Source organism: Vibrio algarum (genome assembly GCF_028204155.1).
Classification (GTDB): Bacteria; Pseudomonadota; Gammaproteobacteria; order Enterobacterales; family Vibrionaceae; genus Vibrio; species Vibrio algarum.
The window spans coordinates 1,671,497-1,729,167 of record NZ_JAQLOI010000001.1 but is presented as its reverse complement, the minus strand read 5'-3'; the positions used below and the strand labels follow the sequence as shown (position 1 = coordinate 1,729,167).

Annotated in this window: 46 protein-coding genes, 5 pseudogenes and 1 riboswitch (2 of these 52 running past the window's edge); of the genes and pseudogenes, 24 read left to right on the top strand and 27 right to left on the bottom strand. The window is 40.5% G+C overall.

What is annotated here, in order from left to right:
* From PGX00_RS08245 to PGX00_RS08230, 4 genes and pseudogenes are all read left to right on the top strand, one after another.
* Positions 1 to 481 carry the 3' portion of an ABC transporter substrate-binding protein gene (locus PGX00_RS08245; RefSeq protein ID WP_272135176.1) on the top strand. 665 nt of this gene lie to the left of the window's left edge, so only the last 481 of its 1,146 coding nucleotides appear in the window; its start codon lies off the left edge, out of view; the stop codon is at positions 479 to 481.
* Between the two features lie 6 nt (positions 482 to 487).
* Positions 488 to 2,172 (top strand): annotated as a pseudogene (locus tag PGX00_RS08240) (ABC transporter permease).
* Positions 2,138 to 2,776 (top strand): ATP-binding cassette domain-containing protein, encoded by a 639-nt coding sequence (locus tag PGX00_RS08235; protein WP_272135173.1) that lies wholly within the window; start codon positions 2,138 to 2,140, stop codon positions 2,774 to 2,776. Before PGX00_RS08240 ends, PGX00_RS08235 begins: the two are co-directional and overlap by 35 nt.
* A 2-nt stretch (positions 2,777 to 2,778) precedes the next feature.
* Positions 2,779 to 3,405 carry a CDP-alcohol phosphatidyltransferase family protein gene (locus PGX00_RS08230; RefSeq protein WP_272135171.1) on the top strand — a complete coding sequence of 209 codons (627 nt, stop codon included), beginning with the start codon at positions 2,779 to 2,781 and terminating at the stop codon, positions 3,403 to 3,405.
* A 43-nt stretch (positions 3,406 to 3,448) separates the two neighbouring features.
* Here the strand turns inward: PGX00_RS08230 and pepT are convergent, their stop codons facing one another.
* From pepT to PGX00_RS08210, 4 genes are all read right to left on the bottom strand, one after another.
* On the bottom strand, positions 3,449 to 4,669 hold the full coding sequence (gene pepT, locus PGX00_RS08225; protein WP_272135169.1) for a peptidase T: 1,221 nt from the start codon (positions 4,667 to 4,669) through the stop codon (positions 3,449 to 3,451).
* A gap of 60 nt (positions 4,670 to 4,729) precedes the next feature.
* Positions 4,730 to 5,662, bottom strand: a complete 933-nt coding sequence (locus PGX00_RS08220) for a class I SAM-dependent methyltransferase (protein ID WP_272135167.1) — start codon at positions 5,660 to 5,662, stop codon at positions 4,730 to 4,732.
* A gap of 3 nt (positions 5,663 to 5,665) precedes the next feature.
* Complete coding sequence (locus PGX00_RS08215) at positions 5,666 to 6,346, bottom strand: TIGR01621 family pseudouridine synthase (RefSeq protein WP_272135164.1); 681 nt, start codon at positions 6,344 to 6,346, stop codon at positions 5,666 to 5,668.
* A gap of 122 nt (positions 6,347 to 6,468) precedes the next feature.
* On the bottom strand, positions 6,469 to 7,902 hold the full coding sequence (locus tag PGX00_RS08210) for a sodium-dependent transporter (protein WP_272135162.1): 1,434 nt from the start codon (positions 7,900 to 7,902) through the stop codon (positions 6,469 to 6,471).
* 462 nt (positions 7,903 to 8,364) lie between these two features.
* On the opposite strand from PGX00_RS08210, the gene cls reads away from it, so the two are divergent.
* Positions 8,365 to 9,819 carry a cardiolipin synthase gene (gene cls / locus PGX00_RS08205; protein WP_272135160.1) on the top strand — a complete coding sequence of 485 codons (1,455 nt, stop codon included), beginning with the start codon at positions 8,365 to 8,367 and terminating at the stop codon, positions 9,817 to 9,819.
* A 99-nt stretch (positions 9,820 to 9,918) separates the two neighbouring features.
* A pseudogene (locus tag PGX00_RS08200) lies at positions 9,919 to 11,105 on the top strand (cystathionine beta-lyase).
* Between the two features lie 86 nt (positions 11,106 to 11,191).
* On the opposite strand, the gene PGX00_RS08195 reads toward PGX00_RS08200, so the two are convergent.
* The 8 genes and pseudogenes from PGX00_RS08195 to pspA all read right to left on the bottom strand — a co-directional run bounded on the left by PGX00_RS08195 (position 11,192) and on the right by pspA (position 19,851).
* Positions 11,192 to 12,343: an HD domain-containing phosphohydrolase gene (locus PGX00_RS08195; RefSeq protein WP_272135158.1), complete on the bottom strand. Its 1,152-nt coding sequence runs from the start codon at positions 12,341 to 12,343 to the stop codon at positions 11,192 to 11,194.
* A 191-nt stretch (positions 12,344 to 12,534) separates the two neighbouring features.
* Positions 12,535 to 13,100, bottom strand: a pseudogene (locus tag PGX00_RS08190) (DNA-3-methyladenine glycosylase I).
* Positions 13,101 to 13,159: 59 nt separating this feature from the next.
* Positions 13,160 to 16,293 (bottom strand): annotated as a pseudogene (locus PGX00_RS08185) (efflux RND transporter permease subunit).
* On the bottom strand, positions 16,293 to 17,384 hold the full coding sequence (locus tag PGX00_RS08180) for an efflux RND transporter periplasmic adaptor subunit (RefSeq protein WP_272135155.1): 1,092 nt from the start codon (positions 17,382 to 17,384) through the stop codon (positions 16,293 to 16,295). The pseudogene PGX00_RS08185 and the gene PGX00_RS08180 overlap by 1 nt, the downstream one beginning before the upstream one ends.
* A gap of 1 nt (position 17,385) precedes the next feature.
* Positions 17,386 to 18,420: an efflux RND transporter periplasmic adaptor subunit gene (locus PGX00_RS08175; RefSeq protein ID WP_272135152.1), complete on the bottom strand. Its 1,035-nt coding sequence runs from the start codon at positions 18,418 to 18,420 to the stop codon at positions 17,386 to 17,388.
* A 131-nt stretch (positions 18,421 to 18,551) separates the two neighbouring features.
* Positions 18,552 to 18,941, bottom strand: coding sequence for an envelope stress response membrane protein PspC (gene pspC, locus PGX00_RS08170; protein WP_272135150.1), 390 nt, complete (start codon positions 18,939 to 18,941; stop codon positions 18,552 to 18,554).
* Positions 18,931 to 19,167 (bottom strand): envelope stress response membrane protein PspB, encoded by a 237-nt coding sequence (gene pspB, locus PGX00_RS08165; protein ID WP_272135147.1) that lies wholly within the window; start codon positions 19,165 to 19,167, stop codon positions 18,931 to 18,933. The genes pspC and pspB overlap by 11 nt, the downstream gene beginning before the upstream one ends.
* 15 nt (positions 19,168 to 19,182) lie before the next feature.
* Positions 19,183 to 19,851, bottom strand: coding sequence for a phage shock protein PspA (gene pspA / locus PGX00_RS08160; protein ID WP_272135145.1), 669 nt, complete (start codon positions 19,849 to 19,851; stop codon positions 19,183 to 19,185).
* A 124-nt stretch (positions 19,852 to 19,975) separates the two neighbouring features.
* On the opposite strand from pspA, the gene pspF reads away from it, so the two are divergent.
* The 6 genes from pspF (at position 19,976) to PGX00_RS08130 (ending at position 26,503) form a co-directional block, all read left to right on the top strand.
* Entirely contained in the window at positions 19,976 to 21,091 is a 1,116-nt protein-coding gene (pspF, locus tag PGX00_RS08155; protein WP_407702343.1) for a phage shock protein operon transcriptional activator, read from the top strand.
* 169 nt (positions 21,092 to 21,260) lie between these two features.
* Positions 21,261 to 22,880 carry an ABC transporter substrate-binding protein gene (locus PGX00_RS08150; protein ID WP_272135141.1) on the top strand — a complete coding sequence of 540 codons (1,620 nt, stop codon included), beginning with the start codon at positions 21,261 to 21,263 and terminating at the stop codon, positions 22,878 to 22,880.
* Positions 22,881 to 23,843, top strand: a complete 963-nt coding sequence (locus PGX00_RS08145; protein WP_272135139.1) for an ABC transporter permease — start codon at positions 22,881 to 22,883, stop codon at positions 23,841 to 23,843.
* A complete protein-coding gene (locus PGX00_RS08140; RefSeq protein ID WP_272135137.1) occupies positions 23,830 to 24,717 on the top strand; it encodes an ABC transporter permease subunit in 888 nt (295 codons plus the stop codon). Before PGX00_RS08145 ends, PGX00_RS08140 begins: the two co-directional genes overlap by 14 nt.
* The gene (locus PGX00_RS08135) at positions 24,717 to 25,709 is read left to right on the top strand and encodes a peptide ABC transporter ATP-binding protein (RefSeq protein WP_272135135.1); all 993 of its coding nucleotides are present in this window, start codon (positions 24,717 to 24,719) and stop codon (positions 25,707 to 25,709) included. Before PGX00_RS08140 ends, PGX00_RS08135 begins: the two co-directional genes overlap by 1 nt.
* Positions 25,709 to 26,503 carry a peptide ABC transporter ATP-binding protein gene (locus tag PGX00_RS08130; protein WP_272135132.1) on the top strand — a complete coding sequence of 265 codons (795 nt, stop codon included), beginning with the start codon at positions 25,709 to 25,711 and terminating at the stop codon, positions 26,501 to 26,503. The genes PGX00_RS08135 and PGX00_RS08130 overlap by 1 nt, the downstream gene beginning before the upstream one ends.
* Before the next feature lie 94 nt (positions 26,504 to 26,597).
* On the opposite strand, the gene PGX00_RS08125 is transcribed toward PGX00_RS08130, so the two are convergent.
* On the bottom strand, positions 26,598 to 26,996 hold the full coding sequence (locus PGX00_RS08125) for a DUF2750 domain-containing protein (protein ID WP_272135130.1): 399 nt from the start codon (positions 26,994 to 26,996) through the stop codon (positions 26,598 to 26,600).
* A gap of 81 nt (positions 26,997 to 27,077) precedes the next feature.
* Positions 27,078 to 27,983 carry a manganese-dependent inorganic pyrophosphatase gene (locus PGX00_RS08120; RefSeq protein ID WP_272135128.1) on the bottom strand — a complete coding sequence of 302 codons (906 nt, stop codon included), beginning with the start codon at positions 27,981 to 27,983 and terminating at the stop codon, positions 27,078 to 27,080.
* A 236-nt stretch (positions 27,984 to 28,219) separates the two neighbouring features.
* On the opposite strand from PGX00_RS08120, the gene PGX00_RS08115 reads away from it, so the two are divergent.
* Both PGX00_RS08115 and PGX00_RS08110 read left to right on the top strand, forming a co-directional pair.
* Positions 28,220 to 28,408, top strand: coding sequence for a DUF2057 domain-containing protein (locus tag PGX00_RS08115; protein WP_272135126.1), 189 nt, complete (start codon positions 28,220 to 28,222; stop codon positions 28,406 to 28,408).
* On the top strand, positions 28,405 to 28,944 hold the full coding sequence (locus tag PGX00_RS08110; protein WP_322107872.1) for a DUF2057 family protein: 540 nt from the start codon (positions 28,405 to 28,407) through the stop codon (positions 28,942 to 28,944). The genes PGX00_RS08115 and PGX00_RS08110 overlap by 4 nt, the downstream gene beginning before the upstream one ends.
* 142 nt (positions 28,945 to 29,086) lie before the next feature.
* Here the strand turns inward: PGX00_RS08110 and torA are convergent, their stop codons facing one another.
* The 3 genes from torA to torE are packed head-to-tail and all read right to left on the bottom strand — an operon-like array spanning position 29,087 to position 32,971.
* Entirely contained in the window at positions 29,087 to 31,549 is a 2,463-nt protein-coding gene (torA, locus tag PGX00_RS08105; protein ID WP_272135125.1) for a trimethylamine-N-oxide reductase TorA, read from the bottom strand.
* 18 nt (positions 31,550 to 31,567) lie between these two features.
* Complete coding sequence (gene torC / locus PGX00_RS08100; RefSeq protein ID WP_272135122.1) at positions 31,568 to 32,752, bottom strand: pentaheme c-type cytochrome TorC; 1,185 nt, start codon at positions 32,750 to 32,752, stop codon at positions 31,568 to 31,570.
* Positions 32,753 to 32,794: 42 nt separating this feature from the next.
* Positions 32,795 to 32,971, bottom strand: a complete 177-nt coding sequence (torE, locus tag PGX00_RS08095) for a trimethylamine N-oxide reductase system protein TorE (protein WP_272135120.1) — start codon at positions 32,969 to 32,971, stop codon at positions 32,795 to 32,797.
* A gap of 431 nt (positions 32,972 to 33,402) precedes the next feature.
* Here torE and PGX00_RS08090 point away from each other — a divergent pair, with 431 nt between their 5' ends.
* Entirely contained in the window at positions 33,403 to 34,194 is a 792-nt protein-coding gene (locus tag PGX00_RS08090) for an ABC transporter permease (protein ID WP_272135117.1), read from the top strand.
* A 217-nt stretch (positions 34,195 to 34,411) separates the two neighbouring features.
* Here the strand turns inward: PGX00_RS08090 and focA are convergent, their stop codons facing one another.
* Positions 34,412 to 35,254 carry a formate transporter FocA gene (focA, locus tag PGX00_RS08085; protein WP_272137991.1) on the bottom strand — a complete coding sequence of 281 codons (843 nt, stop codon included), beginning with the start codon at positions 35,252 to 35,254 and terminating at the stop codon, positions 34,412 to 34,414.
* Between the two features lie 305 nt (positions 35,255 to 35,559).
* On the opposite strand from focA, the gene PGX00_RS08080 reads away from it, so the two are divergent.
* On the top strand, positions 35,560 to 35,793 hold the full coding sequence (locus tag PGX00_RS08080; RefSeq protein WP_272135115.1) for a TIGR02647 family protein: 234 nt from the start codon (positions 35,560 to 35,562) through the stop codon (positions 35,791 to 35,793).
* Between the two features lie 13 nt (positions 35,794 to 35,806).
* Positions 35,807 to 36,649 carry an NAD-dependent epimerase/dehydratase family protein gene (locus tag PGX00_RS08075; RefSeq protein ID WP_272135113.1) on the top strand — a complete coding sequence of 281 codons (843 nt, stop codon included), beginning with the start codon at positions 35,807 to 35,809 and terminating at the stop codon, positions 36,647 to 36,649.
* Between the two features lie 26 nt (positions 36,650 to 36,675).
* Here the strand turns inward: PGX00_RS08075 and PGX00_RS08070 are convergent.
* Positions 36,676 to 38,519 (bottom strand): annotated as a pseudogene (locus PGX00_RS08070) (M3 family metallopeptidase).
* A gap of 135 nt (positions 38,520 to 38,654) precedes the next feature.
* Between PGX00_RS08070 and PGX00_RS08065 the strand changes: the two are divergent.
* On the top strand, positions 38,655 to 38,999 hold the full coding sequence (locus PGX00_RS08065; protein WP_272135110.1) for a YajD family HNH nuclease: 345 nt from the start codon (positions 38,655 to 38,657) through the stop codon (positions 38,997 to 38,999).
* A gap of 60 nt (positions 39,000 to 39,059) precedes the next feature.
* Here the strand turns inward: PGX00_RS08065 and PGX00_RS08060 are convergent, their stop codons facing one another.
* The 5 genes from PGX00_RS08060 to cmoM all read right to left on the bottom strand — a co-directional run bounded on the left by PGX00_RS08060 (position 39,060) and on the right by cmoM (position 48,665).
* Positions 39,060 to 40,841 (bottom strand): hypothetical protein, encoded by a 1,782-nt coding sequence (locus tag PGX00_RS08060; protein WP_272135108.1) that lies wholly within the window; start codon positions 40,839 to 40,841, stop codon positions 39,060 to 39,062.
* A 528-nt stretch (positions 40,842 to 41,369) separates the two neighbouring features.
* Positions 41,370 to 45,803, bottom strand: coding sequence for a chromosome partition protein MukB (gene mukB / locus PGX00_RS08055; protein WP_272135106.1), 4,434 nt, complete (start codon positions 45,801 to 45,803; stop codon positions 41,370 to 41,372).
* Positions 45,800 to 46,558, bottom strand: coding sequence for a chromosome partition protein MukE (gene mukE, locus PGX00_RS08050; RefSeq protein WP_272135104.1), 759 nt, complete (start codon positions 46,556 to 46,558; stop codon positions 45,800 to 45,802). The genes mukB and mukE overlap by 4 nt, the downstream gene beginning before the upstream one ends.
* Positions 46,539 to 47,876 carry a chromosome partition protein MukF gene (gene mukF, locus PGX00_RS08045; protein WP_272135102.1) on the bottom strand — a complete coding sequence of 446 codons (1,338 nt, stop codon included), beginning with the start codon at positions 47,874 to 47,876 and terminating at the stop codon, positions 46,539 to 46,541. The genes mukE and mukF overlap by 20 nt, the downstream gene beginning before the upstream one ends.
* A 12-nt stretch (positions 47,877 to 47,888) precedes the next feature.
* On the bottom strand, positions 47,889 to 48,665 hold the full coding sequence (gene cmoM, locus PGX00_RS08040; protein WP_272135100.1) for a tRNA uridine 5-oxyacetic acid(34) methyltransferase CmoM: 777 nt from the start codon (positions 48,663 to 48,665) through the stop codon (positions 47,889 to 47,891).
* Between the two features lie 134 nt (positions 48,666 to 48,799).
* Here cmoM and elyC point away from each other — a divergent pair, with 134 nt between their 5' ends.
* Positions 48,800 to 49,600, top strand: a complete 801-nt coding sequence (gene elyC / locus PGX00_RS08035; RefSeq protein WP_272135098.1) for an envelope biogenesis factor ElyC — start codon at positions 48,800 to 48,802, stop codon at positions 49,598 to 49,600.
* A gap of 56 nt (positions 49,601 to 49,656) precedes the next feature.
* On the opposite strand, the gene torR is transcribed toward elyC, so the two are convergent.
* A complete protein-coding gene (gene torR / locus PGX00_RS08030; protein WP_272135096.1) occupies positions 49,657 to 50,370 on the bottom strand; it encodes a two-component system response regulator TorR in 714 nt (237 codons plus the stop codon).
* A gap of 232 nt (positions 50,371 to 50,602) precedes the next feature.
* Between torR and torD the strand changes: the two genes are divergently transcribed.
* The 5 genes from torD to PGX00_RS08005 all read left to right on the top strand — a co-directional run bounded on the left by torD (position 50,603) and on the right by PGX00_RS08005 (position 54,599).
* Positions 50,603 to 51,250, top strand: coding sequence for a molecular chaperone TorD (torD, locus tag PGX00_RS08025; protein WP_272135094.1), 648 nt, complete (start codon positions 50,603 to 50,605; stop codon positions 51,248 to 51,250).
* Positions 51,251 to 51,501: 251 nt separating this feature from the next.
* Positions 51,502 to 52,521: an HTH-type transcriptional repressor PurR gene (gene purR, locus PGX00_RS08020; protein WP_272135092.1), complete on the top strand. Its 1,020-nt coding sequence runs from the start codon at positions 51,502 to 51,504 to the stop codon at positions 52,519 to 52,521.
* A 140-nt stretch (positions 52,522 to 52,661) separates the two neighbouring features.
* A riboswitch (cyclic di-GMP riboswitch) is annotated at positions 52,662 to 52,765 on the top strand.
* A gap of 116 nt (positions 52,766 to 52,881) precedes the next feature.
* On the top strand, positions 52,882 to 53,472 hold the full coding sequence (locus tag PGX00_RS08015; RefSeq protein ID WP_272135089.1) for a TfoX/Sxy family DNA transformation protein: 591 nt from the start codon (positions 52,882 to 52,884) through the stop codon (positions 53,470 to 53,472).
* A 128-nt stretch (positions 53,473 to 53,600) separates the two neighbouring features.
* The gene (locus tag PGX00_RS08010) at positions 53,601 to 54,278 is read left to right on the top strand and encodes a TVP38/TMEM64 family protein (protein WP_272135087.1); all 678 of its coding nucleotides are present in this window, start codon (positions 53,601 to 53,603) and stop codon (positions 54,276 to 54,278) included.
* Positions 54,279 to 54,281: 3 nt separating this feature from the next.
* Entirely contained in the window at positions 54,282 to 54,599 is a 318-nt protein-coding gene (locus tag PGX00_RS08005; protein ID WP_272135085.1) for a DUF7577 domain-containing protein, read from the top strand.
* Positions 54,600 to 54,610: 11 nt separating this feature from the next.
* On the opposite strand, the gene PGX00_RS08000 is transcribed toward PGX00_RS08005, so the two are convergent.
* The gene (locus tag PGX00_RS08000; protein ID WP_272135082.1) at positions 54,611 to 55,408 is read right to left on the bottom strand and encodes an alpha/beta fold hydrolase; all 798 of its coding nucleotides are present in this window, start codon (positions 55,406 to 55,408) and stop codon (positions 54,611 to 54,613) included.
* Positions 55,409 to 55,837: 429 nt separating this feature from the next.
* On the bottom strand, positions 55,838 to 57,671 hold the 3' portion of the coding sequence (gene topA / locus PGX00_RS07995; RefSeq protein ID WP_272137990.1) for a type I DNA topoisomerase. It continues 794 nt past the right edge of the window; only the last 1,834 of its 2,628 coding nucleotides appear in the window; its start codon lies beyond the right edge, outside the window; the stop codon is at positions 55,838 to 55,840.

The window sequence follows — 57,671 nt, the reverse complement described above, 5'->3', positions numbered from 1 at the left end:
CGTTACCCAACCTCTATGGCAATATCTTGATGAATTTCATAAAACTGCATGGCGCGCAGGAAAACAATTTCCAAGTGACTCATCTGAGACAATGCAACTTTTGGATGATAGGCAGTTAGATCTCGCTATTACTTTTAATCCTAATGCCGTTTTTTCTGCACAACACAACGGGACCTTAGCCGAGACAACGAAGTCTTATGCACTAGATGCAGGGGCACTATCAAACATTCATTTCTTAGCCATTCCTTGGAATGCCAGTGCGAAAGAAGGTGCTCTCGTTGCCATCAATTTCTTACTAAGCCCAGAAGCTCAATCTCGTAAAGGCGATTTAAATATTTGGGGAGACCCTTCGGTTCTATCAAATCAACATCTAACTGGGTCTGCTAAGAATACTAAACTATTTAAATCGATTGCAGAGCCACACCCTAGTTGGCAGGCAGCTATAGAAAAAGAATGGCTAAAACGTTACGGAAAGCAATAATTTTTTATGTTACGCCCACTTTATGTCTTAGTTATTTTGATTTGTATCGCTCCCACCATACCCGGTGTGTTGGGAGTACTGCTTTCTGCGCTTAGTTATATTCCCTCTATCGGTTTAACCGAATTATCTTTGAAAGGATTTGCAGATGTATTCGCATGGAGTGGTATAACGCAGTCTCTATATCTTACCGTTTTCACTTCGTTAACCAGTAGTTATTTGGCTTGTTTTTTAACCTTTGCTGTTTTGCAGGCCTCTTGGAATACACGTACATGGAAATGGGTAGAAAAAAGCCTATCACCGCTACTAGCCGTGCCTCATGTCGCTTTTGCTATCGGATTCGCCTTCTTGTTTTCTCCAACAGGAATATTTGCCAGGCTGTTGTCGCCACTGATCGGTAATAGCAGTTTTTCCTACATAATAAATGACCCCAACGGAATTGGATTAACTCTAGCATTAGCATTAAAAGAACTCCCTTTTCTGCTATTAATGAGTATTCCAATAACTCAACAATTAAAACTAGAACAGTCGTATAAAGTTGCAACAAGCTTAGGTTATTCTCAGTCGCAATTCTGGTGGAAGTGTGTATTACCTCAATGGTTAACCAAGATTCGATTTTCACTGTTGGCTATTATTGCTTACAGTGTTTCTGTGGTAGATATGAGCCTGATATTAGGCCCAACAAACCCACCCACCTTTGCTGTTTTGGTCTGGCAATGGTTTTCTGAGCCCAACTTATCATTATTCCCTCGAGCGGCGGCTGGTGCTGTCATTTTGTTTTTAATCTGTACCTTACTTATACTTTTCACTAGGTGGTTAGAACACCTAACTGTTAGGCGGCAGCGAGGCTGGCAAATTTCTGGACGTTACGGATTTCGACTACACGGCATGAAGCTATTTTTCGTGATCTCGCTCGTCAATGTTTTACTTTTGCCGATTACCATATTGTGGTCTTTTGCGCAGCGTTGGAGGTTCCCCGATTTGCTGCCAACTCGATTCAGCCTACGGTTTTGGCAACAAGAGTGGGACAGCGTTATTCCAACAATCAATAACAGTATTCTTATAGCACTTATATCGGCTACGTTAGCGCTTATATTCGCGTTAATTGCACATGAATATCAGAATAAATATCGATTGCGAATACCTAACTTAGTTATCGCCACACCTATGTTAGTCCCACAGCTTTCATTATTGTTTGGGATTCAGGTTTCGACACTTTACATTAGTGCTGACGCGCCACTTTTTTGGGTTATCTGGTCTCACGTGTTTTTCGCTTTCCCATATGTATACCTTGCATTAGATGGACCTTGGCGTAGCTATAACGATGGTTTTAGCCAAACTGCATTGAGCCTCGGTAAAACGCCGTGGCAGGTTTGGATTAAGATTAAAATGCCAATACTCTTTGCTGCAATTAGTTTTGCCTGGGCGGTAGGTACAAGTGTCAGTTTAGCTCAGTACTTACCCACTCTAATGCTCGGTTCCGGTAGAATCTCCACAATAACAACCGAAGCCGTTGCACTATCAAGTGGTTCGGATAGACGTGTAACTGCAATCTATGCGTTATGGCAAGCAATGTTACCGTTACTTTTTTTACTTTTGCTTTCGTGCTCAATCGCCTTCAAAGAAAAGGCAAGGCACCAATTAGGAAATCTATATTTAATGAGCCTTTGTCTAAAAAACCTCACCATCCTTAATAAAGATAAGGTGGCTCTATTTGGCCCACTTACGCTAGAGGTAAAACCAGGGGAAGTATTAACTTTAATGGGCCCTAGCGGTTGTGGAAAATCTACATTGCTTAGCGTAATTGCTGGACACTTATCCGATAGTTTTTCTTTTACAGGGGATTTCACGCTTAACGGACAATGCATCAGTCAACTGTCAGCCCATCAAAGAGAAGTTGGTATTTTATTTCAAGACGATCTTCTTTTTCCGCACCTATCCGTGTTGGAGAACCTCGCCTTTGCACTTCCAAACTCAGTTAAGTCTGAACAGAGGCGTCAACAAGCATTTTCTGCATTGGAAAATATCAGCCTAGCGTCATTGTCAGAGTCTATGCCAGAACAGATATCTGGAGGGCAGAGAGCAAGAATTAGTTTAGCGCGGATGCTACTTGCGAAACCAAAACTTGTTTTACTGGATGAACCTTTTAGCAAACTTGATAAAGAACTTAGAGAGCAGTTTCGCGACTGGGTTTTTGAGCAGCTTTCACGTGCTAAAGTGCCCGCGCTACTTGTTACCCACGATGAATCGGATGTTCCATCAAACAGCCAGTGTTTAACCTGGCCGTGGAGTCATTAGCTATGTTAGATAGATTTAGTATTAAGATAATTAAAGCGCCATTAGAGCTAGCTGCTAAAGGCTTACACAAGTTAAATATATCAGCTAACCAGACCACACTGTTTGGTTTTATTCTAGGTTGTCTCGCTTTTCCGAGTCTTATTTTTCAACAATACGATCTCGCCTTAGTATTTGTAATATTGAATCGAATTTGTGATGGATTAGATGGTGCTCTTGCTCGTATTCAAGGGATAAGCGATTCAGGTGGTTTTTTAGATATCAGCTTAGATTTTCTTTTCTACTCTCTGATTCCGTTTGGGTTTGTTTTAGCAAATCCAGAACAGAATGCCATTGCTGGCGCATTTCTTATTTTTTCGTTTATAGGGACTGGGTCTAGTTTCCTAGCTTTTGCTGTAATGGCGGGAAAACGAGACATAGAGAATCCCGTATATAAAAACAAATCACTCTACTACATGACTGGTTTAACGGAAGGTACAGAGACCATCGCCTGTTTTGTCATTTTCTGCCTATTCCCAAATTACTTTGCAGAGATAGCTTACTTATTCGGGACCTTATGTTGGATAACGACTGCCAATCGAATTTGGGCTGGCTTCACGACATTGAGAGACAAAGAAAACCTTGAAGCTTAAATGAAGAGCCTTACATAACGTGTAAGGCTCTTCATTATTGCTGTTACTTTGCTGTGTTTTCGGCAATCTTGACGATGACTTCAACCGCTTTGTTCATGCCTTGCACAGTAATGAACTCATGGATACCGTGGAAGTTATAGCCTCCGGTGAATACATTCGGACATGGGAGCCCCATAAAAGATAGGCGAGCACCGTCTGTACCGCCTCTTATTGGACATATATGTGGTTCGACACCGCAATCGGTCATCGCTTGTTTTGCGATATCGATAATATGTGGATACGGCTCTACCATTTCCTTCATGTTGAAATAGCTATCCGTTATCTCTATTGAAACACGGCCCTTCGCTAACTCGCTGTTTAGTTGATCTACCTTCGATTGCATGAACGCTTTGCGCAAGTGAATATTATCTTTATCAAAATCTCTGATAATGTAGTTCAATTCAGTACGTGCAATACCTGATTTGATTGACGTTAGGTGGTAAAAACCCTCATAGCCATCTGTACATTCAGGTGTTTCTTCGCTTGGCATACTCAATTGAAATCGAGCCGCAATATTCATTGAGTTAACAAGTTTATCTTTGGCTGTTCCTGGATGAACGCTCACACCATGACAAATAACTTTTGCGCTGCTGGCATTAAAGTTTTCGTACTCCAGTTCGCCAACGTAGCCACCATCAATTGTATAAGCCCACTCTGCACCAAATTTATCCACATCAAACAGGTTAGCGCCACGGCCAATTTCTTCATCGGGTGTAAAGCCAATTTTTATATCGCCATGCTTAATTTCTGGGTTATTTATCAGCACTTCCATTGCGGTAAGGATTTCGGCTATACCGGCTTTGTTATCTGCACCTAAAAGCGTTGTTCCGTCGGTAGTAACAAAATCGTGGCCAATTAAATTATCCATATCAGGGTACTGAGCGGGTGAAAGTTTCTCTCCACTAGTGCCTAGTTGGATATCTCCACCTTGATAATTTTTTACTATCTGTGGTTTAACATCTTGACCCGATTCATCCGGAGCGGTATCCATATGAGCAATGAACCCAATCGGGGCTACGTCATGGTCTACATTTGAAGCAAGGGTGCCCATCAAGTAACCATTGTCGTCTAAAGTAACATTATCTAAGCCCAACTGTTCCATCTCATTCTTAATGTTCTCAGCCAGTTTCAATTGGCCCTCTGTACTTGGACAAGTGGAATTATCACTGTTGGACTGGGTGTCAAATGCTACATAGTGTAAAAATCTATCCAATACTTTGTTCATTTTTTATTCTCTATCTTGTGTTGTTCTTTCTATGTAAACCATTAAATTACCAGATTGAAATTAACTAAAAAGTAGCGCTTTCAAGCTGGATTGTTCATCTAAATCGGCAAATTCTGGGGGATTTTCTAGACGTTCTTTATACTCAAACTGAGGTGCCTCTTCTAACATCCCTTCAATCAGGAACTCCGTCGACACTGTTGGAGAGTTTACACAAGCCAAAACCTCACCATTGTCAGCTAGCAGTTCTGGGAGTTTTCTCAATATTTTTTTATAATCTTTGGTTAGAGCAAAGCTGCCTTTTTGAAAAGAAGGTGGGTCGATGACAATGAGATCATAGGGGCCGTTTTTACGAATTTTTCCCCATGATTTAAATATATCATGAGCAAGAAAGCTCACCTTTTTAAGGTCGTGTCCGTTTAGTCTATGATTATCGCGCCCTTTACTTAAAGACGATTTAGCCATGTCAACGTTAACGACTTTGACGGCTCCTCCTTGTATTGCTGCTACAGAGAACCCGCAGGTATATGCGAACAAATTTAGAACACGTTTCCCTTCTGCGTTTTGCTGCACCCAATCACGGCCATAACGCATATCCAAAAATAAACCGGAGTTTTGGTTTCGCCCCAAGTCCAGCTTGAATTTCAATCCACTTTCTTCAACAACCGGATGAACGTCTAAATCACCTAATATGATCTCGGCTGGCGCGCCATTTTGATATCGGTGCTGCAATAAAATCGTTGTCCCATTTTTCTCTTTCCAAATAGGTTGCATAGAAAAGCGCAATAGACCGTCTCTTAGATCGTCTAAAAAGTCTGGGTCTACTTCTCTAAACAAGCTGACGATAAGCTGCCCTTGCAACCAGTCGCAAGTGAGTTGCTCTAACCCTTGCCATTTCCTTCCACGCCCATGAAAAAGGCGACGAACCTCATCTGGTACATTAGTCACTTCTTGTTGAAGATGAGAAAAAAACTGCTCTAAATTTTCTTTATTCATAGTCTATTTCATTTTAGGCCAAGACAAATCCCACGGAACATTCCACTGTTGTAATGCTTGTAACATCTCAGTAGATTGCCATTTTTCACCAAAATTAGGGACGGATTTAAAACTAAATATCTGTTGTTGATATTCAAATCGGATAGCAAAAGCATGGAGATAGCCACGGTCACTATTTGAGGATGCATTGTAAATTGGATCGCCAACAATAGCCGAACCGACCGACTTAAGAGCTACCCTTATCTGATGCGTTTTACCTGTGTACGGCTTACACAGAAAGATGCGCTCTCCAACCTCACCGGCTACCGAAAAAAACTGTGTTATTGCTGGATTGTTATTACTACTGTTTAATTTCCAACTAGAGCGGCGAGAACGCTCCATATCACCACTTACTAAGCCTTGTTTCTTCTTTGGTTTTTTACTACCAATCGCTACATAATATTTTTCGATGTTTCTATTGGCAAACAAATTTGAAAGCTCACGCGCTGCCTGTTTATTTCTGGCTAACAATAATATGCCAGAGGTCATCTTATCCAAGCGATGGACAAGATATAGCTGTTCATCATGAGTTACTTTAGCGATTTCTTCAAGAAGCATGGTATCCCCATCATCTTTATGGACGCTAACATTAGGATGTTTCGTAATAACCAAAAAATCATCAAATTGATGCAAGATATCAAACATAGTACAGCTCCTTTCAGATCGCAGAGTATACATTTTTAAACGGTGTAAGCGACTTTTTCTTGTCACAAAAAAGGAGCCCTATTAAGGGCTCCTATTGGAAGAAAGTGATTACTTATTAGTTATCAAAGTTTCTTTGATAACAGCGCGGCAATGCCAATGATTCCAACACCTATAAGCATTATCTCTCCTTTACCGCTATCAAACCCTGCTTTGATACCTGTAAAGGCAACAATGGCAATTGCGGCAGGAATAACAAATTTCACGAGGTTGTACCATAAACCAAACAGTGGAAATGATATTTCACCGTCATTGGTTATTTCTTTTTCTAAGTCAGAGCGATTCAAACGCCAACCAGCAAAGATACAAATCAACATACCGCCAACCGCTAAGAAGATTTTGTCTGTTAGCAAATCAAAGATATCGAACGCTCCGGTGTCAAACAATGTAGGTCCAACGCCTCCAAGAGACAGTGAAGAAAATACACAAAGCATTGCCATGAAGATACTAGAAGAAATAACAGCAGTACGACGTTTCATCCCTTTTTCATCGATGAGATATGAAACCACAACTTCGAGTAGAGAAACCGATGATGTTAGTGCAGCGACACTCAATCCAACAAAGAACAGCAGCGCTAACATAAGACCAATCAATCCACCCATTTCAGCGAATAACTGAGGAACGACAACGAATACTAGCCCCGGACCTGCTGATGGTTCCATATTAAATGCAAACATCGCCGGAAACATAGCAACACCGGCCAAAATAGCCACACCAGTATCCATGGCAGTAACCATAGCAGTTGTCTGGACTAAGTTTTCTTTCTTTTTCAGGTAGCTACCATAAGTCATCATACAACCCATGCCTAGACTAAGTGAAAAGAATGCCTGTCCCATTGCGGCGAGAACAACACTGCTGTCTACTTTTGAAAAGTCCGGTTTGAATAAAAACTCAAGACCCGCGCTCGCGCCCGGTAAACTTAATCCCTTTACCGCCACCAGAATTAAAATGGCAAATAGAAGAGGCATCAAAATCTTACCCGCTTTCTCTATACCACCTGAAATCCCCTTAACAACGATGAACACGTTTAAAAGTAGATACAGGCCCATCCACATAAGTGGCTGTACAGGATTAGATATGAAGCCACCAAAGCTATCGCCAATGGCTTCAGGTGTATTTAAGAGACCAGTGCTCACTTTAAAAATATAAGCAATAGACCAGCCACCAACTACGGGATAGAAACCCATGATCAATAAGCCACTAACAACACCAATAACACCGACAAAAGTCCAGCGACGGTCCGTTGATTTAAATGCACTCGCAGCAGATACAGCAGCACGTCGACCGATAGCGAACTCAGTAAGCATTACACTAAATCCAATGAAAATAACGAACACTAGATAAATAGCAACAAACGCCCCACCACCACTTTCGCCCGCGGTATAAGGAAACTTCCATATATTACCCAGACCAACAGCCGATCCTGCTGCTGCCATTACGAAACCTAATTTTGATCCCCACGTATCACGTTTTTTTGTGGGTGTATTACTCGTTGCCACGCTTACTCCAAAAATATTCTATTAAATTAGTTGAATATAGACCGCCCTAAAGTGGAAAAAGTGTAAATATAATTTTACGATTACGAAAATTATACTGTACACTTCTAAAAAATTTGTTGGCGATTCATGCGGTGGCAAGTAAAACAGTTTCAGAGTAAGATTGAAAGTCCTCTTGGTTTATATTGTGGCATTAATTGGTATTTTTATAGATAAATGTTGCTATTTCGTACAACGACTCTTTAACCCCTGTATTTTTCTTAAATCACCCGATATTCTACTTATAGCAATTATATGCGTTTTCTGGTTTTCAACAGAGAACAGAAGCAGTCTTCTCAAAGCCTCACTCTCAGTAAATACCACCAATAAAATCTACTTGTGACACGCATTAACAATTAAGCTAAGCAATATTTTGCAAAAGGCCTTATTATCGATTTGTTAACAATATTTTTTCTACGGGTTTAGATGGAAAAGTTCTACAACATATTGGCGCTTGTTGGCGTTGGCCTATACTGGTTTCTTGTCGCTGGTGTAACACTCCGCGTTGTTTTAAAAAGACGAGCAGTTAGTGTATCGCTCGCTTGGCTAATGATTATTTACATCATTCCTGTTCTGGGCGTTATATTTTACTTTTTATTTGGTGAGTTAAATCTAGGTAAAAAAAGAGCCGAAAGAGCCAAACAGATGTTTTCACCTTATGGTGAATGGTTTGATCAATTGCACGACTGTCAAGCCCACTTACCTGCGCTAATGAGCCCGCAGATAACTAAGATCGATGATCTATGTAATCATCGTATGAGTATTCCTGCGCTATGCGGCAACGATCTTTCTCTACAGCGTTCACCAAATGAAATCCTCAGATCTATCATTCAAGACATCGACCAAGCTGAAAATCATATCCGAGCGGTTTTTTACATTTGGCACAACGGTGGTTTAGTTGATGCCGTTAGCAGCGCTTTAATCCAAGCAGCAAAAAGAGGCGTCACGGTTAGGATTTTACTCGATTCAGCTGGTAGTCATCGATTCTTTAAGAGCCACTGGATAAAGATGATGGAGCAAGAAGGGATTGATATTACGCAAGCCCTAGAAGTAAGCCCATGGCGTATATTTTTACGTCGTCTTGATCTTCGCCAACACCGTAAAATTATCGTAATCGATGATAAAGTTGCCTATACAGGTTCAATGAATATGGTTGATCCGGCATTTTTCAAACAGAATGCTGGAGTGGGTCAATGGGTCGACGTGATGGTTCGTATTACTGGGCCAACAGTGAATGTTATCGCAGCAATTCATGCATGGGATTGGGAGGTCGAAACTGGAGACCGTATTATGCCTAGTTTCCCTGAATGCATTATTCCAAGCCAAGAGAAAGCGCTGCCGATTCAGGTAGTGCCTTCTGGCCCCGGAATGCCAGAGAATCTGATCCAGCAAGTATTAACCCTCGCAATAAACCAAGCTACAAAGTCTGTTTGTATTACGACACCTTATTTTGTTCCTAGTGATGAGCTACTCGAAGAATTTAAGATGACGGCTCAACGGGGCGTTATCGTTGAAATCATTATCCCTAAAAATAATGATTCACTCATGGTCCAGTGGGCGTCTCGTTCTTACTACGATGAGCTACTCAACGCGGGCATAAAAATCTATGAATTTGATGGCGGATTACTGCACACCAAATCGGTCGTTGTCGACGGCTTGTATTGTCTTGTCGGAACGGTAAATATCGATATGCGCAGTCTATGGCTCAATTTCGAATTAACACTTGCAGTGGATAACGAAGATTTCACTGCTGAGATGGTTGAGTTGTTAGACTCTTACAAAGCGCTATCGACCGTCGTGAAAAAAGAAAAATGGAAAAAAAGAAGCATGCGTTATCGTTTTTTAGAGCGCGTTTTTTATCTTTTCAGCCCATTACTCTAGTTCATTTAGACGGTTCTACTTCGAATTTCGGTTGCTTAATTTCTTCTATCATGTTTTAAATTAACCAAGTTAAATTAAAACATGATGCAGGGAAAATGGATGTCCGAACATAAACAAACAAAGCTGGTTACCGCTGGTCGAGATAAGAAGTGGACTAATGGTGTAGTAAACCCACCTGTACAACGTGCTTCCACCGTTGTTTTTGAAACCGTTGCCGAAAAAAACCAAGCCACGAAAGAAAGAGCAAATAAAACCCTTTTTTATGGACGACGTGGGACTAATACACATTTCGCCTTTCAAGATGCAATGAATCAAATTGAAGGCGGTGCTGGTTGTGCACTTTACCCTTGTGGCACCGCTGCTATATCTAATGCTATTCTTTGTTTCGTCGAGACAGGTGACCATATATTAATGGTGGACACTTGCTACGAGCCAACTCGCAATTTTTGTGACATTATCCTAAAAAAATGGGAATAGAAACCACCTACTACGACCCAATGATAGGTGATGAGATCCGATCTCTCATTCAAAATAACACCAAAATATTGTTTCTAGAATCCCCTGGGTCAATTACGATGGAAGTGCAAGACGTTCCAACACTCACAAAAATAGCCCATGAAACAGACATTATTACCATATTAGATAATACGTGGGGTGCAGGTGTTAACTTTTCTCCATTTGATTTTGGGGTCGATATTTCAATACAAGCCGCTACAAAATATATTGTCGGCCATTCCGATGTAATGCTTGGTACCGCGGTATCTAATGAAAGGTGTTGGGATCAATTGCGTGAACAGAGCTACCTTATGGGTCAATGTATCTCTCCCGACGACGCGTACTTAGGGCTTCGCGGATTGAGGACACTAGATGTCAGGCTGCGCCAACATGAAGAAAGCAGTATTAAGGTGGCAAAATGGCTCGCGGCCCACCCGCAGGTAGATCACGTTCGTCACCCTGCTTTAGATAGTTGCCCTGGACACGAGTTTTTCGAGAGAGATTTCACTGGCTGCAATGGGCTGTTTTCTTTCATCCTAAAAACAACAAATTCAAAAGCGACAACCGAACTATTAGACGGCATGAAACATTTTAGCATGGGCTACTCTTGGGGTGGATTCGAAAGCTTAATTCTTGCCAATGAACCAAGTTCATTTAACAGTTTGCGGACCGTTGCAAATCCAAATTTTGAAGGCACACTCATACGCTTGCATATCGGCTTAGAAAACGTAGATGAGTTGATTGACGACCTAGAAAAAGGTTTAGCAAGATACGAAAAAGCGCTTTTATAACCGGTAAAATAATCATTCCTTAGACCGCTCAAGAGACCCTTGGGCGCTTTATTCACGAATAGGTTTTATTTCATATTTATATAAAATCAGAAGCTAACACTCGGATCAGATTCCGGATACTTCCTTATAATTTCAACTAAATACTCTTGATGTTCACGCAATGCATTTACACAGTGCGCATCGAGCTTCCCACCTTGAACCATCTTTTCCAGCTCTAACAATGCCCCAGAAACTGAGCAGGCTTGTTTATAGGGACGATGGCTTGTTAGCGCATCAAAAATATTAGCAACAGTAACAATACGCGGAGGAATCGGTATCTCAGTGTCAGACAAACCGTTAGGATAACCTGTCCCGTCTAAAAACTCTTGATGACAAGAAACAATACTCTTAAGTACTTCAATACAGCGATGAGATGGGCACCCTAAGTTGTCTAAAATTTTATCGACTACATTAATACCATCAGGCACATAACATCTCATAACCTCTCGCTCTCTGACCGCCAGTGGGGTTGGCTTAAGTAAGATATCTGTCGACAACGCTGACTTACCTATATCGTGTAAACGAGAAAAAATATGGACACTTTCTATCATCTCATCATCAAGGTGATAAATATCTGCGACTTCTTTCGCTATTAATTGCGCATAGATACTCATCCTTTCCATATGTTCTTTAGATTCATTTTTGTAACCAGGAGAAAGCTCTTTGGTTATCTCTGCAGAGGTGAGTATTGCATTTAATAGTGAGTATTCTGTATTAACCGAGAAACCTATCAAGTCACAGTATATCGTTAATTTTTGCTGAATTTCTTCAGTGAATAACCCTTTATAATGAGAGTCATAAAATATAAAACCAATAAAATTTTGTCCCGTATAAATAGGAACGGTATAGGAAGATTTAAAACCTTGATCTAAAAGCCAATTTGAATGTTTGTTATTGCGATTCAACGTTGCTGGTAAGTCATCAACAACGCGTGTGCGCCTTTGCTCCGCACATATTTTCAAGTTGGGACAAGAGTCTAACGGGAAAGAGTAATTAGAAAAAACATTCACGCCTGTGCTGCTTTCCGCAAACGTGTATAGCTGGGAATTTCGGTGGTCATAAGATACAACGGCAATTCTTGCTACTTCCGGTATTTCTTCCAAAATACGCGAATGTATATCTTTCAATTCTTTACATAAAGAATCTAGATGCACATCTTTCAATCGAATCGACTGTTGAGTTTCCTTTAACGAGCTCATGATCAAGCACCTAACTAAACGTTCCGTTGTTCTATAAGAAAATACTTACGTATTTACAACTTGATTACACACCATTAAAGTTTAGTTGAAAAAATGTACAATTGGCCACTATTAATTTAAATATATATTTTCCCTTAATTGAAAAAAATAACTCATCTATCATCAATAAGTTAATAATGCTTTAGTGTTAGTCATATCTTAAGCTCCCTTGCTCTTTTGTAGCAGTCAATATCATGATCGTTAACTAACCCTGTCGCTTGCATAAATGCATAAACCGTTGTGCTTCCTAAAAATTTAAATCCTCTTTTTTAAGATCTTTAAACAATAAATCAGATTCTGCCGTTGTAGTCGGACGAGGTTCGTTTGAATCTTGATTTGCTACCGGCTTATTAGCTACAAACGCCCAAACATAATCACTGAAGCTGCCAAATTGTTGCTGTATCTCCACAAACCGTTGTGCATTGTTGATTGCAGCCTCAATTTTTGCCCGGTGGCGGATGATGTGGCTGTCTTGCAATAATTGCTCAACTTTATCTGAATCAAATCGCCCTACTTGAACGGGATCAAAATCTGCAAATGCGGCTCTATAACCTTCACGCCTTTTCAGAATTGTGTACCAACTTAGCCCTGCTTGCGCCGATTCAAGAACTAGAAATTCAAAAAATACCTGATCATCATAGACGGGCACTCCCCACTCTTTATCATGATACTCAAGATAATCTGGCTTGGTTTCGTCAACCCAATCACATCTCTTCATCTTTATCCTATTTGCGTTTTAGTCCTATTACGAAGAGTAAAACGCTTTAGTGAGGAAAATTACCCTTTTGACTCTTCAAGCGAGACAATTTTTACCTTATGTAAAATACGATAGAGCACAGGCACAACGATCAATGTCAGTATTGTTGCAAAGCCTAACCCAAACATAATTGTTACTGCCATTGGCTTAAAGAAACTGTCCGGCAATAGTGGGACCATCCCTAATATGGTCGTTATGGCAGCCATACAAACCGGACGAACACGGCTTAAAGCTGCGTCTACTACAGCGAGATACGGTTCTTTACCAGACTTCATCTCTATTTCTATTTGGTCTAATAGCACAATACCATTTTTGAGTAGCATACCTGATAAGCTCAAAAATCCGAGCAGCGCCATAAAGCCAAATGGTGTGTCCAATAATAGTAAACCTGTCGATACCCCGATAATAGCCAACGGCACAGTAAACCAAACAATCAATGGTTCTTTTACTGAGTTAAACAAGAACACGGTAACCAAAAACATGAATAGGTAACCTAAAGGCATTGTCGAAAACAGAGATGCTTGTGCATCAGCGGAAGACTCGTATTCTCCACCCCATTCTAATGAATAGCCCGGTGGCATTTCTATCGCGTCTATTTCCGTCATCAGGCGCTTCTGCAGCGTTGATGCTGTCTCTTCACCGAGCAGATCAGGGTCCGCAAAAATGGTTAACATACGTTTGCGGTTTTTACGAACAATTAAAGGGTCTTCCCAACGAGTCTCATAACCAAGCGTGACTTGCTGCAAAGGAATATATTCGCTTAAACCCGGACTCCAGATTTTCATGCTCTCAATGTTGTTTATATTTTCTCTCTCTTCATCAGGTAATCGAGCAACAATTGGCATTAACGTAGTCCCATCACGATATACACCGATGCTTTTTCCTGAAAATGACATACTCAGGAATTCATCAATATCTGACTTTGTGATGCCGTAACGTCGAGCTTGACTCTCATTAAAGATCGGCTCTAAAACCTTGGTTCTTTCTCGCCAGTCATGTCGTATATTTGTCGTACCTTGGTCCGCATACATCACGTCCATCACTTGTGTAGCTAGCGTCCTCAACACAGTAGGATCCGAACCAACGATACGAGCTTCAATTTTCGCCCCCCTGGACCCAACTCGATTTTTTTCAGCTTATAATTTATTTCTGGGTAATTAAGTTCAATGTGCGAGCGGAAATCCGCCATCAATGTATCCATCACTTCTGGAGACTCAACCCTCGTGGCTATTTCTCCGTAAGCGGAATAACTTTTTTCTGGCGCATAGGTCAACATAAAACGTTGTAAGCCTTTACCTGCGGTTGTGGTAATGTGTTCTACACCGTCTTGTTCTGTCAACCACCCTTCTAATAGCTGCAATTTATCGTTGGTTGCACGAATATCAGTCCCTTCCGGCATCCAAACATCAACCATAAACATCGGGGTAGTAGAAGATGGGAAAAACGACTGTTTCACCTTCGTAAAGCCGTAGATACTCACAAATAGCATCACCACAAGCACAATGACAGTTGCCCACGCTCGCTTCATACAAAACTCTAAGAAGTTTCGATAGACAACAAATACCATTCCGTTATAAGGATCTGAATTGTCACCATCTTCGTTGTCGACAACGGTTTCTTTAAAGAATAAATCTGCAAAAAATGGTGTAAGAGAAATTGCCGTGAACCAACTCAACATGAGTGAGATAAGAAGCACGGTAAATAAGGTGCCACAATACTCACCGGTGGCATCGTCTGACAACCCAATAGGTGCAAACGCTGTAACCGCAATAATTGTCGCCCCTAGCAATGGCCAAATGGTTTGGGTAACAATATCGCTTGCAGCCTGCAACCTTGTTCGCCCCTGCTTGGTTCCAATTAATATCCCCTCGACGACAACAATGGCATTATCGACTAACATCCCTAAGGCAATAACCAAGGCGCCAAGCGAAATTCGCTGTAACTCTATTCCCATGTATTGCATGAAGATAAAAGTGCCTAACACCGTTAGCAACAGAATTAGGCCGATCAATAGACCTGACTTTAATCCCATAAAGAAAAGCAATACAACGATAACGATACCAACTGCTTGGGCCAAGCTCACAACAAATCCGCTTACGGATTTATCCACCTCATTTGGCTGGCTATAGATCTCCGCTATATCAATCCCAATTGGTTGTTGATATTTAAGCTCTGCAAGTCTTCGATTAAACCGCTTTCCGACCTCAACAACGTTGACACCAGTATTAAATGACACTCCCATATTCAAAGAAAGTTGGCCATTAAAGTTAATAATATTTGATGGTACTTCTAGGTATCCCCGTTTAATCGTCGCGACGTCTTTTAGGAAGATTAAGCCTTGCGCGCCACCTTCGGTTAAAATCAGGTCTCCGAGTTGCTCAACATCCGAAAACTCACCGGTAGGCTGGATTCGGATGTATTCGTCTCCAATGCGAACGGCACCAGCATCTGTCACTGTATTTTGCGTATCTAGTAGGTTAAATATTGTCGATGGCGCAATGCCTAGGCTACTCATGCGCTTCATGGATATTTCAATAAAGACTTGCTCTTGTTGTTGTCCCGATACGCTGATTTTTCCGATACCGTCTACTAATTCCAATTCGCGTCGTAGGTAGTCAACATAATCTAAAAGCTCTTTATAACTGTAACCTTGTCCAGAAATGGCTAACAATATTCCATAAACGTCACCAAAATCATCGATAACTTGTGGTGAGTTCACGCCAGGTGGAAGAGTAGGTGCCAAGTCGTTAACTTTTCGTCTCAGTTCATCCCAAATTTGAGGTAAGTCATCTGGACCATAATTGTTCTTCATCGTCACGGTTATCTGAGATAAACCTCGACTAGATATTGAGTTGACCTCGTCCACATAGATTAACTGTTGAATCGCCTTTTCTATCGGATAAGTCACCTCTTCTTCCACTTGAACCGGTGTTCCTCCAGGATAACTCGTGACAACCATGGCGTCTTTTATCGTAAATGCGGGATCTTCGAGGCGGCCCAACTCGAAGAAAGCGGATGCACCACCAATTAAGAAAATCAAGGACAGCATCCAACTGATCACTTTATTTTTAATGAAGTATGCGGCAATCCCTTTTTGATTCTCGGATGTGTCTGTATTCAGTACTGGTTCGCTTTTATTTGCTTGATCGCTCATTAGTTCGCCTCCTGCGTAACCAGATCTACTTTCATTCCGTCGCGTAAACGCGAGCTAATACCAGCAATGACTATCTTGTCTTCATTCGTTAATCCACTTAATACTTGAATTTCCTTATAACTAACTCGACCGGTCAAAACTTTTGTACGTTTAATTGTATTGTCTGGTTGCAATACCCAAACAAATTTATTTAACCTATCCAAGGTATCTCCATCAGGGTTAAATATCGCCTCTATTGGTATTGAGATTGCAACGGTATGTATGTCACCGACATGACCTTTTTTAGGGGCTACCTCTACTGCCATTCCGTCTAAAATCAACAACTCCTCAGGCATAGGCATGGTTAACGTAACGGTATAGGTGGCAGTTTGTTGATCTTGCTCGGTAGTATATTCTTTAAGCTTTGCTGTATAAATAAGCCCATCGGTTACTTTAACGTCGGCTTCAACCGACTGGAAATCTTCAATTTTTGGAGTGTTAGCAAAAAGCTTATCTGATACTTGAAGCACAATATCTACAAAATGTGGATTATGAATATTAACGATTTGTTGACCAGCCTGAACCTGCTCAAATTGTTCGACATTGACTCGAGAGATAATGCCATCTATTGGGGCTTTTAATTGGGTGAATGTTAAGCGCAACTTAGCCAAGTCATACTCTGCTTTTGCTATCATCCGTTGGGCTGCCAATTCATCGAATTGTGATTGGGCTAGCAGTCCTTTTTCGACTAAAGGCGCTGAACGCCTATACTGGCTATCAGCAACATTATATGACGCCTTTTTGTTTTCAACTTCTAATTTAAAATCTGTTGGGTCGATTTCAGCAATAACCTGCCCTTTACTGACTAGCTCACCTTCATTGACATTTAGATTGTTTACTTGACCTGCTAATCGAAAACTCAGATGAGACCGATCAGCCGCAGCAGCAATGGCAGGAAAGAACATTCGGCCGTCGTAAACCGCATCGGTTTGGGACGAAAGGTCTAAAATACGAACTCTAGGAAGCTCTTTCATGGTTTGAACTGGTTTTTCACCACAACCGTTTAGAGCAACTAAAGAACTGAGTACAACGGCGTAAAAGAGTTTATTCATATTATAGCCCTCTCTCTTTAATCCATTCTCGGACTTTGGTGCCTTCTTCAACGCCTGCTACACCAGAAATCACCACCAAATCACCATCATTTAATCCCGACTCTACCGTCCCTTTTTCACTTAATACTATTTCTACTTTCTCCGTTAAGCCTTCTTCGTTAACGCGCCAAACATACTGCTTTTCGTTTTCAGTAAACAAGGCACTATCCGGAACATCGGTTGCGTCTGTTTTCGGTAGAGATACTCTAACTTGCCCTGACATCCCCGGTAATACACCAACTTCATCCGGTCTATCCATAACTAAGGTGGTTTTATAACTGTTGGTCTTTGAATCAGCTTCCGTATCTATTTCAAGCAGCTGAACAGAAAATGATTCTTGTGGGAAAGAATCGAAAGTCATGGTTGCTTTTTTATTCGGCCCACCACGAAATCGATTTAACAGATAGCCTGGTAACTGAAATTCAATTTTTAAAACTGAAGTGGTTTGAACATTCATCACGGGTTGGTTAACGCTGATATATTCGTGATTTTCTACATTAACAATAGAAACAGTCCCAGCGTATGGCGCAATCAAACTAGTGTAACTAAGGTTTGCTGACGCTTGGTCTAACGAAGCGTTGGCGGATTTATAGGTAGCCAGCGCTTTATCGAAGTCCTGTTCTGATACTACTTGATCCTTTCGTAGTTTTTTCATTCGTTGGTATTGAACATTTGCTAACTCGAAATTGGCTCGTGCCTGCTTTTGTAGCAATTCATATTCATCCGGATTCAACGCTGCAAGTATATCCCCACGCTCTACGAGATCACCTGAGTTAACGTTGAGTTGGCTCAACTGGCCGGGTACGCGAAACGCCATAACCGCCTTATCTCCGGCTTGAGCGATGGCTGGAAATGTTCTGACTAAGTCGTTATTGCCAACAGAAACGGCAAACAATTTAGCGGGTCGAGAATCTGGCTCTGGGACTGGAGGGGCTTCTTTGCACCCAGCGAGTAATAGAGTACAAAAGAGAAAGGTAAAGAGTTGGGACTTAAACATAAAACATCATCCATGTAATAGCTTTATAGTGCTAACTAATAACATAGATGATGATGATAAGATTTGCTAGTGCCTTAGAGCATAACCTACTGATAATTAAGCGCGGTTATTGCTAAAGATCAACTTTTTCATTAGAGCTTGCTAAATTCTCTGTTCACTTTAAAAGACTCGGACGTAACATAGGCTTCTATGTTTCTTACGCCATTTTCTACCCGAGCCAGTTCATTGTCGATATTATTGAGTAGACTTTCAGGAGTTTGCCCTGCCTGCCATGCTTTGTTTTTAATTTTGTGGTCTTGTTTGGTCTTGATGGTTTCTTGATATTCATACGGTTGCTTTTCTAACATCAACGTAAATGCAACATAAGCAACCACAACCAAAAAGCTACCACCCAAAAGCGCAGCAGAGACCACCAATATTCGAACTAGCCAGATTTCTAAACCAAAATAATTGGCAATACCAGCACATACCCCCGCTAGCTTGCCATTCACCGGATCACGGTATAGTTGTCTATCTTTCATGATTCTGTCTCCAACTTGGTGACTCCGAGTCCAAGATACGCTCTAACGTATCGACTCTCTTTTGCAATGACTCTGCTTTAGAGGTTAAAGACTCTAGACGTTCGTAATCTTCACTGGTCAAGCCTTGTTCGGACTTTGTTTTGCCACGATAGTGAAGAAATAACCAAATCGGCGCAACAAAAATCAAAAATACTATGATAGGTCCGGTAATTATGGCCGCTGTCATATTAGTAACTCCTAGTTATTGGTCTTTATTCATCTTTTCTTTTAGTTTTTGCAACTCTTTTTCAATCTCGTCGCTTGCTTGTAGCTCAGCAAATTCTTGATCCAAAGACTTGGCTTTTCCTGACATCTCATAGGTATCAGCTTCAGCCTCTAACTGATCAATCTTTCGCTCATACTGTTCAAATTTAGAAAAAGCTTCGTTTGTACGGCTAGTATGAAGGTGCTTTTGCACGTCTCGGCGACTCCCAGCGGCTTCACGTCGAATCACTAACGCCTGTTGCTTAGCTCGTGTTTCATTAATTTTAGTTTCTAGCTTGCTGATTTCGCCGGTCAATTTGTCGATAGTTTCTTCAACCAATGATTGCTCAATGTGTAAACTTTTCACGATATCGATAAGTTTTTGCTTTTCTATCAGCGCCGCTCGTGCCAAATCTTCTCGACTTTTCGTTAACGCTAATGACGCTTTGTTTTGCCACTCTTCAATATGTGATTCCATAGAACTAACACGGCGGGAAAGCTCTTTTTTATCAGCAATTGCCTTCGCCGAGTTGGTACGTACCTCGACCAAGGTATCTTCCATCTCTTGTAGTATAAGACGGATCATTTTTTCTGGGTCTTCGGCTTTGTCTAGCAAAGAACTTACATTTGAATTGATGATATCAGCGAAACGCGAAAAAATACCCATGATATATCTCCTTAGTAATACGACAATGAATCCTAACGCTATTTAAGTCTGGAATAGCTTCAGGTTTACAAACTATATTCCAATATCCATGCCAATATTTTTTTATTTATAATACAAGAAGTTAATGAGTAGAGCGATTTTTCTATCAGTATGCTATGATAAATATAACCAACTATTGGTAAAAATTACCACCCTAATTTTGGAGTGCAATGTGGAACAACAAACCCTGATTGGAGAATCACCACTTTTTCTTTCTGTTTTAGATAAAGTTTCTCGCTTGGCTCCTATCGAAAGACCTGTGCTTATCGTTGGAGAACGAGGGACAGGTAAAGAATTAATTGCACAAAGACTGCATTATTTGTCGAAACGTTGGGATCAACCATTGGTGATGCTTAACTGCTCCAGCCTAAGTGAAGGTCTCATTGATACGGAACTTTTTGGCCATGAGGCCGGGGCTTTTACTGGATCTAAGGGGCGACATCAAGGGCGGTTTGAGCGTGCGGAAGGCGGTACGCTGTTTTTAGATGAGTTGGCGACAGCACCGTTATCAGTACAGGAAAAACTGCTTCGAGTTATTGAGTATGGGCAATATGAACGAGTTGGTGGAAGTAAAACTCTTAATGCAAACGTTAGGCTTGTTTGTGCCACCAATGCAAACCTTCCAAAAATGGCAAGAAGTGAAACGTTCCGTGCGGATTTATTAGATCGGTTGGCATTTGATGTGGTTCATCTTCCACCACTAAGAGAGCGTAAAGAAGATATCCTTTTGCTTGCTCAACATTACGCGATGAAAATGTGTCGTGAATTATCACTTCCATTATTTGTCGGCTTTACAGATAGGGTGACCAACGAAATATTAGAACATCAATGGCCCGGAAATGTACGAGAGTTAAAAAATGTTATAGAACGTGCCGTTTATCAACATGGAAAATCTGATCTTCCAATAGACAACCTCGTTTTAGACCCCTTCAAATGTGAATGGGAAGATTCAAGTGCAACCAATATACTAGACAGTGTCGAAGAACATAAACTAACAACGTTAGAACTGCCCATCGATTATAAAAAATGGCAAGAGCAACAAGATATCCAATTACTCCATCAGGTTATGGAAGAAGCTAAACACAATCAGCGTACCGCAGCTGAGTTACTTAATCTAAGTTATCATCAGATTCGTGGGATGCTACGAAAATATAATATTGTTGGCCAAGCAAACGAGAATACTCAGAACCAACAAGAGTAAACGAAGTAGCGAAATTAGGTTTACCATAGCGCATACCGATTAGCAGTAAATCTTGCCACTTTGTTACTTAAGTACCCTAAAGAATTGGTCTGACTAAAAAAAGTGTTAAATTATGCGGTTCTTTAGGCATATTTTGTTTGCCCGTTCTCAATCAATGATAACTCTTTCTATGAAAGCAATTTTAAAGTTCACCACAGGATTCTTTAGTATCGGATTACTGATCGGGTGTAGCGACAATATTGATCACGAAAAAATTCGCAAACAAGGTTTTGTCTCTTGTGGACATAGCGCTCCAAATTCCTTCAATCCACAGTTAGTGGAAGGTGGCATCACTGCAGAATCATTGAGCCCGCAAATTTATGATTCGTTGCTAACGCTTGATCCTACGACTCAAAAACCAGTTGCCAGTATTGCCACATCCTGGCAAGTCAATAAAGACGGTACAGAATATACTTTTAAGCTCAAACAAGGTGTTGAGTTTCAGAGCACTGATTGGTTTACACCAACCAGAGCCCTTAATGCCTCCGACGTTCTGTTTAGCTTTAACCGTTTGATAGACCCTAACCACTCTTTTTATTTAGTCGGTAATGCAAGTTACCCTTGGTTTGAAAGTATTGGATTCAGTGAACTAGTAAAAAGGGTTGAAGCCATAGACTCACAAACCGTAAAATTTACTTTAAATAAAGCTGACAACACTTTTCTATCCAACATTTCCACTACTCACGCTGTTATTTTATCGAAAGAGTATGCGTTACAACTCGAAATCAAAGACGAAAAAAATCTTATCGATGAGTTACCTGTTGGTACAGGCCCGTTCTATTTGGCTGAATATCAGGTCGGTGATTTAGTAAGGCTTAAAAAGCACCCTAAGTACTGGCAAGGCGAACCAAAACTTGAACAAGTAGTATTTGATATTTCTTCTCGTGGTACTGGGCCTCTTGCCAAGCTGCTACGCAAAGAGTGTGATGTTCTCTACTCCCCACTTTCTAGTCAAATACCAATTATCAAACAGCACCATGACTTAATATTGGAAGCTAAGCCTTCGATGAACGTTTCGTTTATCGCTATCAACACAGAGCACCCAGCATTGAGCGATCAACGAGTCAGGAAAGCGTTAAGCCTCTCAATCAATCGGAAAAGTATCCTAGATGCTGTCTATTTTGGAACAGGTGAACAAGCTTATTCCATATTGCCACCAAGCTCTTGGGCGTATCAAAAAGACTCCAATCAAATAAGGTACGATAAAAATTATGCCGTGGGTTTACTACGAGACGCAGGCTATACTCAAGGCCTAAAACTTTCAATGTGGGTACCGTTAGAAGCCAGTCCTTATAACCCTAGCCCAAGAAAAACAGCAGAATTAATTCAAGCACAGTATGCTGACATTGGTATCGAGCTAGAATTATTTACTAGTGACCGATTTAATCGTACCGAATTGTCGAAACATACTGATATAGATTTAATTCTCACCGGATGGAACGCAAGTACGGGAGATCCAGATAACTTCTTACGTCCACTGCTTTCGTGTAGTGCCGAAGAGTCAGGTTTAAACGTATCTATGTGGTGTAACCCTGATTTTGATTTTTTATTAGATTTAGCAAGAGAGACCAATCAAGAGAGATACCGACTAAACTTATATAAAGAAGCACAATATATGATGAATGAGGAAGTTCCCGTCATTCCGATTGCTCACGGTGCTCAGTTTTTGACATACCATCAATCGCTCACTGGCTTTGAATCTAGCCCATTCACGTCCAAGAGTTTTCACAAAGTTAGGAGAGTCAAGTAGATGTTTCGTTATACTATTCGTCGCTTTAACCTCTTTGCGATTACATTAATTATATTGACCTTTGTCGGTTTTAGCATTCTCCGCTTAGACAACGAGTCTCCTTGGGCTCACATGAGTTACTTACAGGGTTGGTCGCACTATGTACAAGAATTATGGAATTTAAACTTTGGTTTAAATAAACAAGGTTACCCAATCATTGAAGATATTGTGGTGGTTTTTCCTGCCACGCTAGAACTTGTTTTCATCTCTTTCATGCTTGCTCTTTTTATTGGTATCCCTGTCGGAACTATCGCGGGTATGCGACAAGGTAAGTTTATCGATACTGTCATTTCATTCACATCGATGTCTGGGTACTCCGCACCATTATTCTGGGTAGCGCTTTTATTGATCATGTTTTTTTCATTAGACATGGAGCTACTCCCTGTCTCAGGCCGATATGATCTATTGTACGAGATTGAGCATGTTACAGGCTTTGCCATCATTGATGCATTCTTATCTGACAACCCTTATAAAGCCGAAGCACTACAGAGTGTATTGGAGCATTTAGTTTTACCATCCCTAGTCCTTGCACTTGCACCTACTACACAAATTGTTCAATTGATGAGGGCCTCTGTTGCAGAAGTTATGACTCAAAATTACATTCGTGCAGCGAGAATTAAGGGTTTATCGACACGTGAAATTATCACTGAACATGTTTTTCGCAATGCTTTACCGCCCATATTTCCAACATTAGGCGTGCAACTTTCAAGTATGATCACCTTTGCCATTATCACAGAATCTATTTTTAACTGGCCAGGAATTGGCAGATGGCTTTTAAATGCGTTAGCCAATCAAGATTACGCCTCAATTCAAGCGGGGGTTATGGTGGTCGCCTCCTTCGTTTTATCTGCCAATATATTGTCTGATTTACTTGGTACGTTATCGAATCCATTAGTAAGGAAAGAGTGGTATGTTAACCAATAGCATATATCAAGAGGAACATATACCTACTCAGTTCGAACGTTTTGCTAAGAGTTTCCGCAATAACAATTTAGCGATGTTTGGTGTCTGGTGTCTTGGCCTAATAATATTAATTACACTAACAGCACACTGGATTGCTCCGCATGATCCAAACCTGCAAACCGGTCATTTATTGGTTCCACCATCTTGGGCAACAGAAGGTAGTATTGAATATTTCTTGGGTACCGACGATCTTGGTCGAGATATCCTTTCAAGAATTTTAACCGGGTCTCGATATACGTTTGGCGCCGCCATTTTAGTCACTATTATCGCAGGCTTAATTGGTAGCTTTATCGGTATTTTAGCTGGGATGACGCGTGGTTTGCTGTCTAGTACGCTGAACCACCTATTTGATACCGTTATGTCAATCCCCTCACTACTTTTAGCCATCATTTTTGTCGCTTTTTTAGGCTTTGGTGAGTTTAATATATTATTGGCTATTGGTTTGGCGTTGATACCAAGGTTTATCCGTTCAATCTATACAGCGATACACGCAGAACTAGAAAAAGATTACATTATGGCAGCTCGCCTTGATGGTGCTAATGATCTGTATTTATTGCTTAATTCTATATTCCCCAATATTCTTGCCATCATCGCTGCAGAAGTCACTATGGCATTAACATTGGCAATTATGGATATCACCGCCCTTGGCTTTTTAGGCTTAGGAGCACAAGCACCCAGCACCGAATGGGGTGCTATTTTAGGTGATTCTGTTGAGTTGATTTACCTTGCTCCATGGACGGTCACACTGCCCGGTTTAGCCATCATGTTTACGGTTATTGTTATAAATTTGGTCGGTGAAGGTATTCGACAAGCATTAAATGCAGGAGTTGAGTAATGCCATTACTGGATTTTAGGCACCTAACCATTGAAATAGAAACACCACATGGATTAGTCAAGGCTGTCGATAGAATGAGCCTTACGATACAAGAAGGTGACATACGTGGTTTAGTAGGTGAATCAGGTTCTGGTAAAAGCCTCGTCGCTAAAGCGATAGTTGGTATCTGCAAAGATAATTGGCGTGTTAGTGCCGATCGAATGCGATTTGGAGACGTTGATCTGCTCCAGTTGACACCGAAAGAAAGGCGCAAAGTTATCGCTAAAGATGTCGCGATGATATTCCAAGAGCCCTCCACCTGTTTAGACCCATCTGAAGCGGTGGGTAACCAATTGGCAGAATCCATACCATCGCAAACTTTCCAAGGTCGCTGGTGGCAACGTCTAAAGTGGCGTAAGAAACAAGCCGTGGCGTTACTGCATAAAGTTGGTATCAAGGATCATAAAAGGATAATGAGCAGCTATCCATATGAGCTTACCGATGGTGAATGCCAAAAAGTAATGATAGCGATGGCCATTGCCGCTAAACCTCGCTTGTTGATTGCCGATGAACCAACCAATGATTTGGATCCTATTACCCAATCACAGATATTGCGTTTATTGAGCCGTATGAACCAAGTTCATAACACGACTATTTTACTTATAGGGCACGACCTAACAACAATCACACAATGGGCAACAAGAATTACCGTTATGTACTGCGGCCAATCTGTAGAATCGGCTGCAACAGAACAAATTCTCAAAGCACCAAAACATCCTTATACCATCGCACTTTTGAAAGCGATGCCCGATTTTAGTGATTGGATTCCCCATAAGCAAAAATTACAATCTTTACCAGGTTCAATCCCGGCGCTACAACACTTACCTATAGGTTGTCGATTAGGGCCTCGCTGTCCCTATGCACAGAGACAATGTGTTGAGATCCCTTATTCTAAGAAAATAAAGGGACATAAATATTCTTGTCACTTCCCGTTGAACACAGGGGCTAAATAATGAATGAGTCTTTACTTGAGGTTAATGGCCTTTCGAAACAGTTTGTGACGCGTTCTGGGTTCTTTAGAAAAAAGATACAACAGTCAGTTAAACCAGTAAGCTTTTCTTTAGAGGCGGGACAAACTATTGGCTTGATCGGACAAAATGGCTCTGGAAAATCCACATTGGCCAAAATGCTTGCCGGAGTCTGTGAACCAACGAGTGGAGAGATTCGTGTAAATGGTGAAAAGCTAGAGCACCGAGATTACTCAACACGTTGTAAGCTTATACGCATGATATTTCAAGATCCAAATAGTTCTCTGAACCCAAGAATCCAGATTGGACGCACCCTTGAGGGACCTCTTCGACGTAATACTGAAATGCCAGCAGAAGCACGTATGAAACGAGTTAAAGACACTCTAGTTCGAGTTGGCTTACTACCAGAACATGCGTATTTTTATCCTCAAATGTTAGCAGCAGGTCAAAAACAGCGCGTCTGCCTTGCTCGAGCTCTTATCTTGCAGCCTTCTATCATCATTGCAGATGAGGCGTTAAACGGTTTAGATATGGCAATGCGCTCGCAAATCATCAACCTTTTCCTAGAGCTTCAAGATGAGATGGGCGTTTCATTTGTCTATGCTTCTCAGCATATCGGGATTATTAAGCACATTACCGATAAGGTAATGGTAATGCATGAAGGTGATGTGGTTGAATATGGCGACACCAATCAGGTTCTTACCAGTCCAGAACACCCTATTACACAAAGGTTAGTTGATAGCCATTTTTATAAAGCACCAAATTATAAAAGGGGCTAATCACCAAGCAGCTAAACCTTAAAGCTTAGCTGCTTTCAACATAGCGTTCGTTCGATAACCTAGGGTATTTCTACGGTTTTTTATCTCAGATAACTTATTTTCTATCCAGTTTTTGCGCTTGTTTCTTTAGTTCAAAATCAAATTCATCTGGGTAAAGCACAACGCCTTCTTCGTTGATATTTGGAAACACCACAATAGATAACTCGTCGTCTTCTAGACCATGTGTCCAGCGACTGTGCCATTTATTAATAGAGATGCTTTCCGCTGTGCAATGTTCCCACTCACCTGTAGCCCACTGCGCCGCAAATTCTTCGTTCGGCCAAACTGGAACACAATCGTCATCATCTGTATTTAGCATGACGCATCCGTGGTCATCCTTAAGAATCCATACACAGCGATTAGTCACCATCTCTTTGATGCCATACTTCATTCGCTGGTCAGCGTCCATATTGTTTATCTGTTGCAATTTTTCGCTATCGAGTTTATCAACCATACTTACCTCGGATTTATAATTTACGATCAAAAAAAGCGAAGGTAGACCACCTTCGCTCTTTCATCAATTATGTTATTGCTACTACACTAATTCGTTTTGAAGCCAAGGCCAGCCTTGCTTTTTACGGCTCAGTGTATTTTCCATCATGAGTAAACCATCTTTTTCATGCTTAACAAGTTTTTCAGCCATCTCGCCTTTATAAAGAAGACGAGTCGTTGCCGAAGTGATATCAGTAAGCATCACGGCCGCAAAGGCTAGGCCTTCTTCATCGCAACGACGTTGAAGGTCAACTTCCAGAGCCTCAATCATACCGTCTACTTGCTCAAGCGTTGCAAGTTCTATTTGACCAACAACCACGTTTTTACCAAGGAAAGGGTAAGCTTTAAGATCTTTTTCTACCAATTGAGCAGCATTCAGACCTTCGATATCTGTTTTAGCTATCAACAGGTTTTTAATAAATGCATCTAAGTCGGTCACTTCTGCATACTTAGCAAGTGCCTCAACGGCGTCTTTGTCTTTTTGAGTACACGTTGGAGACGCAAAGCCCACGGTATCAGAAAGGATAGCCGACATCATCAAGGTTGCCATTTCACGAGTAATGGTTACTTCTTCCATTTTTAGAAGATTAAATAAGATAGTACATGTACAACCTACAGGCCAAATCCACGCTTCTAATGGATTAATTGTCATAACATCGCCGAGACGATGGTGGTCAACAATACCCACGATTTCTGCTTCATTGATGTCGTCAGGTGCTTGAGAAACATCGGTATAATCAACCAACCAAACTTTTTCACCCGCTACACTTGTACACATTTCTGGGGCTTCTACACCCGCTTGCTCAAGAATATACTGAGTTTCGCGGTTAAGCTCACCTTGACGAACGGGTCTTGCTTCAAGGCCTCGAGCTTTAAGTAACTCGGTGGCAACTAATGCACTACAAATGCTATCACTATCTGGGTTCTTATGACCGACAACTTGAATCATGTTATATCCTATACAAGTTTATAATTATGGAATAAAGTCTTATTTGACCTGTTTTTAATGACGAATACTTTACCTGATTTTTAGAATTTGTCATTGGGTTGATTGCAAATAATTCTTACTACTTGCTTTTCATTTTATACAAATCTTTTAATCGGTGAAACAATTTGACTTTATTATCACAAATCAAAACAACAAAAAGTCCATTATAGACAACAAACAATTGGAATATAAACCAGATGAAGCATCTAAAAATCATTACATTAGCGATAGTTAGTTCCATTAGTTTTTCGGCTTTATCTAGTGTTGAATTGACAGCAAATTCTAGCCTAGAGCTTTTGGTTGTAAATGGTGAAAAAGCAAAAGTAGACAGTAGTTTTTTTCCTCCAAGCAGACCGCAAAGCTACCAAATGGCGAAAACCAGATAATATTTCGTTATAGCTACACTTATAATCGGGGCGATAATTATACCCGTGTTGATACACCTGTAATTATTGCTAAGTTCACGGCACAAGATACTAATATAACCTTTCAGTTTCCCGAATTTAGAAACGCTGCTGAAGCAGGGGAAAACATAGGAAATATAAGGTGGTCCCTAATTGATAGTGACAAGAAAGTTATCGAAAAAGCAGAAGATACTCTAAGAATAGATGGTATGCAGATAGGTCGTAATTACGTAAGGGAAACGGAAGATTATAACGAGGCTGGTGGACCTGCTGCGATTAAGAGCAAACGTCATACCGTATCGCTACCCCCTACCAGCACTACTTCATCGACTGTATCTACCTCTATCGAAGCAACATCTTCAGTCGCAACGGCAGCGGCAATTGAGGCTATACCTAAACAAGCCACTTCAACATCTAACACACCTAACGCGGACACCGCAGAAGAAATGCTACACTTTTGGTATGACAAAGCATCGCCAGAAACCAAGGCTCGCTTCAAAGAATATGTGAATCAATAACCTTACATTCGACAGAATTTGCCCGTAAAAAAATACCGACTCTTTTTAAACAAGTCGGCATTTTTAACTTTGTAACGAATACTAGTACCACGCTAGATAAGCGATTAAAACGTTAACTTTCCAGATTGGCATAAGATACTAGCTACGCTTTCATCTCAATTGGACCACCAAATGCAGTCACTGGCGGAAGCTCTCCGGTAAACTTCTCAAAATCAACTAAACACGTATTCGCTGATGTTGCTTGAGATAGTTCAGACGCTGGGATGTCCTGAGTTAGTGTATTAGGATCGCCATAGGTATCGATCGATCCAACCTTCTCATTCGCCGGTCCATACCATGCGCCCTCTTCAATACGGACAACACCTTTGGCATAAGAATCCATAAGTACTGCGCCAGCTAAAAGCTGACCACGATCATTAAAGACTCTGACTACATCGCCATCTTTAATACCTTTTGATTTCGCATCTTCAGGGTTAAGGTAGATAGGCTCACGACCATTTACAGCGTAAGTTGCTCTTATCTCTTCTGATTCACACATTTGAGAATGGAGGCGCTTGTCTGGGTGACAAGACTGCAGCCAGTACGGGTGTTTATCAGAACCAGGACCACCGTGTGAACGTTCACTTTTCTCGAACCACATTGGGTGCTCTTGACACTCTTCATAGCCAAAACGACCAATCTTACGACTAGATATCTCTAAGAAACCAGAAGGTGTACCTAATGCATTGGTTTCTGGGTCATCACGGAATGCAGCATGGCGAACCCAAGGCTTACCTTTACCTGCATCGAAATACCCTTTCTCCCAAAACGCATCGAACTCTGGAAGTTCAAACTTGCCTGTATTTGCTTTACGACATTCGTTATATAAGTGTTGGACCCACTGCATCTCATTCATGCCGCGCGTATATTCTTTGTCACGTCCAAAGCGCTTGGTTAGCTCTGTCATGATATCGAAATCAGACTTTGATTCGAATAGTGGTTCAACCAATTTATGCATGGCTACTAATCCACGCTTAGAATATGAGCCATAACCATCTAGGTCATTCCGCTCCCATTGCGTACAAGCCGGAAGAACAATGTCTGAGAAACGACAACTTGCTGTCCAGTTAAAATCTACCGTCACAACTGTTTGAAGATTTTTGAACGCTTTCTTCATGTTGTTACGGTCTTGGTGGTGATGCCATGGATTACAGCCGGAAATAACCATCATCTTATAACCCGGAAGTTTCACTGTATTGCCGTTGTGGCGAATCTCTTTACCTGGTTCAGTTAAGCAATCAATCCAGCGAGCAACCGGAATTACCTTACTGTAACCATTGAAGTCGCTATTATCCCATTTAGGCTTAGTCCCTTGCTCTGGGTTACGTGGAAAACTACCCGGAGTAGCGAACTCAGTTGAAGGTACACCGATAGAACTATAGTGGTGACCATAAGAAACACCACCACCTGGCAAGCCTACTTGGCCAAGCATTGCTGCCAATACCGCACCCATCCAATAAGGTTGCTCACCATGTTGCTGACGTTGAATTGACCAACCAAACAAGAGTTGCGTACGTCCATTGGTTAACATACGAGCAAACTCACGGATCTTGTCTGCACTTATTCCACAAATTTCCGCAGCCCATTCTGGTGTTTTCTCGACTTTATCCTTTGTTTCACCGTTAACATAGGCGATGAACTCTTCAAAACCTAAACAATAAGTGTCTACAAAATCTTCGTCGTAAAGCTCTTCTTTATACAATGTATGAGCAAGCGCTAACATAAATGGAACATCTGTTTGCGGATGAATATACATATGGTCATTGTTAAAGAAACGCTGTGACTTGTTCTTCACAGGGTCTACAGATACTAGGTTGATATCTCCTTTTGCTACTTTTTCTTTTAGCTGATCGAGATACTCAAACGATTCATGTGTTTCACATGCCCACCCTACTTGAAGGTTTTTAACTGGATCGTTGGCCCACAGAATAATGTTGTCACTATTTTCTAAAATTTCAGACCAAGACGTACCTTGAGCGTACACCTCTGTTGAACCTAAAACATAAGGAAGAATAGTTTGACCAGCACCCGTTGAGTAGTCACCTACTTTTTTGATGAAGTTACCGTGCATTGCAACAGCACGTTGCATGTGATTACCAGAAGAGTGTACTTGACCTGTTTGACGCCAACCAGTTTGTCCCGCGTGCAAAGCCCATGGGCCGTACTCTTTCTGCACTCGCTCTAGCTCATTGTAAAAATGGTCAATGGCTTCATCCCAAGTAACACGTACAAAACGATTATTACCGCGTGTATCGGCAGCATATTTGTGCTTTTTAAGCCAGTCTAAACGAACCATTGGGTAACGAACACGTGAAGGACTATAAATAATCCCTTTGATGCCGTTTATCATTTCAGTTGGGTGTTTGTCTAATTCAAGTGGCTTTATCTCTTGTACTTTGCCGTCTTGCACTAACGCGCGAAATGCGCCCCAGTGTGACCCAGTTGTTTTCCATGTACCAGCATCAGCAGCGCTTGCTTTTGCCGACATTAACAAGCTAGGACCAATTACAGATACAGCGCTTGTTGCTGCTGCACCTTTAAGAAAGCTTCTTCTTGTTATAGTCATAGGGTTACTCCTTAAAGCTTAATGGCTATCTTCAGAGAAATCTGAAGAGTGTTTTTGTAAATATTTTAAGATGAGGGCTTCGGTGTCTGTGTCGAAATTAACGAAAGCCAACATACCGTTGAACATTCCGGGCCAAGTATTCGTATCGAAGTGTCCTTCTTCTGGTTGTGTGTGGCAGGTAGAGCAATTAGATTGATATGCCACTTTCGATTTTTCCCAAATCGGATCAATGCTGTTGATTACTGTCTCTTTCTTCATCCACAGTTTCGCAGTAACACGTTGCCAAGGCAGGCCAGTTAAGTCGTCGACTTTCTTCTCGTGCTTCTCAATGATCTTCTTATTTTTTGCTGCGGACTTGGTTAACGAAGCGACACCAATGTTCATTCCGAATTCTTCTTGGATGACTCGCGCAAAACCACGTGCTTTTCGCCAACCTTCAATTTGGACTTGAATGGCATCACCTTCTTGAGCAAGGATAGTTACGCTAGACGCAGGCAGTATTTTCCCAGCGTCAATTGTCATAGCGGAATCTTCGAATAGAGCGAGGTGTCGAATAGTCGTAATACTTTGACCAACGTCGTAATTGGTCTTCAATGCCATTTCTTCGAGCTCTTCCATCATGCTTCCCGCGCCACTCATGCCTTCTGGAAGCTTGTGTGCGATGCCTTTATGGCAATCTATACAACTCTGGTCTTTTTCCGCAGCAAGTTTCATCTGCGTTTGGGCAGCCGTTGACATGGAATCAAAATCCATAGAGTCGTAGTTGTGGCAATTTTTACATTCAAGAGAGCCGTTAGCAGAGAACCTGTCCCACTCATGCTGTGCAAGTTCTTTACGGCGCTCTTCAAAGACCCCAGGTTCATCGTAATTACCAAAGACCTGAGCAAAGACTTCTTTAGACGCTTGCATCTTACGAGCAATTTTATCAGTCCACTCATGAGGGACATGACAGTCCGGGCATGTGGCACGTACACCTGAGTTATTTTTCCAATGGACTGTTTCTTGAAGCTCTTTATAAACATTGGCTTCCATGGTGTGACAGCTAATACAAAACTCTTCTGTATTGGTTGCTTCAAGTGCCGTGTTAAAGCCACCCCAAAAAACAATACCGGCGATAAAGCCACCCAGAGTTAACACGCCTAGGCTTATATGCACAGCCGGGCGAGTCATGGTTGTCCAAAGATTTTTAATTAAGGAAGTCATAATTGGTTCTCTATAAATTGAATTCTAAAAAAGAAACGAGGGTTAACCATGAATACCCGGAGGCCCCATGAAAAACACCTGCATAAACCAAATCAAAAATCCGTATCCACCAACCATCGCAACACTTAAAACGGGAAACAGAACCACGGATATTATTAAAAAAGATTTCCACTCTAAGGATCGAGTTTCAGCATCCATGCTTTTGTTAACATTTTTCATACATACACTCACTATGTGACTAGATTCAGCTAATCGTATTTCAAATTAACCGGACAATAATTCATTCGTTAAGTAAGATCTTAATCCACAAAAAACATGTGGTTCAATAGCGTAAGGTCATACAGGGCAAGTTATTCGTGGCTTTTTTGACATGGAACGGAGATGTGTTTTATTAATATTTTATGTGTTTATATGTGAACAAATATGTAAAATTAATATTGGTAAAATTTGTTAAGGAAAAGCAATTTATGACAACAATTAAAGGCTAATTTTCCGTTATAAATCGTGTTTATGAGCAGTAAACAAATCCTTTATTCGTCGTTTTTAATGTTACCGTTCTGTAAAATCCCGGTCGCAATCCAAAGCTATCATCACGATTATTTTCAAAATACGGTATGCTCTTTAGTTCTTCTAACTAGGTGAAACAGACAATGCAGACAACCTTAGATATTTCTTGGATACAGCTTTCGCTTTTCTCTTTAGTACTTCTTGTTCCTTTGTATATCAATAATCGCTATCAACTGGAATTAATGAAGGACATGGTAGTAGCAATCATTAGAATGGCCGTTCAGCTTATATTGGTAGGCATCTATTTAGAGTTTGTTTTTCAAACCAACAATCTACTACTGAATCTTTTATGGCTCTGCGTGATGATAGTAGTAGGAAGCAACGCTATCATTGGTAAAGCTAAGTTACCGTCTAAATTTTTATTCATGCCTGTGTTGACTGGGTTGTTGGTAGGATTGGCACCACTGCTTATTATTTTGTCTGTCGGAGTAATCCAGCCATCGCCTCTGTATAGCGCACAGTACATTATCCCATTATCTGGAATGCTGCTGGGTAACAGCCTTAGTGGAAATATCGTGGCATTGCAAAATCTGTACGGTGCCTATGAACAACGAAAAACCGAATACGAGGCAGCCATATCTCTAGGGGCAACACCACAATATGCGTCTATTCCATTTGTACGTGCAGCTATGCAGAAGGCGCTTGCACCAATACTTGCCTCTATGGCGACAACCGGATTAGTGACACTTCCCGGTATGATGACGGGGCAGATATTAGGGGGAACCAGTCCGATAATTGCAATCAAATATCAAATGATTATTCTGATAGCAATCTTCGTTATGATGTCTGTATCAATTACCATTTCGCTTCAACTTAGTTTAAAGCAGACCATTACAAAAGAAGGGAGAATCAAGGTGCAATTTCTTGAAAAATAGCTTGCGATTATAAAAAGCTTATTTTTATTAGCGTCTAACAATTTATCCACAGATATTGTGGATAAACACTTGTATGATTGAGTTCTATCGCTAAATTTTCTTATATCCATTTGACATAATAGGCCAGCATTCGCATGCTGACCTTCGGCATAAATCACATATAATATCTGCCCCATTTCACTAGCAAGGCATACTCATCAATATGAAAGCAAGTCTATTAGTCTCGTAGATAAATTAACCAGTAACCCATTCCAACAAAAATTCCACCACCAATAATATTTCCTAGCGTAACAGGAATAAGATTATTCATTATAAAATTGGTTAAGGTTAAATCAGAAAACTCTGCGGCTGTCGTACCAGCAGCTTGCCAGAATTCCGGACTAGCAAACATTTTAATGCCTATCGCCATTGGTACTTGAAACATATTCGCAATGCAGTGTTCAAATCCTGACGACACAAACATTGCAACAGGCAATACCGTTACCATAATTTTATCTGTAAGACTCCGGCCACTAAACGTCATCCAAACAGCAACACACACCAATACGTTACACATGATTCCCAATGCTACGGCTTGAAAAAATCCATGATGAAGTTTGTGTTGTGCAATTTTCATCGCATTAATACCGACGGCACCATCGTCAAAAGTATACTGTTTCGCCACTAACATAATAGCCACTAAACCAAGTGCCCCAATTAGGTTTCCCGTATACACCACACACCAGTTAGAAATAAGATTACGCCAAGTGATTTTACCACTGGCATGCGCTACCAAAGTTAATACCGAACTTGTAAACAGTTCACCACCAGTGATAATAACGAGTATAAGACCAAGACTAAATGCGAGCCCGCCTATGAAATGACTGTATCCGTATGGAACAGACTCTGTACCCGTAGTAACGGTAGTGTAAAAAATAAATGCGATACCAATATGAATACCAGCGGTTATCGCTAGCAAAAATGATTTCATAGGGTCTTTAGTCGCTTTACCTACTCCTGCCTCAGCCGCTTTTTCTGCCATTTGAGGTGGCAATAAAGAATCAAATTGGTTCATATTCATTTTTATGTTTTCTTCGTTACTAAAATAATGCGCGGATATTCCTATGATCCAGCTCACATTTCAAGCCGAATTATCTATTCACCACAATTATTTTAATCGTCACTTCATTCTAGCTATTAAAATATTATTTTTATCTATTTTAGCTATATCTATAGCGGATACGTTTCCTATCAGCCCCCTTAATATCGTTCTAATATTAACCATTTCCATCATAGCTAACAGTTCTTACTATCGAATCTTGTTCCGAGACTGAATGCAATTTAATGTTGATGGCATATAAAGATGAAATAGCGAAGGAATTACACATGAAATACACAACAGAGAACATAGCGGAACTTAACTTACTTCTTCAGTTTGATATCAGCAGTGCCGCAACAGGCATTAAAGTCCATAATGATGCCACAGAAGAATTACAAGAGGCTGTTAAGCGTCTATATGCAAAAAACCTTTGTACCTTACCTGACGGTGGTTATTTGACTGACGAAGGTATAGAAGTGGCAGAAAGTGCCTATAGAGTATTGCGTATACTTACAGCTTAAATAACGTAATTCAATGACTAGCATAGCAATCATTGGAGCTGGGTGGTTGGGCTTTCCATTAACGCAGCGTTTAGATTCCATGGATAAACCTGTATTCGCCACCCGAACGTCTACTGAAAGACTGAGAGAGTTGGAAGCGTTATCTATCCCCTGCTTCGCTCTGCGCTTAGATTCACATATTCCAACTGCAGATCCCTTTGTAACAGAACAATTTCAAGCTAGAGATATTAGAACCGTAATTGGTGTTTTTCCTCCTGGATTTCGAAAAGGAGAGGGAGAAGCCTATGCAATTCGTTGGCAATCCCTTATTAACAGCGCCAAAGAAGCTGGGGTAGAAAAAATCATCATGGTTAGTTCTACTTCGGTTTACCCTAATACTAATGAGGTTATGAATGAAAATGATGCTTCTTTGTCGTTAGCTAAGAGCAATAATCATTTTTCAGAAAATGCACAAATAATGTTAACCGCCGAACAATCACTAATAGATTCTGGAATTGAGTACGCGATATTGCGATGCTCAGGCCTATTTGGACCCAATAGGCACCCAGCTAGATTTGTCAATAAAATGCGCAGTGTCAGCAAAGTTGCTCCCGTAAATATGGTGCATTTACAAGATGTTATTAATGCGGTGATATTCAGTTTAACTGAAGTCCACAATCAAGTGGTTAATGTCACTTCTCCAAATACTGTCACTAAATACGAGTTTTATAACCAAGCGATACAGCACTATCACGATGAGTTAACGTTACCAAAGTTAAACAATGAGCCAGCGAAAAAGATCAGTTCAGACAAACTGCTCCAGTTGGGTTTTACATTCACATATGAAAATGTTGTAGATGGTTTGAAGCACTACTAAGTGCTTCAAACATACAACCTATATAATTACTTGTAGGTCTGCTCGATGTGGTGCTCAAACTGACAGCACATATCATCGTCTGATAGTTCGTTTGATGCCAATACTATCGAACCATCAACTATTTTCATGCTCGCGTTAAGCGACCTTAAATCTGCACGCTCTCGCGATGCTAAAGCTGATATCTTAGCTTGCTCTAACTTCCACGCAGCATCTGCCGTTAAATTGCACTCATCAGCTAGATATTTCGCATTAAAACCTTCACCTGTTAAGGCTTTAATGGATTGGTTATGAGAAACACTGTTGCCTGCTGCCCAATAATGCTTTGCTAAAAGTGGACCAATCTCTGGGTTGTCCGTTAAGTAACCAAATTTGCCCATAAAATAAGCGCGCGTCTGATAAACCGCCATATGAGCTAACAGGTAACCTTGATAGGAACAAGCTGACTCATCTGAAAGTAAATGAGGGATAGCCATCAATGGTCTTGGACTGCACTCCAAACCTAATATTTTTTTCTCACAATCGCGGGCAAGCTGCGTGATTATTTCTGGTGTCAATTCGTTATCAGTGAGTAAATATAGATCACGTTCAAAATAAGGCACCACCAAAATACTCCGCTCTTCATACGCTTTGAACGGCTGTTTACTGTCAATAATGCCCTTAATAATCTCTTCAGAAACAGGTTCACCATCCGCGTTAATAGCATACTGTTTAAGCCAATCTGCATCCGTAAGTAAGCTATCACAAAACATTGATTGAGTTTCAGCGTATGCCATTGAAGTAGGTGCAAATTCTTGTGAAAAACAAGGTGCATTCATTTTGACATTAGAAAAATGCGCAGCATGACCTCCCTCGTGAAAAAGCGTATTGATGCCATCATATCCGCTCCCAATTTGGTCAGGTTTAGCATTGCTCGTAAAGTTGACCTTTGCTGCTATCCATGAACCTTGATCATAAAATGAAGGGATAGGATCATGACAAAAACCATTCGGATATTTGCCCTTTCTATCTAATAAATCTAGTGTAAGTTCCGCTCCAGAGTAATCAATATTCAAGCGGCCAAACGATTCGACCCAACGACGTAAGGATTGAGAAAATGGTACATATTGGTCCAAATCTCTCATTATATCACCAGCAAAAGAGTAAACAAAATTAGACGCAGATAACGCTTGTTTGCCTTTTATTTTAGCGAGATTCTTTAAACTGTCTAAATGACCGTCACGAGTCCGTCGCTCAAAGTCATCCAAAATGGTAAAAAGTTGATTCGTTGTCATCTGCTCCGTTTTTTCTATCGAATAATCAAAATAGGTTTTATAGCCTAAAGACTGAGCAAATTGATTTCTAAGCTTAATAAGTTCTATTAAACCATTGGCAAGCAGCCACTGCTCTAAGTCAATCAGAGCCTTATGGGCGGACTTCCTTACCTGCTCGTTATTATGTGTACGAATGATTGAAGATAATATAGGTAAAGAACCTTCCGCTGATTCGCCCTGCTCGTTCACATAATGCATCAAGTGACTCTGTTTCTTCTCAAACAAATCCGCTTCCAGTTGAATCAACTTTTCTTTTAGCTTTTGTGCCTTCGCAGATTCTATAGAATGCGCACGAAACATAGCAAGCCACCCAGTTAAACCTTCTTTTGTCTGCTGTTTTTCAAGCTCATTTGTTATGCTATCTGCAGCATTAATTTGCTGTAAAATTTCACTGATTTTATCTGGATTACTTAAATATTGAGTCCATTGTGTTTGTGCTTTTGTTGAGCCGTCATGGTCGTCACTGGTTCCCATGTAAGTTTCCCAAAAAAGTCTTCTTTGTTTTTATGAATAGCCAAATATTCTTGGTTTAAATTATTGAGGTAACTGGTTGCTGTCATGATATTTTTTCATTAATAGATACACGCTTTTTATATTAGCATGCATCGTCTAAATGCGCTTTTTGCTTTTAGAAATTCACCCTTATTGTGTTACGCTAAGACAGATTTTCAAGTGGTAAAAAGTTAGGAGTGAACATGGCATCAGATTTTTATGGTAGTAGTGCAGCATATGCTAGAAAAGAGAGTGATTACCGAGACAGAGCATTAAAAATGTACCCGTGGGTTTGCGGAAACTGTGCACGCGAATTTGTCTATTCAAATCTGCGAGAACTAACGGTCCACCACAAAGACCATGATCATACTAATAACCCCAATGACGGTAGTAACTGGGAATTGTTATGTATTTATTGCCACGATCATGAGCATTCAAAATATACCGACCACGACCAATACGGTTCAGAAATTACACCCGGCCAAGATGAACATGAAGGTGCTACGCACAACCCGTTCGCAGATCTTGCTAAAATGCTGAAAAAATAGAATTAAAAAAGCCAACTGATTTAACCGGTTGGCTTTCTAGATATAAAACGACTCTAGATTTTAATCTGGAATCGCACAAACGATAAGCGCACCTCTGTCGGTATAGTTACTATGTGATACCTGCCAATTTGACGAGCTTTGTACGGCAATAGGTGTCCCGTCTTCGGCCGACAAACCAACCATTGATTGGTAAGGTAAATATTTATGTTGAAAATCGAGTAAGGCTCGCGTTTTATATGCTTCGAGAGTCCCTAACTGTAGGCCTTTAGCTTCACAGTATAGTTTTGCTTCTTCTGGTAAATATGTTAATACGCTGAGAACATATTGACCGGCAGCCGTTTTTCGTTCTTCTTTTTCGATAAAGACCACCCTTTCTCCGTCTGGGTGCCCAGTACCAAAATGAGAAAGGTTAATTTTTATATTTCCATAGACTTTCTCGTTATTCTCCGTACCGGCGATCACCAAAAGATCGCGTTGTGTTTCCGTTGGGTAATTTGCATTAATGTACAAACCAATCGGCATTTCTTTATTATTTATTTGAGAAAATGGTGACGTTTGAATATGTATTTTGTCTTTCGAAATTGTGATCAATTGTTCATCAACTTGTTCGTCAAAATCAACGCTAGTCTTTGATCCATCTTGATTAACATATCCTATTTCGTTAATGGTCATCTTGTTTCCACCAATGAATAGGAACTTATCTAACGTTTGAGGTTCATCTTTGTTTTTATGAAACCAACGAATATTTACCTGTATTGTCCCATCATCTTGTGCAGTCACATCATATTTAGTTATGACAGGTATGCTGCGTAGCTCTGGGTTGTCATAAAACGAGTAGTCTGCCTTTTCGATAAAATCAGCTGACCTTTCAGGCCAGCCGTAAGTTAGACCTCCAGAATGACCAAAGCCATGATTATGATGTTTTTCATGCAAATATATATTGTGAGGTTTTATCCAACCTGGTTTATATAGCACTTTATCGACTAGGCTTAACCAACCGTTTCCTACTGTCGCCATGCCGTAAACATAACCATTAACATAACGAGCCTCATAACTAGACGTAGGCTTGTGATCTAAAACACTATATATTTTATCCGATATCGAACTCGTATCTGAATATCGGCTAGCAATAGAGCCCACATGATCAAACTCACAATAACCCTCTGAGTGAGTGTGCTGTAACGCCGATCTAGTTTGTTCTCTACTTTTTAAATAAACAAGCGCATCATTAATATAAGAAAAATAATTATTTACAACTCGATAGCCACGTAGCTCTTTCAAATAGGCTTCTATCTGAACTTCAGTTGCATCCAGTGTACTATCATCGTTTGTATTAGTATTAAATGAACTTACTTGCACTCTGAAAAATGGGGTTTGTTCATGAAAAAAAATCGTTTTATCTTGAATAGAAACCGGTGATTTTATTGTTGCTTTAGTGAATGCTTCAATAGTTTTTTCGATGATATAAAAAATACCTTCTATTTTCACAACTGGTTGAACAATAGTTCGAGGGGTATTATTAGATAAAATAAATTGAGTATCATTTAAATAAAATACAGTAATATTATCTAAGTCTAACCCATCTCTCAATTCTCGTTCTATTGATTCTGTTTTCAAAACATTTTCTTCAGAAATAAGAAATAAATTAGGGTCAATTTCTACATCATCTGTATCATCTACATCGTCTACATCACCTGTATCATCTGCATCATCTGCATCATCTGGTTCTTCAATCACGACAGAGCCTTCAGGTGCCCCAACGGTATTAGGAGTATCATTCCCTCTACACCCCACTAATAATAAAGCTATAGTACATATAACAATATTAATACGAATACTCATATTGTATCACCTCATTTTTTAAAGCTATGGTAAAAATATCAAGACGCAAATTAATAATGAAGAAAAATAGGACTTATTAAATAATTATTATCAAACTTGTTGCCATGAAATACATTAGCAACAACAATGAAGCCAAATATATTCCACCTATAACAATGGAACCAAATAAATTCCATACGACAATCAATTATTTTAATTAAAATGAGAAAACATGACATAGCATAAGGAGTGTTATTTATTAGAAATATGCCTAGTGATATCTACCTAAAACCAATAGATATAATACTAAATGAACATGGGAAGGATGTACTAATATACCAAACTGAATGAATTTTTGGTCTATATGGAGGTGGGACCCATTCCACTAAACAATTGTTCAGGAAAATGTGTTCGATGGAGCAGCAGACAGCAAAGACCATGAAAAGGGGCATTTCAAGCTGTTTATATGTAATAAATAGCCAACCTCATCCTCTGTGGTTGGCTATTTTATTCACATAAAGTAACGTATTATTTGTTCGGTAATCGTTACTATTGCGTTTCTCTAAAGCCTTTTTTACCAAACCCTTTCAGACCTACAACATGAACATGCTCATGATCTTTAAATATCTTTCTAACGAGTTTATACGTTGTACCTTGTTCTGGGCTTATATTCTCTGGAGCTGCAATGAGTAACTGCATATCAAGGCGGTCACATAGTTCAAAGAGAGTATTGATCGATTTACTATCTAAGCGTGCGGCTTCATCTAAAAATAGCAGACGGCACGGAACAATATCTTTGCTTCGTAGCCTGCGAGATTCTTCTTCCCAGCTCTGTACAACCATAAGCAATATAGACTGACCTGTACCTATCGCTTCACCTGTGGATAAAGCACCAGACTCGGCTTGTAACCAGCCATCAGTACCACGGTTCACTTCCACACTCAGCTCTAAATAGTTTCGGTAGTCGAGTAATTCTTCTCCCAAAACCTGAGGTGATCGTTGCCCCATATCAATGTGAGGATTAACACGTTGGAACAGTTTTGCCATTCCTTCGGAGAAGGTAAAACGAGAAGTTTTAAATAGATCGTGATGCTTGTCCTGTTGATTAGCTAACCCGTCAAGTAATGTTGAATGACTTTCTCGAATATTGACGTTCAGGCGAACCCCATTTACTTGACCGAAATTAATATTGGACAAACCTTGGTTAAGTAAACGAATACGATTTTGCTCTCGCTGAATGGTTTTCTTAATAATGGAGGCCGCAGAATCAGAACTTATGGCCAACCTGTTTTCACGCAACGCAAGCTCTTCACTTAACCTAGCCAACTCTACTTCCATCTCTTCTATCGCTTCAACAGGATCATCCGTACGGATAATATCTTGTCGAATACGTTGCTTGAGATGTTGGTAAACAGCAATGTAGAAAAGGACTTTTCGTTCCGGGTAGGCGTTATCTTCTGATGCGCGCAAGGCATCACGCAGCTCTGTATTGTCAGAAACAGCTATGCGAAGTGCACCCAATGATTTGTCTGACATTGAACGTAGTTCAGCAGCGCTTAAATAGGCAAGTTCGCGACGATATAACCGTCTTTCTACATCGTGTTCTTTCGCAAGACGTAATACTTCACACCAACCCGATTTTGCTAGAACCGTTATATGCCTTACTTCTCGATACTCTTTTTCCGAACGCCTTAACGTTTTCGCTACCGATTTCATTTCTAGCTCGGTGGCTGTGATTGAACGCTGAGATTCACTCTTTCGGTTCCTATTAGCAAGCAACCGCTCTAATAACGCTTCTTTGCGATGTCTTGCGCGCTCTTCTGCGCCTTCATCGGCATCTACACCAAACTCTCGCAACTCTTCCTTAAACTCTTGTACCGTCTCAAACTTGGCCTGATACGAGCTTTTTAATGACACTAGCACCTGATTAGTCTGGTTGAATTGCACGTTTGCAAGCTTGGAAGACTCTCGGCTACTTTTTCTTAATGATTCTGCTTCTCGCAGTTTTTGTTTTAACTGCTCGCTCAGTTCACTGCTTTGTTCCAGCATAGAAGCCGAATCATGGTAGGCAAAATAAGAACAGCGCTCTTTTAAATCAGCTAAAGCAAATTGCTGTCGCTTCAATACTTGCAACTCATTATCTAGCTTACGATATTCCTGCTCTATTGTTTGAAATTGTTCAGGATCATTCGCTAACGTTGATAAGTACCCTTCTAATTGGTCAATGTTGGCTTTATGACGATTGATAAACTGCTTACTTTGCGTAATCTTATCAAGTTGACTTTCGATTTCGGCTTGCTTATATGTAAAAGAGTCATCAGCTAAATACCCAATAATCGGTAAGATTTTATCGAGTAAAGTAATCGCTTTCTTACTCAATGCTAGCTGGGAATGATATTGTTTAGTGACCGCCTCTATGTCCGCTAGTTCCTTCTGAGCCTGACTCAAAGTTTGTCGAACCTCTATCATCTCTTTCTCTGGGTCATTTTCAAATGCATACTGAATATGAACCGACACGAACTGGCTAAAACTCTGATATAAACGCTGGATTTTTTGTGCATCAAAAGCGGCAATGGCGTGCGCCTCTATAACTTCTTCTCGCTCCTCTCGCAGTGTTTCTAGCCTTTTCTCTCGAGCTGCACGGCCAAATAACGGGATCTGCGGAAAACGAGAGTAACGAAGTTGACTTTCGCTATATTTAACACAAACCGCTCCATCAAGTTCATCCACGTTGAATGCACTGTCATCAAATGAATCAACATTACCTTCAATGACATAGACATCTTCTGGGCAATCTGTCATTTGGCTCAACTTTTCTTTTATTCCGCTGAGATCCGAAACAACAATGGCATGACGAGCAGGTCCATACATTGCGCTGAAATAAGGCGCATCCTCTAAGGTAATATCATCATAGATTTCTGACAACAATACCCCACCAAGTGTTTCTGCTACCCCTTTCAAACGTGAATCGTTTGAGCCATCCGAAGTTGCTAACAGAGAAATCTCTTCATTTAACTCATCTCTGCGTTTAGCGAGTCTCTCTTTCTTCTGATTAAGGTTTTTCTCTGTTTCCAACACCTTCTGCATGTGAGACATAACTGCGTGACTATTTTCTAGTGGCTTTTCAGTCTGTTCAATCAGCTTTTCAAGGGCATCATTGGCTTCTATCCAAGTGGGGGCGCGTGAAGCTAACTGTTTCATCTTAAGTTGAAGAGATTCTACTTGCTGAGATAGCTGAAAGCGGTTGTCTCGACTAGCTTCTATTTGTTCTTCTATCTCTTCAATTAAAGCATGATGTCTGTGAATTTCTTCATCAGCAACATCCGTATCATGCAGTTCAGTTTGTGTTGTTTGCTGATACTTTTTTGCAAGTTCTGCAGCTAACTTTTGTTTAGTCAGTTCTCGTTCTGCTTCTTTGTATTGAGCTTTCCATTGTGCTTCATTTGCACATACCGACTCGGATTCTCTTAATTTAGCTACCGCAAGTTTTGCCTTTTTAAAAACGTCGCATCTTTCTGTATCAGGGTATATAGCCTGCACCAAACTAAAGCCCTTTTCGAACTGTTCAACAGCCGCAGACGAGATATCTAGCTTATGTTTTAGAGCCAGTAGCGTTTGCGTTTGTTGCTCTTCTTGTTGCTTAAGTTGGGCAGACAGTGGTGCAATATTCTCGATAGTAAACGTCGAATCATCAATAAGGTTTCTCGTCTTTTCTAACGCGTCTACAGCCTGTTGATATTGTAAGGCTCGAGTTTGCTGGATATCAAGCGCTTGTTGATAATCAGCGAGTTGCATTTGTAGGCTGTCTACTTCCTCTTCAGCCGATACTGCTTGCTCTTCATGGTGTATCAAACTCTCTTGCGACTCTTCTACCACCATCATCTGTTCTTCTAAGCGTTCATTTAGCTCATCTAGGTCCTCAAGATAGCGTTCTATTTTCGATTTATGTCTTAACGCATTCTGAACTAATTGCAGGTGGTCGGATGCCGACTGATGGTCAAGTTCCAGATCATGTTCTTGTTCAGTCAGTTGTTCTAGCTCGTCTTGAATCAAACTCAAGAATTTCTGCTGCTCTATTAATTGGTTTCGTGAACTATAAAGTTCGCTGCGCAGAGAAAGCGCTTTGTCTAACCTATTTTTACGATCATTCGCATGACGCACGTAGTCTGATGCGACGTAATTGGTTGACTCAGTTATCAAATGTTTGAATAGATCTCTATCAGACTGCGTGCTTTTGATGGCATCAAGTGTGATTCGATTTTCACGAAGTGCTGACTCCATATCTTGAAAAGCTTTTTTGACACCACCATTTTGCGGCAACAAATAGTCCCTTAAAGAACGAGTAATAGCGCTAGATATGCCACCATATAAGGATGCTTCAATCAAACGATAATATTTTGACCGATCACCACTGTTTCTAAGCTTTTTGGGTAATACGCCAAATTCAAACATATTAGAGTGATAATCTACGACTGAATTAAAGGCTTTAAACAGTACTCCTTCAATATCACCGACCACTTGCTTTAGTTCGTTAATGGTTCTAACGCGTGCCTTTTGTTCCGAGAGGGCTTCAATCAGTACATCCGTAGGCTTTATCTGACTGGGTAAACCTTGAATTATGAATGGCTTGATATCTACTTTTTTATCACGTCCGGCAACTTGTTGTAATCTAACGCCAAAAAGAACCCGTTGTTTTTTTGAGTTAATAACGTCTAGAGCAGCGTAGCAAACCCCTGGCTGTAACTTACCAAACAGACCTTTGTCTCTGGATGCTTGAGAGCTACCCGCTTCAGTCGTATTTCTGAAGTGCAGTAATGTTTGGTCAGGAATAAGTGCCGTGATAAACGCCGCCATCGTTGTCGATTTTCCCGCACCATTACCGCCTGACAGCGTTGTCACCAAATCATCTATATCGAAAGTACGAGCAAAAAACCCATTCCAGTTGATCATAGTCAGTGATTGATATTTACCTCTTTCAATCATGCTTCGTCCTCTACTTTATCTTCACGTTCAATGTTAAGAACGAGCTGTTCTTCTTCAAAGCTTTTGAATTCCTCGTTATACATTTGGTTTTCACGTTGAGATTGATCATCTAATGTATGACTCATTACCGCTTCACCATCACGAATCAGTCTCAGTTGAGCTTCTCGCAAATCATCAGTTGCCCGAACATCCGCGCCAAAACGAAAAACCGCTTCACTGATACGAAACTTTCCTTGTTCGCCAACGGTGATGACCATACCTAGTCGCTTGAGACGTCTTAGCGAAGTCCTTACTTTTTCAAGTAGTTTTTCTTTGTCTAAGTCGGAGCCTGTTGAGCGGTTGGCTACTAGACGCATTAGCTTCTTTTCATCTGCTAGTGCGAGTAGCTCTTCATATAATTCTTGATTGGTAAAGATACTTTCATGGGCCAACCGTTCTGGACTGAGATAAAGAAAGCACAATACCTTTCCGACAAGCATATCGAGTTCAGACAACACACTGCGTCCAATCAATGCAGTAGAGCGAGGCCTCAAATAGAAAAAACCTTCAGGCGCTCTTACCAACTCGGTATTATATCTTTGGTAAAACGAAGCCAATTCAGGCTCAAAATCGGATAGTAATGCGTGATTATCCATATCATCGATCGATATGTGTTTACCTGTTCTCAGCATGCTATCTAAGGCTGGAAACAGTGGATTGGCTAACGCCTTTACCAGTTTTTCTGGCATATATTCGTCAATATTTGTTGATGACATTTGCTTGTACCTTTGCGCCAAAATCGTTTATTTCCTGCCAGTTAGGCTGTATAGCCTGATAATCAGATTCGGAATAGCCGAGTCTGACGGCTTGATCTATCACTATTCTAGCTAAATCAAAATGATGAGCTTGTGGGTGCTGAGAAAGGTAGTTTTTCAAAACTGAACCGAGTTCTATCGCTCTCCCTTCCTCTTTATGTAACGACAACATAAACGCTATTTTTTCGGATATAGCATCGTTTACTTGTTGCAGTTCTTCGTACTCTACTTCCATAGGAAGATGACCAGTGACCTCGTCGTCACGCAGCACCACCGCTTCGTCTCTTAAATCGGTTAGTTTATCTGCGTCGGCATAGGTAAGATTCCATGGCGCGTCAAAATAGTCCTTTATCGATTGTCGTAGTCTTTGGCTAAACGCACGGTTTTTATCCATATCTATCGCTGTACGGATAAATTTGTGGACATGTCTGTCATAGCCTATCCAAAGGTCTATCGCTTGCTGCCCCCAACTGATGATCCTGTCAAGCTTCATCTGTAAGCTAAACAATATCTGGTCAACAAACTCTAGGCTCTCGTCATTACGAACTTTATCTTGAATATCAAGAATCTGAGTCTGAAGTTCATCACCCGCCGTTTGTAAAGTATCTTGCAACTCTCTCAGTGTGTTTGACGTTGCAGATAGTAAGGATTCACAGTTACTAATGGCTTCCTGCCAATCTTTGTTAAGCAATTCAGCAATTTGTTGTTTTACTTGCTGTTGCTGTTCGTCCATTACTCGCTGATTGAGGTCTATCTGATCAAACACTTCTCCTACAGAATATTTGAGTACGCCATACACATTCTTTTTCCAGTGAGCAATATCTCCACCAAGCAAAGCCGATGATACGGCTTTGCTCATTTCGTCAGAAACCATTGCTAGTTGAATTGAGAGTTTAAGCTCAGAGAACTGTCGGTGCCTTAGATAATAATCTGTAATGCCTACCGCCAAAGAAGACAGCCGATAAATACTCGCTCCATCGAGGCTTTCACTGGTAAAGCGACTGATGAGTTTTTGGTTTACTAATTCGTTTATTGCATTGTTTGCTCTAAAACTGGAGGCTTCGCCCGTACTTTCAAACAATTGAGTGACAATTTTGAATGCATCGTGCATCTCGCCCTCCCCCAATTCTTCATCAAATTTCGTGCTCCCTAAAACCGCTATGGAGATTAAAAATGCCAGCCGTTCACTGGATAAATTTAATGAGAAATCATGCTTTTTCACCCAACCAACCAATTCGTCTATCGGTTGCTGTGAAAGCGCTTGAGTCTTTTCACTCATTGTTGTTCCTATTTATATTCGCTTAGCCCACACATGGATGTACCGACCAAGTGAGAGGTATGGTTCTTGCCGACAAAATCGCTTTTCAAGTTCCAATACATCATCAAATTGATAATCGCCCGTATACTGCATATTTCCGATGTAATCATGAAATGAGCGAATACCAGATTTTCCACAGATTTCAAATCCAGCGTCTTCTATCCACTGATAAACTTCTTCAGGATAAAGCCCTTTTTGAGGCTGAAGTTTGAAACGATTTCTATGCGGCATGCCTTGTAAAACATGCGGAATATTGCCACAAATCACGTTTTTAAAGACGAGACCATGGTGGTTATAAAACATAATGGATGCAACACCACCTAACTTAACTTGCTGTAACACTTTTTCTAATGCTTCTCGAGGCGAAGCTAGCCACTCCATCACCGCATGAAACAGAACCATATCAACTGGGCCTTGTAATTTCTCTGCGATATTTTGAACCGGAGAATGAATTAACGAATAATGATCAATAAGGCCATTTTTAACAATATCTTCTTTCGCCAAGCCGAGCATCTTTGCAGAAATATCACACAAAGAGATTCGGTGACCGAGTTTAGCCAGCCTTTGAGACATTGGTGCTAGCCCACCACCTGCATCTAAAATGTGCAGATTATTTGAACCAGATAGTAGCGTAAGCGCCTGCATAAGATCATCCCAAACTATGGTTTGTCGGATTTCTCCTTTGTCAGAACCATAGATGTTCTTAACGAACTTATGAGCTATATCATCAAAATTACGATCGTCTTTCACACTCAATACTTTCCGTTTTTATGATTGGAACATCATTTTTTAAATCAGCCGCCTATTCTGTCATAGGAATCACAGTAATAAAGGGGTATGCTACTTTTTTACTTCTAAGTGATGGTTTTTCGGACTAATTAAGTATGTTTGAGCTGAAAAAAGTAGTTTCTTCTTTGGCAATGCCTTTACCTGCCCTGTTAATTATCGGGTTTATTGGCTTGTTGTTTATTATGTTTACCCAAAGACAAAAGACAGGTGTCCTATTTGTATTCTTGTCGCTAACCGGTATTTTTCTCGTTTCTTTCCAACCTATTTCTAGTCGTCTGTTATTGCCGATAGAGCGAGAGTACACCGTTTTTCTACCAGTAGACGATACCGTCGATTATGTGATGGTTTTAGGTGCAGGACATGTGGTTGATGACCAAATCCCTCCGACATCTGAATTAAGTCGTACTGCGCTGATGCGGTTAACTGAAGGCATTCGGATTATACGAATGTATCCTGGCTCTAAATTGATTCTTTCAGGTTACAAAGGTGGCACTGAATTCAGTCATGCAAAAATGATGGCCCGAGTTGCCCTAGCCCTAGGAGTCGCTAAACCTGATATTATCTTGCTTGAAACAGCCAAAGATACTTGGGAGGAAGCACGGCAAGCGGCTGCTTTTGTTAATCAAAGTAAACTAGTCTTGGTGACTTCTGCAAGCCATATGCAAAGAGCACTGATGGAGTTCCAATCTGCCGGTTTAAATCCAACACCTGCGCCTACGAACTACTTAGCGCAAGCGGATATAGAGCAAGCTTGGAATAAATATACTCCTAAATCGACTTATCTAGAACAGACGGAACATTATTGGCGTGAGCAATTAGGTCTCTTATGGATGTATGTCAGGGACTCCCTACTTACGACAGAAGACACTGAACTTAGCGTGTCTCGACCAGAATAAAAAAATGCCGAGGGATAATTAAATGACCTCGGCATTTTTCTTTGTAACATTCAAATTTAATCCCCCGCAAATAGATAACCTTCTCCGTGTATAGTTACGAATATCTGTGGGTTTTTAGGATCGTACTCCATCTTAGAGCGTAAGCGTCTGATCAGCACATCAATGGTTCTATCGTTCGGAGCATCCACGCGATGACTAATCAGATTGAGTATTCTTTCACGACTTAGTACCTTATTCGTATGAGTCGTCAACGCCACTAAAAGCTCATATTCTGCCTTTGTTAATTTAACTGGCTCGCCGCCTCGGCTCAACGCTCGACGTTGTATATCAAAAACCCAATCACCAAAATAAACCGTATTTCCAGAGGTATCAACATGTTCTTTTTCTTCAACTGGTTGATTCACTAGTGAGATTCGCCACAGTAGGTTTTTGACTCTAACAAGCAGTTCTCTGAGTTCAAACGGCTTAGTCACGTAATCATCAGCCCCCATCTCAAGGCCAACAATCTTATCAATACTATCCGTTCGACCTGTAACCAATATAATGCCAATATTCGATTGACTACGAAGCTCGCGAGTTAACATTAAGCCATCTTCGCCGGGTAAGTTCACATCTAACATAATCAAATCAACATGATTAGAAGCAAGGATCTCACGCATCTGTTGACCATCTTCTGCTTCACTGACTTTGTAACCTTCCTTTTGAAAGTAGCCAACAAGCTTACTTCTAGTGACAACATCATCTTCTACAACTAATACATGACTACTCATAATCACCACTTATATCTGGATGGATGGATTGCATTCTATTCATATATATTAACAATTCTAGCAATAATTGAGAAAAGCGCATTAAATTTATCGGTTTATTGATGCAAGGCAAGTTATTGACTTTACGTTAATTTTCTTACATTTACTGTCATAATTCTTCATAAATTGGATTAGTTCTATTCATATTTTTTGCTTACACTAATAGAGACCTTATCAGTTTAGGAATATCGAGATGGAAGAGACAAAAGCATTTAACGAGAAACGCGCTGAAATTTACTGGTGGCTCTCAAGCCTATTTGCTCGTGAACTAACACCGGAAGAAATCGAAGCATACCAATCTCATGAGATTCGTGCCTTTTTAACAGGGCTTGGAGAAAACGAAAACTTAAAACCATCCATAAATAGACTCATCCATGCACTTAACAAATTGCAAGATAGAGAAGATGCTCACCTAGAACTTGCCGCAGATTTCTGTGAGCTATTTTTAACGACCGACACCACAGGTGCACTGCCTTATGCTTCAATGTACATAGGCAAGGCTAACCTGCTAAATGATCAACCTGCCAAAGATATGGAGACATTAATGCAAAGCAAAGGCATTGATGTAAAAGAAGGCTTCAATGAACCTGCGGATCATGTTGCTATTGAACTGGACTTTTTGGGCAACATGATTATCAGGTCGAACGAATTAGAAAAACTCGACCACATTAACGAAGCGCTCTTGGAGCAGAAAGAGTTTATCGAGAGCTACCTTCTCAGTTGGCTTCCTCAGTTTAGCGAAAAATGCATAAAACTCGATGAATTCGGTTTTTACTCTAGCGTTACCGAAGTACTCGTGAACTTCTGTAATCTCGATCGCAGCTACTTAGCTGGAGAGTGAACAACAGTGTAAAAATATGGATACTAAGCCCTAAATCTGAGTAGTAAGTCTTAATACTGTATTTCTATCATTGTTTAGAAAGTTATTTAGCTATAAAATTGATAACATACTTTCGAGTAAAACTTATTAATAGCCGCTATGCTTAATAGCGGCTTTTGTGTTTATTACGCATTAAGCTGACCAAGACTCCTAACTGTTTATTTTCAGTAAGCGCGTTATCGCTTCAGCCTTCGAAAAATAGGACAACCTAAATGGCAACGATTAAAGATGTCGCTCGCATCGCTGGCGTATCCACTACTACAGTGTCTCACGTTATTAATAAAACTCGCTTTGTCGCTGAAGCTACACAGCAAAAGGTTAATGACGCGGTTAAAGAGTTGAACTATGCACCCAGCGCCGTTGCTCGCAGCTTAAAGTGTAATTCTACAAAAACCATCGGCATGTTGGTAACTCAATCGACTAACCCATTTCTCGCTGAAGTTATCAATGGTGTCGAAAGTTACTGTTACCGACAAGGTTATACGTTAATTCTTTGTAATACCGGCGGTATTTACGAGAAACAACGTGACTATATCCGCATGCTTGCGGAAAAACGGGTCGATGGTATTTTTGTAATGTGTTCTGACCTAACCAGCGAATTGCAAGAGATGCTTGACTCTCACGTTGATATCCCAAAAGTATTTATGGATTGGGGGCAAGGTGAATCATTGTCAGAGCAGTCAAAAGACAAAATCATCGACAACTCTGAAGAAGGCGGATATTTAGCCACCAAATACCTGATTGAAAATGGTCATACCGATATCGCCTGTTTGAGTGGCCATCTAGACAAAACATTATGTCTAGAAAGACTCGAAGGGTATAAGCGCGCGTTAGCTGAGAGCAACATTCCCTTCAGCGAAGAAAATATATTCGAAGGGAACTTTGAATGTGATACCGCTGTAGAAACGGCGGACAAAATCATTGCTATGGAGAAAAAACCAACCGCCATATTCTGTTTTAATGACACTATGGCTTTGGGAATGATGAGTAGACTTCAGCAAAACGGTATTCGCATACCAGAGGATATTTCTATTATTGGCTACGATAACATCGATTTAGCAGAATATTTCTCTCCTCCGTTGACCACGATTCATCAGCCTAAACGACGTGTCGGTAAGACAGCATTCGAAATATTATTAAGCAGAATTAAAGATAAAGAACATGAAAGGCGCATTTTCGAGATGCATCCGGAATTGATGATTCGAGAAAGCGTCAAAAATATTAGACAGTAACTACGCGCTATAGCGCTCTTAGCATACGTGTGAATAATTAGTGTCTAATAATGCATAATCACGTCAAATAAATGAGATCACCATCACACTGGGCGCTTATTTTGGTGATCTTTGTCCAAACTTTACATATATTAAACATGTCACGATCAGGGCAAACCATCTGAAAAGATGGGACGCAAAGCTTCCGGCCTCAAGTTATTTTCTCTTTTCAAATAGAAAATAAAAAGGTAGCGGGGTTACCGAAGACCGATTAGCAAATTTGTCATGAGTTCTCACTATTCTCTGACATATCATCTCTGATTTTTGTTAATTTCTCGGTTCTGAATTGGTTGATGCAATTTTAACCTGAGATTTGAAAAAATGGATAAACCAGTACTTAAAAACTCATTAAAACTGTTTGAAAAATTTGGCAAGGTAAAATCTCGCTCGATGTTTGGCGGATTCGGTATTTTTGTCGATGACGCAATGTTTGCTCTAGTCGTTAACAACGCACTGCATATACGCAGTTGTAAACCTCTTGAAGAACAGTTTAAAAACGAAATCTATCAACCCTACGTATACAAAAAACGTGGGTTTCCTGTTGTTACTAAATACTTTTCTCTTCCAGACTCTTTGTGGGACAACAGTGAAGATATACTAAACATCGCGCAAGTTGCTCTAAAGTCGGCTCGTGAAGAGAAAGAGTCAAGCTCTGAAGATAAACCAACTCGACTAAAAGATCTGCCTAACCTTCGTTTAGGGACCGAACGAATGTTGAAAAAAGTAGGTATCGAATCAGTTAGTCAGCTTAGAAATATGGGCTCGGTACAAGCTTTTAAAGCTATCCAGGCCTCCCAAGACGGGCCTGTAAATATCGAATTACTATGGGCACTTGAAGGAGCGCTAAATGGTACGCATTGGTCAGTAATATCACAGACTCGTAGAAATGAACTTATCGAATCTTTAGATTAATAAACTATTGCTATCCAAAATAAAAAAACCACCCAACTCGTTTAGGTGGTTTTTTTATATCTATTTGAAAGTTTTTGTTAACTTTGCCTGTCATAATAGCTAATACCATTTTATTGGAATCATCTTACATGAATAAAAAACTCATTATTGGCATTGTGCTTATTGTTACTATTGTTTTACTTGCTACTCAGTTTGGTCAATATTTCACACTAGATAATGCTAAGGAGCAGCAAGCATTGCTTGCTGATTATATTGAAAACAACTTTGTTTTTTCCGCTCTTGTTTATTTCTTTGCTTACGTTGCTATCACCGCATTTTCTATTCCTGGTGCCGCTGTTGTGACCTTGTTAGGCGCGGCACTATTTGGTTTTTTCACTAGTTTATTCCTAGTTTCATTTGCAAGTACGATTGGGGCTACGTTGGCGTTTTTAAGCAGTCGTTATCTACTTCGAGAATGGGTTCAAAATAAGTTTGGTGCAAAACTAGAAACCCTAAATCAAGGCGTTGAAAAAGACGGTCCGTTTTATCTATTCTCTTTGAGATTAATACCTGTTTTTCCGTTCTTTTTAATCAATTTATTGATGGGATTAACGCCAATCTCAACCACTAAATTCTACCTTGTCAGCCAGCTGGGTATGCTACCTGGGACGATGGTTTACTTAAATGCAGGAACCCAACTAGCCAACATTGATAGCCTTTCTGGTATCGTATCACCAAGTGTTTTAGCCTCATTCGTTTTATTGGGCCTTTTTCCTGTAATAACAAAATGGATTATGGCGAAACTACGTCCTAACAATGCGGCTTAATTAATGAAAGTATTCAGTGCATCTAATCCGACCGAGGCTCACATCTTATGTGGGCTTCTACAGCAGCAATGCATCCTAGCGGAAGTCCGTGGAGATGGTATCTTTGGCCTCAAAGGTGAAATACCCCTAACAGAAGACACAGACCCATATGTATGGCTTCTCCAACCAAACAAAATCGAAACTGTACAAGCGATAATTTTAGAGTATCAGCAGCAACAAGAGCACATGGTTGATTGGACTTGTTCTGAGTGCGGAGAAGTAAACGAAGGCCAATTTGGTCTATGTTGGAATTGCAGTAACCCATTACATATTACTGAATAATGTATACGGAGTTACTTTATCTGTTGGCGAATAAAATCTATCGATTTAGCGTTAAATTCATCTGGCTTTTCGACATTACACACGTGTCCACAATCTGAAATTTCGTGCAGAGTACTTTCTTTATGCATTGCTACCATCTCTTTAACTGGTGCGATAAACATATAATCTTTATCGCCCATGAGATAGAGCGTAGGGATAGCTAAATCTTGATCCCTGAAATAACGCATCATAGGGTTTACTTCCGACGTAAGCTTAAACCATCGTTTAAACTCTTTTTGGCATAAATTTTTAGCTTCACGAACAAATAAGTGCCTAGATTCTTTCTGGCATCGTTGTGGCATAACAATATAGGCGAAAAGGCCATATAGCCACATATAGGGAACAATGTGCTTACTTAGATCACCTAACTTAACCAATATTTGCGAGCGTATATTTAATCTAGTCACCGCCCCACCTAGCACCATAGTCCTTACTCTACCTGATGCTAATTCAGCAATATTTCGGACAATGATAGTACCCAATGACATACCAACAAAATGCGCTGAGTGAATCTTAAGATGATCCAAGACTTTTAATATATCCATGGTAACGTCTTTAAAGGTGTACTGATTCGTAATAAAACCTTTTAATAAATTATTAGAACGACCATGTCCTCTCAAATCAATGAGCAGTAAATTAAAATGCGCTTTATACGCTTTAATCTGCTTAAACCAAATAGAAGAGCTACCACCAGCACCATGCACGAAAACCACCCATTCTGAACTGGTTGGATGTTTGTAGGTTTTGTGGAATAAAAGTGCTTCAGACATAGGGACTATTTTTATTTTACCTTTTTGATTTAAGTATTTTCACAGGATGAGCAGTTTACCACATCTTATAATTCTTAGATTACTTGTTATTGTCATGAAATTGTATAAATTTGTTCTAATTGATACTAAAGTCGGAGACCATACTTCACGATCAAGCGATTTCATTCAGTCAATATTTAAACTGAAGGGAACACATTAAGCGCGTTCCCCGCTAAATTACGCGATTTAATGCGCTATTTATGCCTCTAGGCTTAGTTTGTTCACTTATTGTCATTCCGCAAGTCAAAAATTTAAACACACCGCATGGTAATCAGAAGCCGTTGTAGTTTCTATTCCTAAAAAGCAATTATCATTTTTATCGATGATACTCAAAGGCTGAAAATAAAAAAAGGCGGCCAATTGGCCGCCAAAACAAATCATGAAAAAAGTTTATGACTTAGGTTTTTTACGCTTATCCGTAATTTCCCATTTACCGTCAATATAGAGCCCTGTCCATCCAGAAGGTTTACCATCAACTTCAGAACGAACATAGTTCTCTTTTGATTTACGACTGAATCGAACCACAGTAGGTCGCCCGTCCGGATCAGCCACAGGAGCCGTTGTTAGATATTGGAATTTAGGTGAAATACGATCTTTATATTTAACCAACTCTTCTACCAACGGTGCTCTTGTCTCACGAGATTTAGGGAAGTTGCTTGCTGCCATAAACAAGCCAGAAGCACCATCACGCAATACAAAATATGCATCCGAATTTTCACATGGTAACTCTGGGAAGTGGACCGGGTCTTCTTTAGGTGGCGCTACTTCGCCATTTCTAAGAATTTTACGAGTGTTTTTACACTCTTCACTGGTACAACCCATATACTTACCGAAGCGGCCATTTTTGAGGACCATATCAGAACCACATTTGTCACATTCAACAACGGGGCCATCGTAACCTTTGAGCTTGAACTCACCTTTTTCGATGACATAGCCTTCACAATTAGGGTTATTACCACAAACGTGAAGTTTCCGCGTATCATCGATGAGATACGCGTCCATCGCCGTTTCACAAATAGGGCAACGTTTCTTCGCTCTAAGTGCAGCTGTTTCTACATCTTCTTCTAGGACATTAATTATGCCCTCTTCATCACCCAAATTAATGGTTGTTTTACAACGCTCTTTTGGCGGCAATGCGTAACCAGAACAGCCGAGGAAAACACCGGTTGACGCCGTACGAATACCCATTGGACGGCTACAAGTTGGGCATTCAATATCTGTTTCAACGATATGGTTTGGCTTCATACCACCAGCGTCTTCGTCTAATTCTGCTTTTTCAAGATGGTTAGAGAAATCGCTAAAGAAGTTATCAAGTACACCTTTCCAGTTGGTTTCGCCTTCAGCAACTTGATCGAGCTTTTGTTCCATACGCGCTGTAAAATCGTAGTTCATTAAATCATCGAAGCTGCCATCAAGACGGTCAGTGACAATCTCACCCATCTTCTCAGCGTAAAAACGACGTTGCTCTACCTTCACATAACCACGGTCTTGAATAGTCGAGATAATTGCCGCGTAGGTTGATGGACGGCCAATTCCACGTTTTTCAAGTTCTTTAACCAAAGCTGCTTCAGTGAAACGTGCTGGCGGTTTGGTAAAGTGTTGCTTAGGATCTAAGGCTTTTAGATCCAGTTTATCGCCAACTTTAACTGCTGGTAATATTTGGTCTTCGTTCTTGCCCATTGGTCGTTGAACTCGTGTCCAACCATCAAATTTAAGAATTCTACCTTTTGCTTTCAGTGTGAAGTCAGCCGCTTTAACACTTACTGTTGTTGAATCATATTTCGCAGGTGTCATCTGACAAGCAACAAATTGATTCCATATAAGTGAGTAAAGTTTAACGGCATCCGCTTCCATACCTTGGAGGTCATCCGCTGTCACTTCTACGCTCGATGGTCGTATAGCTTCGTGAGCCTCTTGTGCACCGGCTTTACTTCCATAGCGAATTGGTGCATCTGGTAAATATTTATCACCAAATTCCGAAGAAATATAACCGCGAAGGGTATCAACTGCTTCTGCACTTAAGTTTGTGGAATCCGTACGCATGTAGGTAATATAACCAGCTTCATATAGTCGCTGTGCTAACATCATGGTCTTTTTAACGCCGTACCCCATGCGGGTACTCGCAGCCTGTTGCAGCGTTGACGTGATATAAGGTGCTGACGGTTTGCTTTGTGTTGGTCTATCTTCCCGCTTACATACCTCAAAACTCGCATTGTTGAGGATA

What these genes read in the sequence shown, in the direction of transcription:
- PGX00_RS08235 (WP_272135173.1), top strand. Translation starts at nt 2,138, where the DNA reads ATGAGCCTTTGTCTAAAAAACCTCACCATCCTTAATAAAGATAAGGTG.
- PGX00_RS08230 (WP_272135171.1), top strand. Translation starts at nt 2,779, where the DNA reads ATGTTAGATAGATTTAGTATTAAGATAATTAAAGCGCCATTAGAGCTA.
- pepT (WP_272135169.1), bottom strand. Translation starts at nt 4,669, where the DNA reads ATGAACAAAGTATTGGATAGATTTTTACACTATGTAGCATTTGACACC.
- PGX00_RS08220 (WP_272135167.1), bottom strand. Translation starts at nt 5,662, where the DNA reads ATGAATAAAGAAAATTTAGAGCAGTTTTTTTCTCATCTTCAACAAGAA.
- PGX00_RS08215 (WP_272135164.1), bottom strand. Translation starts at nt 6,346, where the DNA reads ATGTTTGATATCTTGCATCAATTTGATGATTTTTTGGTTATTACGAAA.
- cls (WP_272135160.1), top strand. Translation starts at nt 8,365, where the DNA reads ATGGAAAAGTTCTACAACATATTGGCGCTTGTTGGCGTTGGCCTATAC.
- PGX00_RS08195 (WP_272135158.1), bottom strand. Translation starts at nt 12,343, where the DNA reads ATGAGCTCGTTAAAGGAAACTCAACAGTCGATTCGATTGAAAGATGTG.
- PGX00_RS08180 (WP_272135155.1), bottom strand. Translation starts at nt 17,384, where the DNA reads ATGAATAAACTCTTTTACGCCGTTGTACTCAGTTCTTTAGTTGCTCTA.
- PGX00_RS08175 (WP_272135152.1), bottom strand. Translation starts at nt 18,420, where the DNA reads ATGTTTAAGTCCCAACTCTTTACCTTTCTCTTTTGTACTCTATTACTC.
- pspC (WP_272135150.1), bottom strand. Translation starts at nt 18,941, where the DNA reads ATGAAAGATAGACAACTATACCGTGATCCGGTGAATGGCAAGCTAGCG.
- pspB (WP_272135147.1), bottom strand. Translation starts at nt 19,167, where the DNA reads ATGACAGCGGCCATAATTACCGGACCTATCATAGTATTTTTGATTTTT.
- pspA (WP_272135145.1), bottom strand. Translation starts at nt 19,851, where the DNA reads ATGGGTATTTTTTCGCGTTTCGCTGATATCATCAATTCAAATGTAAGT.
- pspF (WP_407702343.1), top strand. Translation starts at nt 19,976, where the DNA reads ATGAGTAGAGCGATTTTTCTATCAGTATGCTATGATAAATATAACCAA.
- PGX00_RS08150 (WP_272135141.1), top strand. Translation starts at nt 21,261, where the DNA reads ATGAAAGCAATTTTAAAGTTCACCACAGGATTCTTTAGTATCGGATTA.
- PGX00_RS08145 (WP_272135139.1), top strand. Translation starts at nt 22,881, where the DNA reads ATGTTTCGTTATACTATTCGTCGCTTTAACCTCTTTGCGATTACATTA.
- PGX00_RS08140 (WP_272135137.1), top strand. Translation starts at nt 23,830, where the DNA reads ATGTTAACCAATAGCATATATCAAGAGGAACATATACCTACTCAGTTC.
- PGX00_RS08135 (WP_272135135.1), top strand. Translation starts at nt 24,717, where the DNA reads ATGCCATTACTGGATTTTAGGCACCTAACCATTGAAATAGAAACACCA.
- PGX00_RS08130 (WP_272135132.1), top strand. Translation starts at nt 25,709, where the DNA reads ATGAATGAGTCTTTACTTGAGGTTAATGGCCTTTCGAAACAGTTTGTG.
- PGX00_RS08125 (WP_272135130.1), bottom strand. Translation starts at nt 26,996, where the DNA reads ATGGTTGATAAACTCGATAGCGAAAAATTGCAACAGATAAACAATATG.
- PGX00_RS08120 (WP_272135128.1), bottom strand. Translation starts at nt 27,983, where the DNA reads ATGATTCAAGTTGTCGGTCATAAGAACCCAGATAGTGATAGCATTTGT.
- PGX00_RS08115 (WP_272135126.1), top strand. Translation starts at nt 28,220, where the DNA reads ATGAAGCATCTAAAAATCATTACATTAGCGATAGTTAGTTCCATTAGT.
- torA (WP_272135125.1), bottom strand. Translation starts at nt 31,549, where the DNA reads ATGACTATAACAAGAAGAAGCTTTCTTAAAGGTGCAGCAGCAACAAGC.
- torC (WP_272135122.1), bottom strand. Translation starts at nt 32,752, where the DNA reads ATGACTTCCTTAATTAAAAATCTTTGGACAACCATGACTCGCCCGGCT.
- torE (WP_272135120.1), bottom strand. Translation starts at nt 32,971, where the DNA reads ATGAAAAATGTTAACAAAAGCATGGATGCTGAAACTCGATCCTTAGAG.
- PGX00_RS08090 (WP_272135117.1), top strand. Translation starts at nt 33,403, where the DNA reads ATGCAGACAACCTTAGATATTTCTTGGATACAGCTTTCGCTTTTCTCT.
- focA (WP_272137991.1), bottom strand. Translation starts at nt 35,254, where the DNA reads ATGAATATGAACCAATTTGATTCTTTATTGCCACCTCAAATGGCAGAA.
- PGX00_RS08080 (WP_272135115.1), top strand. Translation starts at nt 35,560, where the DNA reads ATGAAATACACAACAGAGAACATAGCGGAACTTAACTTACTTCTTCAG.
- PGX00_RS08075 (WP_272135113.1), top strand. Translation starts at nt 35,807, where the DNA reads ATGACTAGCATAGCAATCATTGGAGCTGGGTGGTTGGGCTTTCCATTA.
- PGX00_RS08065 (WP_272135110.1), top strand. Translation starts at nt 38,655, where the DNA reads ATGGCATCAGATTTTTATGGTAGTAGTGCAGCATATGCTAGAAAAGAG.
- PGX00_RS08060 (WP_272135108.1), bottom strand. Translation starts at nt 40,841, where the DNA reads ATGAGTATTCGTATTAATATTGTTATATGTACTATAGCTTTATTATTA.
- mukB (WP_272135106.1), bottom strand. Translation starts at nt 45,803, where the DNA reads ATGATTGAAAGAGGTAAATATCAATCACTGACTATGATCAACTGGAAT.
- mukE (WP_272135104.1), bottom strand. Translation starts at nt 46,558, where the DNA reads ATGTCATCAACAAATATTGACGAATATATGCCAGAAAAACTGGTAAAG.
- mukF (WP_272135102.1), bottom strand. Translation starts at nt 47,876, where the DNA reads ATGAGTGAAAAGACTCAAGCGCTTTCACAGCAACCGATAGACGAATTG.
- elyC (WP_272135098.1), top strand. Translation starts at nt 48,800, where the DNA reads ATGTTTGAGCTGAAAAAAGTAGTTTCTTCTTTGGCAATGCCTTTACCT.
- torR (WP_272135096.1), bottom strand. Translation starts at nt 50,370, where the DNA reads ATGAGTAGTCATGTATTAGTTGTAGAAGATGATGTTGTCACTAGAAGT.
- torD (WP_272135094.1), top strand. Translation starts at nt 50,603, where the DNA reads ATGGAAGAGACAAAAGCATTTAACGAGAAACGCGCTGAAATTTACTGG.
- purR (WP_272135092.1), top strand. Translation starts at nt 51,502, where the DNA reads ATGGCAACGATTAAAGATGTCGCTCGCATCGCTGGCGTATCCACTACT.
- PGX00_RS08015 (WP_272135089.1), top strand. Translation starts at nt 52,882, where the DNA reads ATGGATAAACCAGTACTTAAAAACTCATTAAAACTGTTTGAAAAATTT.
- PGX00_RS08010 (WP_272135087.1), top strand. Translation starts at nt 53,601, where the DNA reads ATGAATAAAAAACTCATTATTGGCATTGTGCTTATTGTTACTATTGTT.
- PGX00_RS08005 (WP_272135085.1), top strand. Translation starts at nt 54,282, where the DNA reads ATGAAAGTATTCAGTGCATCTAATCCGACCGAGGCTCACATCTTATGT.
- PGX00_RS08000 (WP_272135082.1), bottom strand. Translation starts at nt 55,408, where the DNA reads ATGTCTGAAGCACTTTTATTCCACAAAACCTACAAACATCCAACCAGT.